The following is a 54,549-nucleotide window of genomic DNA, read 5'->3' on the forward strand; positions in this document are numbered from 1 at the left end:
ATTGATATGAGTACGCGCCAAAGCTTCTGAAAGTTGCATAAAAAAATCCGATGACAAGGGGTCATCGGATTTTGATCCTTTCAGTGAGATCGTCAAGCGATCTGTCTTAACTGATCGGCATTACGCCCTAGGGCGCTTTTTTTCATTCAAGCCGACGACTAGCGTTTATCTAAATCGATAAACTCACGCTCGTCTTTACCGGTATATAGCTGGCGTGGACGGCTGATCTTATGGCCTGGTTGGTCGAGCATTTCTTTCCAGTGCGCAATCCAGCCAACTGTGCGAGACAGGGCGAAGATCACGGTAAACATACTGGTTGGAATGCCCATGGCTTTCATGATGATGCCTGAGTAGAAATCGACGTTCGGGTACAATTTCTTCGAAACAAAGTACTCATCTTCAAGAGCGATACGTTCAAGTTCCATGGCAACATCAAGCAATGGGTCGTTGAGTTTAAGCTCGTCAAGCACTTCATGACAGGTATCACGCATCACGGTTGCACGTGGGTCAAAGTTCTTGTACACCCGGTGACCAAAGCCCATCAATCTGAACGGATCATCCTTGTCTTTTGCGCGAGCAATGTATTCAGGAATACGGTCAACAGAACCAATTTCTTCAAGCATGTTTAAACAGGCTTCATTGGCGCCGCCGTGAGCAGGGCCCCAAAGCGAGGCGATACCAGCGGCAATACATGCAAATGGATTAGCGCCTGATGAACCTGCTAAACGCACCGTTGAGGTAGATGCATTTTGCTCGTGATCCGCGTGGAGGACAAAAATTCTATCCATGGCGCGTTCAATGATGGGGTTGACCTTATATTCTTCACAAGGCACAGCAAACATCATCGACAAGAAGTTACCGGCATAGCTTAAATCATTACGTGGATACACGAATGGTTGGCCAACATGATACTTGTAGCACATGGCCGCAATGGTCGGCATTTTTGAAATTAAGCGATATGCGGCGATGCGGCGATGCTTAGGATCATTAACATCTAATGAATCCTGATAAAACGCCGACAAGGCACCGGTCACACCACACAGCATGGCCATAGGGTGTGCATCGCGTCTAAATCCTCTGAAGAAGAAAGAGATTTGCTCATGCACCATCGTATGGGTTTTAACTGTATGGGCAAAGTCTTCCGACTGCGCTCGTGTTGGTAACTCACCGTAGAGCAACAGGTAACAGACATCGAGATAGCTCGACTCAGTTGCCAATTGCGATATCGGATAACCTCTGTGGGTTAGTACTCCTAAGTCGCCGTCGATATAGGTGATTGCTGATTCGCAGGAGGCTGTTGCGAGAAAACCTGGATCGAAGGTGAAATACCCCTTAGATCCCAGCTTGCTGATGTCGATGACATCAAAGCCAGCAGTTCCATGTTTCACTGGAAGTTCAATTGATTCATTTCCAGGTAATTCCAATTTGGCTTTTAAATCAGCCATACCCCGTTCTCCTTACTAACTTCATTCTTATATTGAGTGCGGCATGTCAAACGCTTATTACTTTACAGTTAATCTAGTTCACATTTCAATTTAAATAAGTGTTTAAATTTGTTAGACCTTGGTATAGCAAAGGCGATAATGTCGATCGCAATAAGCGATTATCAGCATTCATCGCAGCTAAGTGGTCATTTTTGTTAATTATTCATAATGTGATGTTTGTATTTGACATTTCCCAAGAGTATACTTTGTTCACCTGTTAGGGTTGCAAACTACTCCATTTAAATATCATTTTCTTCACATTGTGAGCGAATGCGTTTTGAATAGGTAATCCGTTTGTTTAAAATCTTCGTATGGAGTGAAGCAGCCAAACAAGTATTAACATCAAAACTTGATGTTAATACTGGCCTGTGTGTCGATACTCTGTGTGAATTCGAATAAGAAAAATTGCTCAATGGAGCTGAGTGAGCAGAACGTGAAAAACCAAAGACCCGTCAATTTAGATTTGCAGACTATTCGCTTTCCAGCGACTGCTATTGCGTCAATCGTGCACCGTATCTCCGGTGTGATCATGCTTTTTGCCATTGCGATATTGCTTTACTTGCTTAATGCATCCCTTGCATCGAGCCAAAGTTTTGCTGAAGTTCAAGCATGGTTTAGCTCACCTGTCGTCAAGTTTGTCATTTGGGGTACGCTTACCGCGCTCGGTTACCATCTGCTGGCAGGTATTCGTCATCTGGTTATGGATACTGGCCGTTGGGAAGAGCTGGACTCAGGTGCCGCTTCTGCCAAAGCCGTGTTCGTTTTGGCAGCGATATTATCAGTGTTAGCAGGAGCATGGTTATGGTAACAAACGCCGCAAGTTTTGGTCGCAGTGGCGTCCATGATTTCATCATGATCCGCGCCAGCGCGGTGATATTAGCCAGTTATGCGTTATTCATCGTAGGCTTTTTAGCTTTATCATCCCCATTAACTTTCGAAGTATGGCAAGGGCTGTTTGCGACTTTGCCAATGAAAATTTATACCTTGGTGGCCTTAGTCGCCTTATTAATCCATGCCTGGATTGGTACATGGCAAGTGTTAACAGATTACATTAAGTCTGTGGCGCTGCGCGGGGTATTGCAATTTGTGTTTGTCGTGGCTGCATTTTCTTATTTAGCCGCAGGCTTAATCATAGTATGGGGTGTCTAAGTGAGTATTCCAGTTCGTGAATTTGATGCCGTGGTGATCGGCGCAGGTGGCGCGGGGATGCGCGCTGCTCTGCAGATTTCCAAAGAGGGTAAGAGCTGTGCGCTGTTATCTAAAGTCTTTCCTACGCGTTCTCATACCGTGTCAGCTCAAGGTGGCATTACTGTTGCCTTAGGTAATGCTCACGAAGATCATTGGGAACAGCACATGTACGATACCGTTAAAGGTTCCGATTTTATCGGTGATCAAGACGCTATCGAATTTATGTGTCAAACCGGCCCTGAAGCCATTATTGAACTTGAGCACATGGGCTTGCCTTTCTCTCGGTTCGATAACGGTACCATTTATCAGCGTCCTTTTGGTGGCCAATCTCGCAACTTCGGTGGCGAACAAGCCGCTCGTACCGCCGCGGCAGCAGACCGTACTGGTCACGCCTTATTGCATTGTTTGTATCAGCAAAACGTCAAACACAAAACTGACGTTTACTCCGAATGGTATGCACTGGATCTGGTGAAAAATGCTGATGGTGTCATCGTTGGTTGTACTGCCATCGAAATCGAAACCGGTGAAATAGTCTATTTCAAAGCGAAAGCCACCATCCTCGCAACCGGCGGTGCTGGGCGTATCTATGCCTCGACCACCAATGCGCACATTAACACCGGTGATGGTGTGGGTATGGCGATGCGTGCTGGTGTCCAGATGCAAGACATGGAAATGTGGCAATTCCACCCAACCGGTATTGCTGGTGCGGGTGTGCTGGTGACCGAAGGTTGTCGTGGTGAAGGTGGTTACCTGCTGAATAAAGACGGTGAGCGCTTTATGGAGCGTTATGCTCCCAATGCCAAAGATTTAGCCTCACGCGACGTGGTGGCACGTTCGATGATGACTGAAATCCGTGAAGGTCGTGGTTTAGATGGTCCTTTAGGTCCTCACTGTTTACTTAAACTGGATCACTTAGGCAAAGAAACCTTAGAGGCGCGTTTGCCAGGGGTATGTGAATTATCTCGTACCTTCGCTCATATTGATCCGGCCGACGGTCCTATCCCTGTACTGCCGACTTGTCACTATATGATGGGTGGCTTACCGACGAAAGTCAGCGGTCAAGTGATCCGCAAGAATGACGATGGCAGTGAGCAAGATGTCGTAGGGTTATTTGCTGTGGGTGAAATTGCCTGTGTATCCGTGCACGGCGCCAACCGTTTAGGCGGTAACTCACTGCTAGATTTAGTGGTCTTTGGTCGCGCAGCAGGTCAGCATTTAGGTAAGGCTTTGGATGCGACAGCCGATCCTAAAGATGCCACTGAAGCAGAAATTAACGCTTCATTAGATCGCTTAAATCGTTGGGAAAACAACCAAGACGGCGAAGATCCTGCCCAAATCCGTAAAGATTTACAGTTGTGTATGCAATTGAACTTCTCGGTATTTCGCAGTGGTGATGCCATGGCTGAAGGCTTGGTTGAACTCAAGAAGATCCGTGAGCGGTTAAATAATGCCAAGTTGTCTGATAACTCGCGTGAATTCAATACCCAACGGATTGAGTGCTTAGAGTTAGATAACCTGATGGCGACAGCGATTGCCACCGCTTATGCGGCTAACTATCGTACTGAGAGTCGCGGGGCACACTCACGTGAAGATTACCTTGAGCGTGATGACGATAACTGGTTGTGTCATAGCTTGTTTGATCCGCAAACAGAGCAAATGACTCGACGTGAAGTCAACATGTCACCGGTACATCGGGAAGCTTTCCCACCGAAGAAGCGTACGTACTAAGGAGCGGTCAGGATGAAATTGGAATTTTCCATATATAGATACAATCCTGATGTGGATACTAAGCCACATATGCAGGATTTCAGCCTTGAAGTGGATGAAGGCTCGGATATGATGGTGCTCGATGCCTTGTTAAAGTTAAAAGAACAAGACTCGACCTTAGTGTTCCGACGTTCATGCCGTGAGGGTGTCTGTGGTTCTGACGGCCTCAATATGAATGGCAAAAACGGCTTGGCCTGCATCACACCAGTGTCAACCTTTAAGGGTAAGAAAATCATTATCCGTCCCTTGCCTGGCATGCCAGTGGTGCGCGATTTAGTGGTAGATTTAACCCAGTTCTACAAGCAATACGAGAAGATCAAACCGTACCTCATTAACGATGGCCAAAAGCCTGCGCGTGAGAATCTGCAATCGCCTGAAGAACGTGAGCATTTAGACGGTTTGTATGAATGTATCATGTGTGCTTGTTGTTCTACCGCTTGCCCATCGTTTTGGTGGAACCCAGATAAGTTTGTCGGTCCAAGTGGCTTGTTACACGCTTATCGCTTCCTCATTGATAGCCGTGATACGGCTACCGATGAACGCTTAGCGGAACTGGATGATGCTTATAGCGTATTCCGCTGTCATGGCATCATGAATTGTGTGGATGTATGTCCTAAAGGATTAAATCCGACTAAGGCCATCGGTCATATCAAATCTATGTTGCTCCAACGGGCGGTTTAGATGCAAGATATTGAGCTAACAACTATAATTACCTAGCTCTTTGAGAGTCATCGTCGTTGTGGCGATGACTCTTTTATGTAATTAAAGACAGTCTGCCGTAAATCTGGATGTCGGGGCGGCAAACACAGGGCAAGTTATAGCAACTCACCCGAATACTTATGGCTAAGCACGTGTATGCACCTAATGCACAAGCACTGGCCGGATTGGTTAGACAGGACATGAATGTTTCCATGGACACAATGACCTTACTAAGCAAGACACCGGAACCGCGCTTGTCGTAGAGGGTCAAAGTTTGAAAGGAATAGCAATGCACCAAGGCGTCATGAAAGCCTGGCTCGACTCATCTCATTTAAGTGGTGCCAACAGCACTTATATTGAGGCGATGTATGAAGCCTACCAAGAAGACCCCCAATCAGTGTCTGATGATTGGCGAGCGGTTTTTGACCAGCTCCCCGCGGTCAACGGTACCGGCCAAGCTGGTCCTGAAGTTTCTCACTCAAAAATGCGAGAGTATTTTAAATCACTGGCCCAAGAACGTCGGGTGGGTGGTGGCAGTATGGTGTCTGATCCGCAATTAGATGCTAAGCAAGTTAAAGTACTGCAGTTAATCAATGCCCATCGCTTCCGTGGTCATCAAAATGCCAATCTCGATCCCCTCGGCTTATGGAATCGTGAACCAGTCAAAGAGCTGGATCCGCAATTCCATGGGTTAGAGTTCGACGATATGGAGCGCAGCTTCAATACGGGTTCATTCGCCCATGGTGGCGAAACCATGCTATTGAAAGATTTAGTGGCTGCCTTGAAAAAAACTTACTGCGGAACCATTGGTGCGGAATATATGCATATTACCGATACCGATGAGAAGCGTTGGTTGCAGCAGCGCCTCGAGCCCAGTTTAGCTCGTGATAATCTCGATGTGGCGACCAAAACTCGTATTCTTCAAGGCTTGAACGCCGCTGAAGGTATGGAAAAATATTTAGGGGCTAAGTTCCCAGGCGCCAAGCGTTTCTCACTGGAAGGTGGTGATGCATTAGTGCCTATGATGCGCGAAATTTTATATCGCGCCGGCGAGTCTGGCACCAAGGAAATCGTGGTGGGTATGGCTCACCGTGGCCGCCTGAATGTGTTAGTTAACGTGTTAGGTAAACGGCCTGCCGAGTTATTTGACGAGTTTGCTGGTAAGCATAATGACACCTTGGGTAGTGGTGATGTTAAATATCATCAAGGCTTCTCCGCCGATTTTGCGACCCCGGGAGGCGATGTCCATTTAGCGTTAGCCTTTAACCCCTCGCATTTAGAAATTGTCAATCCTGTGGTGATGGGCTCGGTACGTGCTCGTCAAGATCGTCGCGGTTGTACTGATGGCAAGCAAGTCATGCCAATCACAATCCACGGTGATTCGGCCATTACTGGTCAAGGCATAGTTCAAGAGACATTTAATATGTCTCAAACCCGTGGTTTTACCGTCGGTGGCAGTATCCGCATCGTCATTAACAACCAAGTGGGCTTCACCACCTCAAACCATCATGATGTGCGTTCAACGGAATACTGTACCGATATCGCTAAGATGGTGCAGGCACCGATTTTCCACGTCAATGCCGATGACCCCGAGGCCGTGGCATTTATCGCTAAGTTAGCGGTGGATTACCGCAATGAATTTAAGCGGGATGTCGTGATTGATTTGGTGTGTTATCGTCGCCATGGCCATAACGAAGCCGACGAGCCGAGTGCCACTCAGCCGCTGATGTATGCCAAAATCAAGAAGCATCCGACCCCGCGTAAATTGTATGCCGACAAGTTAATTGCCGAGCAAACCTTAGCCGCAGACGCTGTCACCGCCATGATCAATGATTATCGTGATGCGCTAGATCATGGGGATTGCGTGGTGCCAGAATGGCGACCTATGACCATTCAGAATGCCGATTGGACCCCTTACATTGGTAATGATTGGGATGTGGCGTTCACCTCCCAATATAATTTGGACAAATTAAAAGCGTTAGCCTTAAGCATTAGTGATGTCCCCAGCAGTCATCCACTGCAATCGCGAGTCGATAAAATTTATAACGATCGTCGTGCGATGGCTAATGGTGAGAAACTGCTCGATTGGGGTTTTGCTGAAACCTTAGCGTACGCCACTATTTTGACCTCGGGTAATCGTGTCCGCTTAACCGGACAAGACTCTGGCCGTGGCACCTTCTTCCATCGCCATGCGGTTTTACATAACCAGAAAGATGCCAGTACTTATTTGCCGCTGCGTCACTTGAGTGAAAATCAAGGGGCAATCAATATTACCGATTCGGTGTTATCAGAAGCCTCGGTATTAGCGTTTGAGTATGGTTATGCCACCGCTGAACCGACAGGATTAACCATTTGGGAAGCGCAGTTTGGTGATTTCGTTAACTGTGCTCAGGTAGTGATTGACCAGTTCTTATCGTCAGGCGAGCAAAAGTGGGGCCGTTTATGTGGCTTAACTATGTTATTGCCTCACGGTTATGAAGGCCAAGGCCCTGAGCATTCCAGTGCCCGTCTTGAGCGCTTCTTGCAGTTGTGTGCCAATCACAATATGCAAGTGTGTGTGCCCTCTACGCCGGCGCAGGTTTACCATATGTTACGCCGTCAGGTGGTCCGTCCGATGCGACGTCCACTGGTGGTGATGTCTCCTAAGTCATTGCTGCGTCATCCTATGGCGGTGTCATCGCTGGAAGAACTTGCTGAAGGTCACTTCCAGAATGTAATTGGTGAAATTGACGAGTTGGATGCAAGCAAAGTGGATCGCGTGGTGTTCTGTAGCGGTAAAGTCTACTTTGAGTTGCTCGAACGTCGCCGCAAAGAGCAAGCCAATAATGTGGCCATTATTCGTATCGAGCAGCTGTATCCGTTCCCGCACGATGACATTCTGGCGGAGTTAGAAAGCTACAGTCACGTTACCGACTATGTATGGTGCCAAGAAGAACCTCAAAATCAGGGCGCTTGGTACTGTAGCCAACATCACTTCTGGGCTGCGATACCTGCCGGTGCCAAGTTGACCTATGCGGGTCGTGAAGCGTCTGCGGCGCCTGCCTGTGGTTATCCCGAATTGCATGCGCGACAGCAAGAAGCCTTAGTCGTCAGTGCGTTGAAGTTATCGTAATTGCCAAATTTTTAAAAAGGATAAGCTTGCATGAGTATTGAAATTAAAGTCCCGGTCCTGCCGGAATCAGTCGCTGACGCTACCATTGCCACTTGGCATGTTCAGCCAGGAGAGAGCGTGAGCCGTGATCAACACTTAGTTGATATCGAAACCGATAAAGTCGTATTAGAAGTGGTTGCTCCAGAAGACGGTCAGTTGTCTGAGTTATTGGCGCAAGAAGGCGACACCGTTTTGGGCCAACAAGTCATTGCTAATTTCGTGGCTGGGGTAGTGGCCGGTCAAGAAGTGACTAAAGAGCAAGCTCAAGCTCCAGCTGCCACAGAGTCAGCCGTTGCTGAAGGTGATAGCAATGATGCCTTAAGCCCATCGGTACGTCGTTTAATTGGTGAACACTCATTGAACGCAGCTGACATTAAAGGCACGGGTGTGGGCGGGCGTATTACTAAGGAAGATGTTGAAGCTTTCATTAAGAAAGCGCCAGCCTCTGCCTCAGCCGCCGCGGCGCCAGTCACGCCATTAGGTGAGCGCAGTGAAAAGCGCGTGCCGATGACGCGTCTGCGCAAAACCATTGCCAGCCGTCTGCTAGAAGCCAAACATTCTACGGCCATGTTAACGACCTTCAACGAAGTCAATATGAAGCCGATTATGGACATTCGTAAACAGTACCAAGAGGTGTTTGAAAAGCGTCACGGTATTCGTTTAGGCTTTATGTCTTTCTATATCAAAGCCGTGACCGAAGCCTTGAAGCGCTATCCGGAAGTGAATGCTTCTATTGATGGCGATACCATTGTTTATCACAACTATTTTGATGTCAGCATCGCGGTTTCAACTCCGCGTGGTTTGGTGACACCTGTGTTGCGTGATTGCGATAGCATGAGCTTAGCAGAAATTGAAAAGGCGGTTCGTGAGCTGGCAATTAAAGGCCGCGATGGTAAGTTGACGGTTGAAGACATGACTGGCGGTAACTTTACTGTCACTAATGGTGGGGTATTTGGCTCCTTGATGTCGACCCCAATTTTAAATCTGCCACAAAGCGCTATCTTAGGCATGCATGCCATTAAAGATAGACCGATGGCGGTGAATGGTCAGGTAGAAATTTTACCTATGATGTACCTAGCGCTGTCATATGACCACCGTATCATTGATGGCCGTGAATCTGTGGGCTTCTTGGTAACCATTAAGGAATTCCTCGAAGACCCGACTCGCTTGTTGCTGGATCTGTAAGATCCACAGCGCTCCCGTCGCCTTGCGGCGGGGATCTCGTGATCACTCGTTAACGAGTGATTGGAACTGATAAGAAGTATATGGATAGAGCATCATGAATTTGCATGAGTATCAGGCTAAAGCCCTGTTTGCCGAGTACGGCCTGCCAGTTTCTGAGGGGGTAGCGTGTGACACTCCTCAGCAAGCAGTTGAAGCAGCAAGTCACATTGGTGGCAACCTGTGGGTAGTTAAGTGTCAAGTACATGCGGGTGGTCGCGGTAAGGCTGGTGGCGTAAAAGTGACTGGCGATAAAGAAGAAATCCGCGCATTCGCTGAGCATTGGTTAGGTCGCAACTTAGTGACTTACCAAACCGATGAAGGCGGTCAGCCGGTCGCTAAAATTCTGGTTGAAAGCTGCACTGATATCGCGAATGAACTGTATCTAGGGGCTGTGGTTGATCGCGCGACCCGTCGTGTGGTGTTTATGGCCTCAACCGAAGGCGGCGTGGAAATTGAGAAGGTGGCGGAAGAGACCCCTGAACTGATCCACAAAGCCATCATAGATCCCTTGGTGGGCCCCCAAGCTTACCAAGCCCGTGATCTTGGCTTTAAGCTGGGCTTAAACCCAGTGCAAATGAAGCAGTTCACCAAAATCTTTATGGGTCTGGCCGATATGTTCAGCCGTTATGATTTCGCATTATTGGAAATCAACCCCTTGGTCATTACCACAGATGGCAACCTGCACTGTTTAGATGGCAAAATTGGTATCGATGGTAACGCACTGTTCCGTCAACCAAAAATCCGCGATATGCACGACCCATCACAAGATGATGCCCGTGAAGCGCACGCGGCTAAGTTTGAACTTAACTATGTGGCGTTAGACGGTAATGTGGGTTGTATGGTCAATGGTGCTGGTCTGGCCATGGGAACCATGGATATCGTTAACCTGCATGGTGGCAAACCTGCTAACTTCTTAGATGTTGGCGGCGGTGCGACCAAAGAGCGCGTGGCGGAAGCCTTTAAGATCATCTTGTCTGACGCCAATGTTAAAGCTGTACTGGTTAACATTTTTGGTGGGATTGTCCGTTGTGACATGATCGCCGAAGGTATTATCGGTGCCGTTAAAGAAGTGGGCGTGAAAGTGCCGGTGGTTGTTCGTTTAGAAGGGACCAATGCCGAATTAGGCCGTGGCGTTCTGGATGAATCGGGTCTTGATATCATTGCAGCTACCAGTCTGACTGACGCAGCTGAGCAAGTTGTAAAAGCTGCGGAGGGCAAATAATGTCTGTTTTAATCAATAAAGATACCAAGGTGATTTGTCAGGGGTTCACTGGCGGTCAAGGGACGTTCCACTCTGAGCAAGCCATCGCTTATGGCACTCAGATGGTGGGTGGTGTTTCTCCTGGTAAAGGTGGTCAAACTCACTTAGGTCTGCCGGTATTTAATACCGTTAAAGACGCCGTGGCAGCCACAGGTGCGACCGCGTCGGTGATTTATGTACCGGCGCCATTTTGTAAAGATGCTATCTTAGAAGCCATTGATTCCGGTATTGAAATCATCGTTTGTATTACTGAGGGGATCCCGACCTTAGACATGCTCGATGTTAAAGTGAAATTGGAAGAAACCGGCGTACGTATGATTGGCCCTAACTGTCCGGGCGTGATCACACCGGGCGAATGTAAAATTGGTATTATGCCAGGCCACATTCATATGGCAGGTAAAGTCGGGATTGTGTCGCGTTCAGGCACCCTGACTTACGAAGCGGTGAAGCAGACGACCGACGAAGGCTTTGGTCAATCGACCTGTGTGGGTATTGGTGGTGATCCTATCCCAGGCACTAACTTTATTGACGTATTGGAAATGTTCCAAAACGATCCGCAAACTGAAGCCATTGTGATGATTGGTGAAATTGGTGGTACTGCCGAAGAAGAAGCGGCAGCTTACATCAAAGCCAATGTCACTAAGCCAGTGGTGTCATACATTGCTGGTGTGACTGCACCTGCAGGTAAGCGCATGGGCCATGCGGGTGCGATTATTGCTGGCGGTAAAGGCACCGCAGCTGACAAGTTTGCTGCTTTAGAAGCGGCTGGCGTTACCACAGTTCGTTCACTTGCTGATATTGGCAAGGCGCTGCGCGAACGCACGGGTTGGTAACACTGACTTGACTATCAGGCGCCTTCGGGCGCCTTTTTTATTGCGTCATCTTGGACCTCATTTGTCATGTCCGTTGTGAGTATTATTTTACCGTTATTAATGATTGCCTTGCTGGGCTATGGCAGTAGCCGCAGCCAATGGCTGAGTCGAGAGCAGATTAACGGTATTAGCCAATTTGCTTTTTATTTGTGTATTCCCGCATTGTTGGTGAGCACCCTATGGCAGGTGCCATTATCGGCAAGTTTACAGCTCCCAGTGCTACTGAGCTTTTATGTGCCAGTGGTCAGTTGCTTTGCGGCGGTATTGCTCTTTTGTCATGGCTGGTTAAAGCGGCCTTGGTCTAAAAGCGCCGTGCTCGCCCTCAGCGCTAGCTACTCCAATAGCCTGTTGGTCGGCTTACCCGTGATTATTGCGGCATTTGGTCAGACTCAAATGGCCCGAGTGTTTTTAATTATTCCATTTCACAGCGCCATTTTGTTTGGACTCACCTTTGCATTAAGTGGGCAAGGTGATCGGCGCCAATACCTAAAAGATACCTTGCTTAATCCTGTGGTCACCAGCATTGCTATCGGCTTGCTGGCGAATGCGCTCAATATCCCATTACCGTCTTGGCTTGGGGATCCATTGGCGATGCTAGCCGCGCCGGCGATCACCTGCGCACTCTTTGTCCTCGGGGCTAACTTACATTACTACCGCCTCACGACAAGTTGGGCGCCTGCTATTGGCTTATCTATGGTGAAACTATTACTGTTACCCGCCATGGTCTTTGTTTGTGGGCATGGCTTTGGCTTGAGTGAACTTGATATTGCCTTGACTGTGCTGCTGGCGGCATCGCCACTGGGGGTGAATGCCTACTTAATTGCGGTCAAGCTTAATCAAGATGCTGATATCACGGCCAGTAGTGTGGTGATTTCCAGTGGTTTATCTGTGCTGACTGTGGCATCTTGGTTGACCCTACTGACTTAACGAGGAGCCTAAGCCATGCTAGTGACCACCACCGAGCGTCTGATCATCCGTCAATTTACAGAGGATGATATTGAAGCCTTGTTTATGATGAATTCCCGCACCGAAATGTTGACGTATATTCCGACGGTGCCTTTTACTGAATTGAGCCAGGCGGAATCGTTACTCAAGCATGTGGTGTTTGCTGATTATAAAAAACATGGCTTTGGCCGCTGGGCGGTAGCGCATAAGGTCAGTGGGGAAGTTATCGGTTTTTGTGGTCCTAAGTATCTGCCAGATTTAGATAAAATAGAAATTGGCTACCGCTATTTCCCCGAATGCTGGGGGCAGGGGCTTGGTACTGAGGCGGCTCGCGCCGTGATTGATATTTGTTACCCCAATTTTAAAATTAATGAAATTATTGCCTTAATTTTGGCGGGCAATATTGGCTCTGAGCAGGTGGCGAAACGTATTGGTATGCACTGGCAACAAGAGCAAGAGTTTATGGGCTATCAAGTCAATCAGTATTATAAGCGGTTACAGCCATCGACCTAAGGCTGGCTTGCGGTTATGGCGGTGACTTGGTCACGCGCGCTATCCAAGAACCATTCAATGCCCCGTCATTGCCCCGGCGTTGCTAAGGGATAAGTGCCGCACTTAGTGCGCTGCTAGTGGGGGCTTTGCCCGGTGGCCGCTTCAATATTGGCCGTTAGATCCTGAGCCTAGCGCTGCGCACTCGCGACCGTTTCCCTTTATTGTTATTGCCTGCACCTCAAATCGTTCAGTATTAGCCTAGTAAATATTAGCTAACACTGATCTGCATCACAGACAGCCTACCTTTTCGCCACTACAATTCGCGCCCTTTTAAATTCAGATATATTCACCAAGAAATGATGCGAATGGCAGTTTTTCTACTGGTGACAGGGATAGTTTTTGCCAGTGTGCACTTTAAAGTGTTAGGTTCCGAGGATAAACCGCGAGCGAGTGCTCCCTTGCCTAATGTGATCGCCACTGCGGCCATGGATCAGCAAGCTTTGACGATATTGGCCGGTTTTTCACCTAATCGCCGTGAAGAGCAAGCCCGCGCCGTGATGTGTGATGGCACTCAAGTGTCACCCACCCGATGCAATAATCACAGCTGTACCTTTGAGCTCGATACCAGCCAAGTTAAGTTTGTGGTTCACACTCATGTGAAATGCAACAACCCTAACAAGGCCGTGGCGCGGTTGATCACTAAAAGCCGGGAGCTGCCAGGCCCTGGAGATCATGTATTTTTGGAGTTAGGTCAGGCCCCGAATTACTTTAAAACCCCCAAGGGCAATGTGCGGGTGCTTGAATACCGCGACGGCGCGTATCGTTTGCGCACTGTGACGGGTGATGGTGCGCTAGAGCGTCAATGGCAACCCTTTGCGGGCGAGCCGTCAATCTCAGAAATCAATCGTGCCTTGCGCCAAAGCTGAGTCAGGCTTGAGCGGTCGGTGTGACCGTGAAGCTTAGCGTTATGTCTGCCATCGTCACTGCGGTTGCTGTGATGGCTTCTCGATCAAAAAAGCCCTAATGTTAGGGCTTTTTTGTGATGAGTCTTATGACAAGTGACTTGGCTTAGTCGTCGGCGTGCTCGCAATTATCGTTAGTGCAGACACCATATAAATATAAGCTGTGATTGGTGAGCTTTATATTATGCTTGGCAGCAATTTCATGTTGACGGCGCTCGATCATCTCATCTGAAAACTCAATCACTTTACCACAGGTTAGGCACACCAAGTGGTCATGATGATGTTGACTGGATAATTCAAATACGGCTTTACCGCTTTCAAAATGGTGACGGGTCACAATGCCGGCATCATCGAATTGGTTGAGTACACGATAGACGGTGGCTAAACCAATCTCTTCGCCAATTTCTAATAATTTTTTATAGAGATCTTCGGCACTGATGTGTTGATTTTCAGGTGCCTGCATTAATTCCAGGATCTTGACTCGTGGCAGGGTGATTTTCAGGCCCGCTTTTTTCAGCGCTAAATTTCCATCTGTCATTATAAATCTCTTGATTGCAGAACCTAAAAGGCTCATTTTTCATTTGTGGTAGCCATTATATGTGCTTGGTCAGTAAACTTAAACCTTTGTTAGTCTTTTATCCATGATTCCTTTGCGGATTGCTATCTTATTGAATGTTAAATTAAGATGTCCGACTTAGGTGGCATTGTACTGTAGCCATCAATGGCAGCATACTGCAACGTGAGCCTATATTTTTACTATCGAAGGAATGGCCTATGACCCAACGCATAGTGGTATTAACAGGAGCAGGGATCTCTGCTGAGTCCGGGGTAAAGACCTTTAGAGACGAAGATGGTTTATGGGAATCTCATCATATTGAAGAGGTGGCGACCCCTGAAGGCTATGCCGCTAATCCTACGCTGGTTGAAGCCTTTTACAATGCGCGCTGGCAGCAGCTTATCCAAGGGGATATTGCCGCGAATCCCGCCCATATCGCATTAGCTCTGCTGGAGCAGCATCAAGATTGTGAGTTAATGCTGGTGACGCAAAATATTGATAACTTGCACGAGCGTGGAGGCAGCAAAAGGGTACTGCATATGCATGGTGAGTTGGCTAAAGGTCGCTGTCCTCAGAGCCAGCAGACTTTTATCCTCAATGAAATCTTAGGCCCTGACAATGTGTGCACTTGTTGTATACCGGCGCAGAAATTGCGACCTCATGTGGTGTGGTTTGGGGAAATGCCCTTTGGCATGGACAGCATTCATCAGGCCTTGGCTCAGTGTGATCTCTTTATCGCGATTGGTACCTCAGGTTCTGTTTATCCTGCGGCAGGTTTTGTCGATCTCGCCAATCAAGTGGGGGCATTGACCCTCAATATTAATTTAGCGCCGCGCGATGATCACAGTGAATTCCAATATCACTGGCAAGGCAAGGCCAGTGAGTTAGTGCCGCAATTGGTCACTGATATTTTGGCTGGACATTCCGTAGCCCATAATCAATCATAGCTCATCTAATGTTATGACTCGAGCGTTATGCCTCTATCTGCTATCTCACCGCCATTGGCTGCCACGACAGCGCCACGGCTTGCCATTATTATGCGCGGTTTACCCGGCAGCGGTAAGTCGCATTGGATCGAGCAATTTATTGAGTCACAGCCGCCGCATGTGGCGACGGCTATTCGTCGTAATGGGTTATGTTCTACTGACAGCTTTTTTATGCGTGACGGGGTTTATCGGTTTGAACGCAGCAAGTTGGCTGAATATCATCAACGCAATCTCACTCAATTTATTTGGGCTTTAGCCAAACAGCAAGCCATTGTCATTTGTGATAATACCAACTTGGCCGCGTGGGAGTATATGGCTTACGATGCCGCGGCTCGTGCGCTGGGATACCAGGTTCGTTGCGTGTTGATAGGCGAGCCCAATGATAGCGCGCATCAAATCCTATGCGCTAACCGTAATCGTCATGGGGTTAGCTTGGGGGATATCCAGCGAATGGCGCGCCAGTTTCAAGCGGATTAGTTAACACCGTGTCGGACCATGGTGCCGGCCAGGTTCATTGGCTGGCACTGCTCGAGTGTCATTTTTGTTGGTTTACTTTGTTAAGGAAGATTATGTTTAGTCATGTGATGTTAGGCTGTAACGATATCAATTCATCAAAGGCGTTTTATGATGCTGTGCTCGGTGCATTGGGCATTGCTGCTGGGACAATCGATGCCCAAGGGCGTTGTTTTTATATGACCCCAGCGGGCATTTTTGCCATCACTCAACCGATTGATGGCAAACCAGCGGGTCATGGGAATGGCAGTACCATTGGCTTTCGCGCCAGCTCTGCTGAGCAAGTCGATGCTTGGCATGCGGCGGGCCTAGCCAACGGCGGGGTAAGTTGCGAAGACGCCCCTGGTACTCGAGAAAGCGGGGTCGGTCCGTTATATTTAGCTTATTTACGCGATCCTGCCGGTAATAAGATTTGCGCCTTATATCGTTAACGCGAAAGACTTATCGATAGATTGACTGACGGTGGTCTATCGATACCTTAGCCCCTGGCTTTTGATAATGTCCTGATTCGACATAGTTCCCCCGCTAATGTCAGGTGATACTTTTGGCTTGGCTATCTAGTTATTTTGTATCAATTATTTGTGGGTTTAACATTTATATGCTAGCGTGGCTGAGTGTTTTATAGTCAGCAAGGAGGCTGGTATGACCCTCAAATCCATCTTGTCTCAAGAAGAACTGGCTTGTATTAATGAGGTGTTTGCCATTTCTTCGGCCACTAATACTTCGATGGTGCCGATCTCGGTATCCATGGGCGATGTTCCGCTGAGTTTATCTTCGCTTTTTTCTCAAGCAAAGTTCACCCTTTTGGCCGAAATTGGTCAGTATAAATTGTGGTTCCCTTTGCAGTTGCAACTCGATGAATTGGGGCAGATCCAACCCAGTATTGGTATTCCTGAAGTTCTCGATACAAAGGGGGCTGAGCGCAGTTGGCGAATGACTCAAGCCGGTGAGTTGGTGGTGTATAGTGAGCGTCACCAAATTCCTTTAGAAGTGTTGTCTCTGTCTAACTCGGGTGTGGCTGTGCGTACTGTAGACGCAACCGACCGACAAGATGTGTTGGATTCACGATTGCTGCATTTATTGTTGCCCTCGGGTACGCGGTTGGATTTACCGGTCGAATCAGTACGTTCAGAGCAGGGCGTCACTGTGCTTAAGATTGCGCCTCATGGTGAACATGCGCACGCATTACGCCAATACTTGTTCCATTGTCATCAAACGCAGTTTGCCCATTTGTACCGTGAAGTCTCGGTGTAAGTGAACTCGGTTTGCACGGCGGTAGTTAGCCCTTGCTCGACTACCGTTGCCCGCCATTTTATTTGTTATCAAGTCGTTGGTTATCTAAGTATTTCTTTCGATGAGGTGTCTATTCTTCCACTCGTTGATCTTAATTTTGCGTAAACAATCTACACTCTAATGGATTGTTTGCCTTCTGACGGGCGGTTGGCGTTAGCGGTATTTGTTCATTTGCTACTATTTTTTTACCCGATTTAACATATGTTTCTGTTCGTTTTTCGATGTAGATCTGATTATTGCTCTATTAATTGTCATTCTGTTGGCTTTCATGTTTGCATAAGCGCCTCTTTAAAAGATTGGTTAAGTGTCGTGGGACGCACTACCCCGCAAGGGAGACCAAGACGTTAATGTAAATGAATTGTGATTAGGGATGTCATCGTTATTGGATCATTAAGGAGGATGAGATAGGAAAGATACCCAAAAAAGAGAGGAACTATGAGCCATGTTTATACCATTGGTGCACTTGAATCATTTATGATTGCTATCAGTGTGCTCTTTATCGGGCATCTAATTAAAGTTAAATTACCTTTTCTAAAAAAATTCAATATCCCAGAGCCCATCGTCGGCGGATTGGTGGTGGCGTGTATCATCACCGGATTGCATTTTAATCACATTGAATTGACCTTCGATTTGCCTTTGCAAAATACCTTTATGCTGATGTTTTTTGCCACGGTTGGCTTATCTGCTAATTACACCCAGTTGCTAAAAGGTGGCGCTAAGGTGTTTTTGTTTTTAGGCGTGGCCTCGTTATTTATTGTGATACAAAATGGCATTGGGGTATCGCTGGCAACGGCACTTGGGCTAGACCCTTTAATGGGGTTAATCGCAGGTTCCATTACACTATCAGGTGGCCATGGCACGGGGGCGGCGTGGGCTAAGACCCTTGAAGACGTCTATGGTTTACATAACACCTTAGAAATCGCCATGGCGTCGGCCACGTTTGGTCTGATCATTGGCGGTATTATTGGTAGCCCCGTCGCTCAGCGCTTGATTGATAAGCATCAGCTCGAATCCGAATATGGCAGCGCCGAACGCACCCGGACTAAACATCCTGAAGTGGTGACTTATAACGAGTACGAAGAAGATAAGGTCACGGCAAAAAAAGTCATCGAAGTGTTATTCATTTTACTGATCTGTATTAATGGGGCCAAATACTTAGAGCAGTGGGTGGGGAGTTTCGAGATTGCTTGGTTGACTATCCCTGATTTCGTCTATGCGTTATTTATGGGGGTGATCATCACCAATGTGTTTGAAGCGACTAAGCTGAAAACCATAGACACAGAGACCATTGATATTCTTGGCACTGTCTCCTTGTCCCTGTTTTTAGCCATGGCATTGATGAGCCTGAAATTGTGGAACATTTTTGATTTGGCGGTGCCATTTTTGATCATCTTGGCGGTGCAATCGGTTGCCATCGGTGTGTTTACTTATTTGGTGACCTTTAAAGTCATGGGTAGTCATTACGACGCGGCCGTGATCGCCGGTGGCCATTGTGGTTTTGGCCTTGGTGCCACGCCGACGGCGGTCATGAATATGGGCTCTGTTGTGAATCGCTATGGTCCTTCGCCGCAAGCCTTTATGGTGGTGCCAATTGTCGGCGCTTTCTTTATCGATATTGTTAACCTCATTATCCTGCAGACCTACTTATCCTTTTTGGTATAAGCCAAGAGCACCTGACGGCACCTGACGGCGTCGTCAGGGTGCCAGCGCTTTTTTAGGCCAATGGCGTGGGGCGGCCTAAGGTGTTAGCACTTGATGTGTGGAATATCTTGCCAGCGGGTAGTGTATTGAGGGCTGAGTAATTGTCGGCGCATTCCCCATTTAGGATGGATCCCTTGCGCCGCTAAAAATAAAGTATCAGTACCGTACCTGCCATTGACCCCATCAAATACCTTCATTAATGCTGGGTTGTTACTCGGGGGATTGAATAAATCTAATTGCAACTGGTGCTCATTGACGAGATCTAGCAGACCGACCCCAATTTTGTAGTAACGCACGCCAGGCTTAAACACCTGAGGGGCCGCATCAAACACGGCTTGAGTCATCTCAAGGCTGCACTGCGTCGGACAGGCGAAACGAAGGGTGCTTTGCAGGCTCACCGGCTGATCATCAAAGGGGGAGCTGGCGGCAAAAATGGTCATGACTTGGCATAATGAGCCTTGACGGCGAGCTTTGGTCGCCGCTATTCCGGTGTGCTTACATAGGGCTTGTCGCAGTTGATCGAGGGTAGTGATCCGCTCACCCATGCTACGGGTAGAATAAATTTGCTGTTTATCAGCCCTAGCGGCATCAAATTGTTTGCACTCTTCACCATTGAGTTCACGCACCGTACGTTCTATTTCAATACTGAACTGTTTTTTGGCGAGACCGGCAGGCATTTTTGCCAGTTGATCGGCGCTTTTGATGTTCATTAAGGCGAGCCGTTTGCTGGTTTGTCGGCCGATCCCCCAGACGTCTGCCGCGGCCATTTTTTGTAATATGCTGATGCGTTCATTGTCGTTATCAATCACACAAACACCTTGATAACCTTCGATTTTTTTTGCCGCGTGATTGGCTACTTTGGCCAAGGTTAACGTGGGACCAATGCCGACACAGACGGGTAAGCGGCACTCTTTCCAGACGGTACGCCGGATCTGTTGTCCCTGAGTGAGTAGGCAAGGGATCGCAGGGAAGCTACGCTTAAACGAAACAAAGGACTCATCAATCGAATAGATAAATTGCTCAGGAGCAAAACGACTGATCACTTGCATCATTTTTGCTGATAAATCACTGTAAAGTTCATAGTTAGAGGAAAGGGCAATGACCCCGTGTTGTTGGCAGAGATCCCGCACTTGAAAATAAGGGACAAACTTTTTAATCCCAGCATTAAGAGCCGCTCGATTCGCGGCGACAACACAGCCATCGTTATTGGATAACACTATGATGGCTTTATTGCGCCATGCGGGATTAAACACTTGCTCGGCGCTGCAATAAAAGGCATTGGCATCGATTAGTCCGTACATAAACGACACGGCCGATGACAACGAATTGAACGAGTGACCACGCCTTCAATTGAGAATTGGTCGTAATGATGGATCACCATCGGTTGGCATGCTTGATTGGCTGATAACAACATGCGCCTTTGTTTATCCAGTTGCTTGCAGACAAATTCGCCATTGAAGTTGGCAACGATGATATCGCCTTGTTGTGGACTGACGTGGCGATCAACAATCAAAATATCGTGATCAAAAATACCAAAGCCTTCCATAGAGTGACCCGCCGCCATACCGAGAAAGGTGGCACTTGGATGTTGAATGAGGAGCTCATCGAGTTTGAGACCCAATTGACGGTACTCTTCGGCAGGGCTTTCAAAACCAGTAATGCCCGCTCGGGCATAAATCGGAATAATCTTCACAATGCAAATACTGTTCATTTATACAGTATTAATAGTAGCATGTTAAAAATGAAGCACAAGCGCTGGCCTACTTGTTTGCTGTAATAAACAGCAAAGAAGTGAGGGGGACGGCGCGATTAGTGCTGAGATAGCACTGGCGTAATCTCGAGTTGGCCCTCGATAGTACGGGTGGTGGAAATGGTGGTGGTCATGCTACCTATGGTTTTACGAGTACGTTTGGTGACTGAATGCGAATACTGGCTGCTGCGCAGTTGATGCTCAGGCGTGAAATAATTGGTCACGCTCAACACGCCGTTATCGCTGGACTCAGAAAATGTTATGCGAAGTGGATCGGCTGCAAAGGTCCAGTGATGATCTGCCGCATCGAAAGTTTGAGCGGGTAATAAAGGTGCAATAGGCCGGACGAGCATCAAGGTAAACATGGGAATAATGTTGTTTTTATCGAATATTAAAGGGAGCTCATCTGCTGGCGAGTAAGGGTTATCGGCCAAGGTCAATGCCGCAATCGGCAGTTCAAAGGGCTGACTGAGTTGGAGGTCATTGCTGTTGCTGGCGTGGGAAGCTAGGGTAAACTGCAGGCCATTGATTTGCTTGAGGGCGATTAAGGCTTCACTTAATTCGTTATGGCCCTCTGCCGTTAAGTCGACCGCGAGATAGTCCAATTGACTAACCAAGCTTGCTTTGTCCATGGTGCTATCAAATTCAATGCTATGAGTGATTAAATCGAGCGCATAGCGCAGACTTTCTAATTCAAATCGATATTCACCATCGTGATGCACCATGATCCAGTCGCTATAGCTTTCAGCGATGCGCGGTTTGTTATTCATCATCTGAGGTAAATTGGCACGGCTGGAGCGAGTATGTTTTTGATACAGGGTTATGTGGTAGTCACCGTTAGCTAAGGGCGTTAACTCGATGGCCACAGGTTCGGCAACGACCTGAACCTGTTGGGGCGTATTGTCAGAGCATCCCTGCAATAGTATGGCCACTACCATGACTAGATAAACGCGCATTGTATCCTCTCCTCTATAGGCTATCTGTCCAAAATCCCGTGCCATGGTAGAGGGTTTGAGGATGAATGTTAACTAAATGTAGTCGGCATTTGCGAGAACCGAGCTAATTGTGATCTTAATCGCTTTTATCAGTTCTGGAGAACCCTAGGGGGATAAGCTGTTGTACATTAGTGGCATCATATTGAAAGAAAAGTAAAAATGGAGTTTTATGAAGTTACTACAATCGGCTGTTGCAGTGGTATTGGCATTAGGACCTGTGACGATGGCGGTCGCACAAATTGATGCCCGCAGTGTGGGAATGGCGGGTGCGGGGATTGCCAGTGGGGATTATACCCACGCCAATCTTAACCCGGCCTTGTTGACTCGATTTCAAGACGATGATGATTTATATGTTAAATTTTCACTGGGTGCCCATGCCAGTGATTATCAAGACACCATCGATCAAGTGGATGCCTTGCAACTGAGCCTAGATCAGTTTGAGTCCTTGGTAGCGAACCCCGATCTCAGCAACCCGCCAACGGCAGAAGCGCAGGCTTTGGTCGCCGATTTAAAAGCTCTCGATTCGAGCCAAATCGATGGTGAAGGTGGGCTGGATTTAGCGTTTTATCTCCCCTCCGACACCTTAGCCATCGGATTTAGCATGGGGGGCCAAGTATGGGCCAAGGGGGATTTTAGCTTTGCCAAGCAAGATGAAACCCTGATTAATAACGCCTTGACCACGGGCGAGTTTGATCAACAAAATATCCGCTCTGAAGGGCTTGCCCGTGCGGTGGTGGTGAGTGAGTTAGCGGTGAGTGTGGCGACTCAAGTCTCTTTGCCTGTGATTGGGAGTCTAGCGCTTGGTGTCACACCTAAGTTGCAACGGTTTGATAGCTATGTGTATCGAGCCAATATCAACAATTACGACAGTGATGATTATTTCGATGATCAATATATGACAGATACCACTGGCGCTAACCTTGATTTTGGGGTTCATGGCGCCGTCGGTCCGCTGCAAGTGGGCTTAGTGGCTCGTAATTTAATCGCGCATGAACTTGTTAATGTGGCCAACGAGCGTCTCCGTATAGAACCGACTGTAACGGCTGCCATTGCGATGCAAACCTTGGGATTTACTTTGGCGTTAGACATTGATTTGATTGAAGATAAATCATTCGTGCTCGACAATAATCCCGAGGCATTTATGCAACCACGTCAGTGGGCTCGTTTCGGTGCCGAGTTCGACCTTTTTGAACAAGTGCAGCTGCGAGGCGGCTACCGGACTGATATGACGGGTCACTACTCAGATGAATTTAGTGTCGGTATTGGCGCATCGCCGTTTGATGTGGTGACCTTAGATTTGGCTGCCCAGTTTGGTGGTGAGGATGCCATCGGCGCCGCATTACAACTTGGGGTTAAGTTCTAATCGCGATAGGGTACACCAATGGGCTCAGATGAGCCCATTGTTATGTCGTTAACTGTTAACAACCCAATGCAACTGATTGGTTAAATTTGTTAGCTATTGGTGAGATAGCTAATGCGAAAATATTGTTTTTTAATATTTATCATAAAAATCAGTATCTTAATTTCTGGCACTCTATTTGCTTTATCTGTCGATGAGTCATTCAGCCAACTGAATGGGATAGTTAATTCAATAAGGACGCTAATAATGAAAAAAACACGATTTCCACTGTTAACTGCCGTAGGTTTGAGTTTAGGGCTAAGCGGTTGTGTCATCAATTTGGGCGGAGATGAGTCAGGTTACGCCAGCGGCCAGTCATCCAGTTGGCAACAACAAGAACGTCAAAATCGAGACCATATTGCCAATTTATCACTTGGAGCGAGCCTTGAATCAGTCAAACAAAGCATGGGCTTAGCCGATTTTAGTGAGGCTTATCCTGACGGGGACAAGACAGTGGAAGTATTGTTTTATCGCACCCAAAGACGCCATGGTGATGACAAAACCACCATGGATGAGTGCACGCCCTTAGTGTTTAATAATGGTAAGTTAGTGGGATGGGGTAATACTGCCTATCATCAGGTGAAATCCATTTAACGTTAGCGCAGCCAAGCCCTTAATGGTGTGAGTGCTTGGCTGTAGCCATTCTAAGGTTTTCAGCGTGCGGATCTTGCGCCACCGTGACGGCAATGGCTTGCACATCAAATAGTTGATGAGATTTTGTTAATCTGTGCACTGGTTGGCAGATTAGATAATCGATGAAAATAAAACCAAAATCTTGGCGATAGACGACAGTTTCATCCGCGTAAATTGCTTACTCTGATAGCTTAATAATTGAGCCCACTTGATGGCTTAATATATTGAGTAGTCAGGGAATACTAATTATGCAAAGCTCATTTTCAGATCGCTTACTCTGGGGCGCTACCGATGCCCTTGACACTGTAATGGCACACAGTATTCGTCAGTCATTATCCCTAAAAGATTGCACTCGGCTTGAGCTCGAATATCAACATGACGTGCCATCCACCCCGATTGAAACCCTCTATATTCATATCCCTTTTTGTCATACGCTGTGCCGTTTTTGCTCGTTTCATAAGGTCAAATTTAATGACGCGTTAGCGCGAGACTATTTTACGGCACTAAGGGCAGAAATTCGGGCGGTTGTGGCTAAAGGTTATCGTTTTAATCGGGTGTATATCGGTGGCGGCACCACCACAATATTAGAGGATGAGTTGGTACATACCATTGAGCTCATCAAGAGCCTGACCGAGATCCGAGAGGTGTCTTGTGAGAGTGACCCCATCTATTTTAACGACGGTCATCCGCAGCGATTAGTCGGCTTAGTGGATCGGATGTCCATTGGGGTGCAAAGCTTTGAAGATAGGATCCTGAAAGCCACAGGGCGTTTTGAAAAATTTGGTTCGGGTCAGCAGCAAGCCGATTATGTGCTAAGGGCCATCGAGTTATTTCCCACCGTTAATCTCGACATGATGTACGGCTTTGCGGTGCAAACCCCAAGTTCTGTGGCGGCAGATCTCGCCCATACCTTGTCGTTACAGCCAGATCAAATCACCACGTACCCATTAACCACAGGGTTCGGCAAAAACCATAAAAAGGCCGGCTGCTTAGCCGGTGATCCGCATGCCTTATGGCCACAATTTATGGCGGTAAAACAGACCTTACAGCCGCATTACACCATGGAGTTTCCGTGGACATTTAGTCGTAACTTTGGCCCAGGCGTCGACAATAAATACGTGCTCGATGGTGAAGATTGTTTCGGCGTAGGCTCGGGCGCGTTCGGCCGTTTTGGTCAGCAGTTTAGGATTTCAAGTTTTACCATTGAGGACTATATTGCCATGATTAACCGCCAACAATCAGGCACCGGTTATGTCAAACATATTGATGCTAAAGCCTTAATGCAACATCAACTCATGCTCATGATGGGGCACGGTAAATTAGATAATCGCTTATTTAAGCAACATACTGGCAAAAGCTTATGGCAGGCGTTTCCCTTAGAGATGCTGTATTTGAAGGCCGCGGGTGCAATTAGCGCGCAAGGTCAAGATTACCTCACTACGGACAAGGGCCAATTTATCGCCCTAAAAATGTTCAGTGGCTTTTTATCAGGCATGGATTATTTACGCGAACAAGCGCGAGACTTGCCGCAATTATCTCAAACAAGGCTGTAGGGGCTGGGCGGCGGCGCTGATGGCTGCGACACCATCAGACTAGTGATGAATCAGTGCGGTAGTTATCCACTATGGTGCGATGCCGTTGCGCCCCCCCCATGTGGGTGGTTTTTTTTTGCGCGCAAAATGGGTAGGCTATGCACTCGAACTCATGGTTGTTAACGTGGCGCTAACGGCTGATTTACTTTTGCTCGGCAAGCTGAGCTGTCAATCTGACGTAGGTTGGCTTAATCGGAACTGGATTGCATGGATAATTCTTCAAATATTACTCGAGACGATACCGATAACATTGAATTGCTCGAAGACATACTCCCTGCCGCCAACGCTGGTGATGCTCAAGCTCAATATCAAGCCGGGTTTATTTATGAGCAGGGACAAGATACCCCGCAAGACTTCGAATATGCCGCTTATTGGTATGCGAAAGCCGCAGAGCAAGACTATCCTCTGGCGCAATTTGCCTTAGGCCAGTTAATCCATTATGGCCACGGGCTTGAAAGCAATCCATTGACCGTGGTGCGCTGGACCCGTCAAGCGGCAGAACAAGGATTGGCCTGTGCCCAAGGGTTTCTTGGTTATCTCTATATCACAGGTCAAGGTGTCGAGGTTAATGAGCCTGAGGCGGCTAAATGGCTCACGAAGGGCGCGGTTCAAGGCGATGCCTATGCCCAGCACTGCCTTGCCAAATGCTATGAGCAAGGGCTGGGGTGTGATGCCAGTATGGATGAGGCTGTCTATTGGTATACCACGGCGGCGCAGCAGTCTTATTGCCCTGCGATCATCCGATTAGGCGAGCTGTACAGTGAGGGGGTTGGGGTTGAACAATCATTGGAGTTAGCATTTCAGTGGTTTGAGCAGGCGGCGAACTTAGGCTACAAGGACGGTTTACTGCGGGTGGCTAACTGCTATGCCTATGGACTCGGTGTCGAAGAAGACGAAGCGCGTGCCTTTGACTTGATCCGCCAGTTGGCTAAGGCCGATGTGCTCGACGCCGTGGTACAACTCGGTTTTTATTACCGCGACGGCATCGGTGTCGAGCCAGATACGGCCACTGCGCTGGAGTGGTTTCATCAGGCGGCAAACGAAGGGGATGTCAATGCCATTTTCCAGATTGGTTACACCTATAGCAAAGGGATTGGCATTGACGCTGACAGGGTTGTAGCGTGTGAGTGGTATTTAAAATCCGCAGAATTAGGCCATGATTGGGGTCAGTATAATTTAGGCCTGGCCTACATTAATGGGGATGGGGTTGAGCAGGATTTAACGCAGGCTATTTATTGGTATCGCCGCGCGGCGAAACAAGGGAATAGTTGGGCCCAGAATAATTTAGGGCGTGCGTATCTTGTCGGCAAGGGCGTCGACAAGAATGACTATCTCGCTTATTTATGGCTTAGACGTGCGGCCGAGCAAGGTTTTCCCGACGCGCAATTTAATTTGGCTCAGTTTTATCAAACGCTGCCAGAGGAAGAAGACCATCAAGAGGCGGTGTTATTTTGGTGGACAGAAGCGGCTAAACGTCATGATGTGGATGGTCAATTTGCCCTCGGGTGTTATTACCAAAAGCAGGGGCAATTAGAGGATTATCAACGGGCGGTTTTTTGGTTCCAACAGGGCGCTGAACAGGAAGATCCCAGAGCCATTAACTGCCTTGGTAGCCTCTATCAATCTGGCGAAGGTGTCGAGCAAGATGATGCTCAGGCCTTTGAGCTCTACCAACAAGCGGCCGAGCTTGGTAACCCTAATGCGGCGTGTAATCTCGGTTTTTTTTATGAGATGGGGCGAGGGTGTGACAAGAATATTGACCGCGCTTTACATTGGTACCACTCAGCGGCCGAGCAAGGGTTTGCGAATGCGAGTGCTTATTTAGCTAAGTGTTATTGGTTTGAAGTCGATGACGATGAGGCGTCGATGGCGTGGTTGCCGCAAGCGGTAAGTTCAGGAGATTTATGGGCCCACTATCATCTGGGGGTAAAATTAATCAGTGGTGAAGGCATCGCCAAGGATCCTGAGCGCGGAGTGGGTTTACTTCGGGTCGCGGCCGAGCAAGGCTATCAAAAGGCGCAGCTTAATCTTGGCCATTGTTATTTTAATGGCGATGTCCTTGAGTTCGATATTGAACAGGCGATATCTTGGTATCAATGTGCGGCAGAGCAGGATAATTTAGCCGCACAACTCATGTTGGTCCAAATTTATGATGACGACTCCGAGAACAAAGATTGCACCTTATATTTTCACTGGGCCAAGCAAGCTGCAGAGCTTGGGGATATCAATACACAATATAATCTGGCCTTAGCTTACCGTGATGGTAAGGGCGTCGAGCCCTCTTTCACTGAGGCCGTTTATTGGTTCACTAAGGCGGCGCAACAAGCGGATGCTGAGGCTCAATATGAGGTCGCTTGTTTGTATTTGAGCGACCATGAGCTCGCCAATCGAGCCCAGGGGCTATCATGGCTCATGCAAGCGGCTGAACTAGGATTTGTTAAAGCAGAGTTTCAGTTAGCGATTGAATATTTGGATGACGATACCCCTGAGTTTGACCTTAACCTAGGGATGCAATGGTTACGCGCGGCCGCTGAACATGATTCAGTGGCAGCACAATTAACCTTGGCTGATTTTATGCTGGATGCCGACGGTCCCGTTTACGAGCCCAACCAAGGTTTTGAATGGCTTAAACTCGCCGCTGCCAATGGCCACAGTAAGGCGCAATTCTTATTGGGTTGTTATTATGATGAGGGCCAATACTGTCAACAAGATCAGGCAGAAAGTTATCAATGGTTTTTAACCAGTGCAATGAACGGCTATCTCGATGCACAAGTGGTGTTGATCCAATACTACTGGCATGGCGAAGGGACAGAAGAAGATGACCAACGTGCCTTAGCGTGGACCATGGCATTAGCCGAGCAAGGACACCCTATCGGCCAGTATTTTTTAGGTCGCTTTTATGAGACCGGGGCAGCGCTTGAGCAAGATTTGCAACAAGCCAAACATTGGTATCAGTTGGCGGCCGAGCAAGGTGATACTGATGCTACCGCTCGCTTGCAAGCCCTCGGGCGCCAGTAATGCTCACTTGCTCACTTGCTCACTGTCTCATGGGCTTGTGGGCGTTAAGCGGGGTAGTCAGGGGCGCGCGAGCGACACCGAGCGCCAAACCCATGCGCCGCGCCAACCCGCCGCGGGGTTAATTCGAACTACTGTTTTTTATGGGAAAAAGTGAGGCAATATGTATCAAGGTCGTTGTTTGTGTGGACGCGTAAGTTTTAGTATTAGCGGTCAGTTAGGCGCGGCAGATATGTGTCATTGCCGTCAGTGTCGTCAATGGACCGGCCATGTGTTGGCCAGCACCGAGGTGGCTCGCACCGCATTAACCATCACAGGGATAGAAAACCTCACCTGGTTTCACTCGTCGGCAAAAGTGCGTCGCGGATTTTGCAGTCATTGCGGCTCCAGCTTATTTTTTGATCCGCTAGATACTCAAAAGCATCAATGGATAGGCGTTGCCTTAGGCGCCTTCGATGATAAGACGGATGTCAGCATAGCCCAGCATATTTTTGTGGCTGAAAAGGGCGATTATTACCCCATTTGTGATGGGGCGCCGCAGCATGATCATTAAGTGAGCATCCGCCAAGTCAGCGTGTGATGCTGGTAGCGAGCCCTCGAGGCTCAGGATCTGCTTGTTTATGTGTTGTTAGCCGCAGTGGCGGTAATCTCTGTTTCTGGATTCGGCTAAAGTGATATATGATGCGCGCCCCGAATTTGGCTTGAGCACAAGCTGTGACTATCTCCACTAATGCGCTATACACTGATTTATCTCATTACTATGACTTAATGTGCCGTGATATTGATTATCATGCCCAAAGTCAAAGTGTCGCTCGTTTGCATCAACTCTTTGGCAATCAAGGTAAACAGCATCTGGATCTCGCCTGTGGTACGGGTCCCCATGTGCGTCATTTTATTGATTTTGGTTACCAATCGAGCGGCTTAGATCTAAACCAGCCCATGCTTGATTTGGCCAATATTCGCTGCCCAGAAGCTGAATTTAGCCGCCAAGATATGACGAACTTTACGGTCGAACAGCGGTTAGATCTTATCACCTGTTTTTTATATTCCATCCACTACAGTGGTCATCGCCAAGGGTTACTAGCGTGCATCAAGCAAGTGCATGCCGCGCTCAATTGCGGAGGCATGTTTTGTTTTAATTCAGTGGATAAAAATAAGATAAACAACGACTCATTTATTCGGCATCGGACGGAATTTGAGCAACATCAATTCGAGTTTGAATCCAGCTGGCACTATCGCGGCGAGGGCGACACTCAGGCGTTAAATTTGCGGATTAGCCGAACACCGCTAACGACATCGCCCATGAGCCTAGCGACAGAGATGTGGCAAGACGAACATCCTATGGCAGCCACTAACTTCAGTGAGCTAGAGCAACTCTTGCAGCCATATTTTGAGGTACATTTGTTTGAACATGATTTTGAACGCATTATTCCTTGGGATGGCCATTCCGGCAATGCGCTGGTGGTATGTATAAAGCGTTAATGCTGCCCGTCTAGGTGAGCCGCGCAGCCCAAGGCAATGTAATGGGTTTTAAACGCATCATTGTTTGACTGAGGTGTTGCGGCGATATCGCTAGCGGCTTATATAAAGCTTATCTGCAGCATAGGTGTCTGAATGATTCATGCCGGTGGCCAAGGCTCGAAGCCATTGGCTAAGCCGTGTAAACTTAACGGCTATTACACCTTTGATTGGAATCGTCATGAGTTCAGTGCCAGCCTATTTGACCACACTTAAGCACGTCTTTGGCTTTGATGCCTTACGCGGTGGCCAGCAAACCGTGGTCGACACCTTGCTCGCGGGGCGTAGTGCGGCGGCCATCTTCCCCACGGGATCAGGCAAATCGTTATGTTATCAGTTACCCGCATTGCATTTACCGCATTTAACCTTAGTGATCTCCCCGTTATTGGCGTTGATGAAAGATCAATTAGACTTTCTTAAGGCCAAAGGGATTGCTGCGGCGTCGATTGATTCATCCCAAAGTTATGAGCAGACGCGCGAGGTGATGCGCGCGGTTAAACAAGGCGAGATGAGAATTTTAATGATCTCTGTGGAGCGCCTTAAAAACGAACGCTTTCGACAGTTTATTGCCAGCGTACCGCTTTCATTGCTGGTGGTCGACGAAGCGCATTGTATTTCGGAGTGGGGGCATAATTTTCGTCCCGATTATTTAAAACTGCCCCTGTATTGCCAGCAGCTTAATATTGGCCAAGTGCTACTATTGACTGCGACTGCCACCGCGCCCGTGATCAGCGATATGCAGCGTAAATTTGGCATTGCTCATAGTGATGTGGTGATCACCGGTTTTTATCGTAGCAATTTAGATCTCAATGTGATCCCCTGCCCTGAGAGCGATAAGACGGAGCAACTGCTAGCGCTGGTACAACACGCGCCTCCACAAGCCACCATCGTCTACGTGACCTTGCAGCAAACGGCAGAAATGGTGGCGAATCGCCTACTGCAAGTAGGCGTAAACGCCAGCGCCTATCATGCGGGTATGGACAGTGATGTACGCCACGACATTCAACGCCGTTTTATGCAGGGGCACATCGATTGTATTGTGGCGACTATCGCCTTTGGCATGGGGGTCGATAAAGCCGATATTCGGGCTGTTATCCATTATGATCTCCCCAAATCGATTGAAAACTACAGTCAAGAAATCGGCCGCGCGGGGCGGGATGGCTTAGCTTCAACTTGTAGCGTACTTGCCAATCGGCAAGGGCTGAATGTGCTCGAGAATTTTGTCTATGGCGATACCCCGGATGTCAGCGCGATTGCCGCCGTCATCGACGATATTGCTCACCAGCAACATCAGGGGCAATGGGAGGTCATGCTATTGCGGTTATCCCGTGATACCAATGTAAGGCAATTACCACTGAAAACCTTGTTGGTGTATTTGGAACTGCAAGGGGTCATCGCACCTAAGTACAGTTATTTTGCTGAATACCGCTTTAAAACTCTCAGTTCAATCGACAGTATCGTGGCGCACTTTACGGGCGAGCGCCGCGCTTTTGTGGAAGCGTTAATAGCGGCATCACCCAAATCGCGGATTTGGCACACCTTAGACTTTGATGCTTTGTGGCAACTCACGCATTCTGAGCGTTCACGTGCGGTCGCCGCGCTTGATTATTTTGCCGAGCAGGGCTGGATTGTACTGGAAAGCAAACAGATGACCGAAGTGTATCAAGTCTGTCAGCCTGAGCGATGCCACGGAGCCGCAGCGCAAGAATTAGCCCAGCAGTTACATCAGTTGTTTATCACGAAAGAGGCGGCCGATATCAAGCGGGTACATGCCATGCTTGATGTGTTTGCCACCAAAAGCTGTTTAAGTCATCGCTTAGCCGAATATTTTGCCGATGATAAGGCGCCAATGCATTGCGGCCATTGCTCCGTGTGTCGCGGGGATATCGCCCAATTACCTGAGCTAAGCACACTGCCCGCTATTGATAACCATGAGTTCAACGCCTTATGTCAGCCCTTTTTGGCGGCCGGGGCAGGCCAAAACAGTTCGGTGTCTGGCGACGCGTTGGCGCGATTCTTGTGCGGAATATCGACGCCATTGACCAGTACACTCAAGGCCACGAAAATGGCAGGGTTTGGACGTTACAGCGCCTATCCTTTTGCCGAGATCAGACGCTTGACACAAACATTAGCCGCTGAGGCCCCCGCAGAGACACATTGAGGGCGCCGGCATCATAGTTTTCAAGGGGCCATTAGTTAGCGATGATGTTAGCCGGATTACGTGTAGCCTTAGCCGGCTGGCGCACCAAGCGCCGATAAAAGGTGAGGGCACTCATTAACAGCATCGCCATGGCCAGCAGCGCCACCGTGGTGATCAGCGCCACATAGCTGGTGGGCATATTGATGCCATCATGTAAGGGGCGTACGAAGCTCGCTATTTGTGCCGACAAAGGCTTGTCTTCGTGCCTTTGCGCCGACAACATCGCGCCAGTATCAAAATTGAAGTTGATCCTATCGGCTTGGCGAAGCCACACATCGGCATCTTGATCAAACTTAACGTTATAGAGCATAGGGCTGGGCTTATCGGCTCCATTCGCCGGTCCCTGTTTGCTGACCGACACTAGCGTGGCTTGTGGCCACAGAGCTTGGGCCGTGGTTAATTGACTATGCCAATCACGCGCTTGACTCAGCGGGTAGCTAGTGTTTGGCGTGGGTGTGGTTAAATAGCCAGTCCATAGGCTTTTATAGGTAATTAAAAAGCCCGTGAGACATAACACACATAACGGCAGGGCAATAAAGATCCCCATTTGGGTGTGGCTTTTTACTAAGCTGCTTGAGCGTGTGTTGGTCGGTAGTGTCTGACGTAAACGGAAGCCTTTACGCACTCGCCACCACAAATACAGCCCCACCAAGCTAATGGCGCCCGCCAAGAGTGATGCCCACGCGTTAAGGTACTTGCCAACATCGGCCAATAAGAAATTGCGATGTAGCCAAAACAGCGTGCTGTATAGCGGACGCTGACTGAACTCACTAATAGACAACGGAGTTAATTGGTTGTCCAGGGTGATAGTTTTTCCACGCATAGAGGCCTGCACGAACGGTGAATATTCGGTAGGAAAACGCACGGTGGTCATCTCGGGATAACGGGCAAATAACTCGGTTAATGCCACGGCTTTTTCGGCGGTCGTTAAGGGCACAAATTGCTGGCCCTGATGATCGAGCCGCTTAATCATATCCATTATGCCTAAGTAAACCCCAGTCGTTAATGCCACGAGCAGGGTGAGAGTGACCACAAAGCCAAGCCAGTTATGAAACCACTTGAGTGCCGATACCATTTTCATATTTTGCTCTTAATCCTTGTCAACATATCCAAGCGCTAGCATCAACTATTGCTCAGTAGAAATTGGGCGAATGATAATTAATCTCATTAACATTAACAATAAAAGAAATGTAAAGATGGGGACGCTGTGAGCTAGGTCACGGATGGATTTATCCGTATCCGTCACATGGAGTTATCTCAGCTAGATAGTGGGCTACGCACGGGGCAAGAGATTATTGCAGCCATCGGCTTTATTTCTAAGCCAATCCACTCTTTAATAAACAAATGACATGGATGCATGGGGAGAGCAAGATGTGCCGATTTTTAACCTATTCAGGGCCTGCGACTGTGATGTCGCCACTGATATTTCAAGCGGCTAACTCGCTGGTGAGTCAAAGTAAATATGCGCAAAAGCGTTCGGTGCCGACCAATGCTGATGGTTTTGGGTTAGGTTGGTATCCGCAGCACGAGGATCCTATGCCAGCCACGTTTGTGAATGTCGATCCGGCGTGGAGTAACCGTAACCTCGCGATGATTGCCAGTAAGGTGCAAACTTCGCAATATTTTGCCCATGTTCGTGATGCATCGCTCGGCATGCCCGTCAGTCAAGCCAATTGCCATCCGTTTCAACATATGCACTATTTATGGATGCATAATGGTTGTTTAGAGCAGTTCGATTGTTTTCGGCGCACCTTATTAACCGGCTTGTCAGATAGGGCGTTTAACTTGATCAAGGGCAACACCGACTCGGAATATGCCTTTGCCTTATTTATGGATAAACTCGAATTTAACCCTGCCGCCACGCTCGCCGATCTTGAAGCGGCAATGTTTGCGACCATAGACACCATTATGCAAGTGCGTAAGCAGTGCGGAGCCGAGAGTAATGCGTTGCTTAATTTTGCGCTGACCGATGGCAAGCATACGCTGGTCACGCGGTTTGCTACCTCGGCCAGTGGTCAACCGGCGTCATTATTTTATGGCGAAGGGCAATTAGTGGCACAACCCAACGGCATTAGCCTGCAAGAGACTGACGATGCCAACCTGCGCTGCGTGATCGTCAGCTCCGAACCGCTGACACCTGACAGCCAGCAATGGCATAAGATCGCACGTAATCATGTCATCACGGTTGGCCCCAACCACACCGTTAAGCTAAAACCGATGCCATTAGCCTATCAAACAGAATAAGCTTAGCTTGCGATAAGCACTCACCGCGAACATTTAAAGAGTGAGCATGGCCGCGAAGTACTTACGCCTCGACATTTATCCTTATCCTTATGCTTACCGGTGAGTGACTAAGTATCGAGATGGTGATGCGGATAATTGTTAATATCAAGTAGTACAGTCAGACTAATACGGTGCAAAAATATTATTAAGCTTCTGTTTTAAAATGATAAATATTACCAAAACGGCCTAATTGTGATCCGCGGCACACAACTCGATGGTTGGTTTGTTTCTATCAGTATTAATGATTGAAACAGAATGTTTTTTGAGCTAGCTTGTGTTGTCTTAATTTAAAAAAAACACATAGCTTGATAGCTAAGTGTTTATTGCAGGTTTTCTGCTGGCGTTATTCGCTCTAAGGACGGGGCATGAATAGATCACATATTGCAACGGCAGCGTATCGTCGATTTGCATTTCTTGAGATGCTAGCTTACTGGCAAAAAGTGGTTCGCAATAAAGATTTACAAGAACAATTTGCGATCACCCGCCAACAAGCTTATCAAGACTTTCAAGATTATCAGCGCCAATTTCCCAATCAATTGGTTAAACTTTCTCAGGGCTATAAATTTGCTCCCGAAGCAACGCCATATTTATATCATGTTAATTTAGATACTTATCTTAATTGGTTACTCACAAAAGATTTTTCGATTAACACTGAGTCTCCGTCTCAATCAGGCACTTATGCATTAAATTTGCCTACAAGGCAGGTCTCTGCCCAAGTTATCGCAGCATTTACTCATGCCATCACCCATAAACAACGAGTCGAAGTGGGTTATGTTTCCTTATCACATCCTGAATGGGATGGCCGCATTTTTCACCCCCATACCTATGTGAAAACAGGGTTACGCTGGCATGTAAGGGGCTACTGCGAAAAATCGCAAGCCTACCGAGATCTCGTCTTGAGCCGATGCCGCGGCGAAGTGGAAGTGCTCGATAGGTCAGATCATGGCATCGAGGCTGATAGCGCGTGGCAGACCATGATTGAATTGGTTATTCGCCCAGATCCCCGCCTCAGTCCCGAGCAACAAGCGGTGCTTTCCCATGACTACCAAATGCAGCAAGGCCAATGGGTGATCCCCGTGCGAGCCGCCATGGCTAACTATCTTCTGCAAGACTTGCAAATCAATACCAAGGTGCTCGATGGCACGCCAGAAGCCCAGCAATTGGTGTTGGTTAACCGAGCTGACATCAAACCCTGGCTTTTTAATGGATAAGGCCGCTGAGCTCCCTCAATCCAAGCGCCACGGTAAAGTCACTTTACCTGAGGATTTGCACAGGGTTGTCAGACCAATCACAGCCAGTACAGTGGCAGCAGCACTCACATATACACGCGAAAGAGGGTTTGACTAATCCAAGTGTAAAACGTTAAAATGCAGCACTCACATATACACGCGAAAGAGACTGAATATGAGAAATAAACTACCAAGCTATTACCAGTATTGGGGGAAAGCAAATAAGTCATTCGACCAAGCTGGAGGTAATTTTCATTTGCTGGCATATCATTCTCTAGATGTTGCAGCTGTTGGTAAGGCATTGATTGATGAACAACGGCCATTAACCTTCGATATCGCTATTTTTTTGGATATACCACCTAAACAGGTTCAAGAGTTAGTGGTCTTATTTTTAGCCTTACACGATTTAGGTAAGTTTGCATCAGCATTTCAGAAGCTTATTCCTTCTGACCAAGTTAACTTATTTAAACCTGGTCACTGTGATCTCTATGATGGACGAAACTATCGCCATGATCGTATGGGATTATATTTTTGGCAACATATAGAATCGCTTGTATTTAATGAGTTGTTTTCAATATTTGAAGTAAATAAACGAGATCGACAGCACGCAGAAATAAAAAAATCGTTAATGGTGATCATGGATTGCATGCTTGGCCACCATGGACAACCCGTTGATACAAAAGATGTGAGCGCAATTAAGGCTTTTACAGAGCCAACCAATATGCTGGCAGTAGAAGAATTTTTCCGTGATGTGGTGGATTGCTTACAGCCTGACCTTCCCCTTGAAAAATTTAGCTCAAAGGAATGGCGAAAAAAACTGGAGCAAGTGAGTTGGCAAATCGCAGGGCTTGCTGTTTTAGCTGATTGGGTTGGCTCGGACAGTCACTTTTTTACCTATCAAACAGAACCTATTGCACTGGAAGACTATTGGTTAAAGGCGCAACAGATTGCTCAAAAAGCCTTAGCCGCAACAGATCTCAATAAAGCGCCGATCATAACACCGTTTCAATCTATTCAAGCGCACTATGGCTATGCGCCAACACCCCTGCAACGCTGGGCCGAAACTATCGAAATCAATGATCAACCCCAATTATTTATACTTGAAGATGTTACCGGTGCAGGTAAAACCGAAGCCGCATTAGCGTTAACCCATAGGCTAATGGAAGCCGGTGCCGCAGAAGGTTTTTATTTTGGATTACCGACCATGGCGACATCCAATGCCATGTTTGCTCGCGTTGCTAAACATTACCAGCAAATGCTAACAAGTGAAGGCGCACAGCCAAGCATTGTATTGGCACACGGTGCGCGGGAAATGAACGATATATTTCGTGAGGCAGTATTAGCATCAGGTAGTACAGACACCAATTATTACCAAACAGACAGTACGGCTACGGCACAATGCAACCACTGGCTAGCCGACTCCAAGAAAAAAGCCTTATTAGCACCCGTTGGTGTAGGCACTATTGACCAAGCTTTATTAGCCGTACTACCTCGTCGTCATCAATCATTGCGCTTATTAGGGTTAAATAGAAAAGTGCTCATTTTTGATGAAGTACACGCTGCCGATGAGTTTATGTTTGAATTACTGGAAAGCTTATTAGCCCTGCATTTACATCAAGGTGGTTCAGCCATCTTGCTTACCGCAACCTTGTCATTAAAGCAGCGCCAGCGTTTAGTCAATGTATGGCTAAATGCGGGGCAATTTCCGAGCTACCCATTACAACAGCAAGCGTTTCCACTAGCGACGAAAGTCGCATTACAACAACAGTCGGTGCTAGAACAACCATTGGCAAGTCGTAAAGATGTCAGTAAAGAGGTCGCGATTACCACGCTCAATACCCTTGATGCGTGCATCGACACCATATTAACCGCTGTAGCTCAAGGGCAGTGTGTCGTGTGGGTGCGCAATACAGTGGATGATGCTTTAGCCGCATTTAAAAACTTACAAGAACAATTGGAAAACCCAGAAGACTGTTTATTGTTCCACAGTCGTTTTGTCTTGGCTGATAGAAAAAGCATTGAAAATAAAGTGTTGAGCATTTTCGGTAAGCATGGTGATAACTCTGTCCGAAAAGGCAAAGTACTGATTGCAACGCAAGTGTTTCAAGAATCCTTAGATGCAGACGCCGACATCATGATCACTGACATTTGCCCTATTGATGATTTAATCCAACGCGCAGGCCGTTTGCACCGCCATACTCGTGATCATCAAGGGCGACACCAAGCTAACATTCACGATGCTCGCGCTCAAGCTACCCTCTATATCCATGCGCCTGAATTTACGGCTACGCCAGCGAGTGACTGGCTAAGTAAAGACTTTCGCAATACGCAATATGTTTACCGTTCACCGGGGCGTTTATGGTTAGGCTTACGTGAGTTATTAACGTTAGGGGCCATACGCATGCCGAGTGAGGCGCGCCAACTGATAGAGGCGGTTTACAGCGACGACGCTTATAACACCATTCCAGCAACACTCACCAACCAAGAAAATCAACTAATTGGTGAGGAGCGCAGTAAAGCCGCTAAAGCTAAATCCCAATTATTACAATGGCAGCAATTTGGCTACAGCGCAGAAAGCGCCAGTGGTTGGTATGAAGATAACAGCGATATTAGTACAAGGCACAGCGATATTGAAACGGTTGAAGTGTTGCTATTAAAACTAAATGAAGCAGGCCAACTGGCGCCTTGGATAGATGATGAAAAGTTTGCCGTGCCGTTAAGCACGGTGAAAATGTCTAAACATAAATTTGCCGATAAATTACAACCTATCCCTGCGACCTTTGCAAACGCTGTCAGTCAATTAGAGCAGCAATACCAACCAATCAAATACCGACAACTTTGGTTGCCAGCGTTAGATAAAAACTATACCTACCATTCAACAACAGGTTTTTGTCAGGTACAAAAACAGGAGGTGTTATGAACCTAGTTCAAGACCCATGGCTACCGTTTAAATTGCGAGACGGCAGTGAACAAACCTTACCCATGTCAGCCATTAGCCGTGCGGACATAGTCGACTTTGCCCTACCTCGTGCTGATTTTCAGGGGGCGGCTTATCAGTTTGCCATCGGGCTATTACAAACCGTGTTGGCGCCAGAGGATGAAATTGCTTGGATTGAAAATTTTGAGCAAGCGCCAACAGAAGTTGAGCTAAACCAAGCATTTAATAAAGTACAGCATGCCTTCAATGCAACAGGTGTTGGGCCGCTATTTATGCAAGATTTCGAGCAGTTGAGTGAACAAAAGCCCACAACAGTTGCAGGTTTACTAATAGAAGCTCCCGGTGCTAATGGTATAAAACTCAATACCGATCATTTCATTAAACGCGGTATAGGCGAGCAAATGTCGCTAGAAATGGCGATGTTAGCGCTCTTCACACTGCAAATAAATGCGCCCTCTGGTGGCGCAGGGCATCGAGTTGGTTTGCGAGGTGGTGGGCCACTCACTACTTTAGTTATGCCACAAGATGAAAACGCTAATTTATGGCAAAAACTCTGGCTTAACGTCATCAATCGCGATCATTGGCGGTATTCCCCCCCCAATTTTCACGATGGCTCGGTTTTCCCTTGGTTAGAAAAAACCAAAACAAGCGATAAAAAAGCCACTGAAATTTATGCACCCAATGTGCATCCATTGCATATGTATTGGGCAATGCCACGGCGAATGCGCTTAATGGTTGAAAGCAAAGCTACTGAATGTCAAATCTCAGGTTTGCCGACAGAGCAAGTCGTTTGCGAATACCGTACCCAAAATTATGGACACAATTATTCTGGCACTTGGGCACACCCCTTTACTCCCTATAAGTGGAATCCTAAAAAGCCCGAAGAAGAACACTTTTCTGCCAAAGGCCAACCCGGTGGAATTACATATAAAACATGGGACAACCTGACCTATACCAATGACGTTGATGGTCAGCGTTGCGCCACTGTAGTAGAGCATTTTTATACAATTGCCGATATGTTGGCCGAAAAGCAAAACGCTATTCCCCGCCTATGGGTATTTGGTTACGACATGGACAATATGAAAGCACGTTGCTGGTATTCCACAACCATGCCGCTATTTGCGATACCAGCTGAAAAACAAGAGCAGGCATTAAGGGAGATTAAGCAGTTACAAGCAATTTGTAATAATGCACTTTGGCATTGCCGTAGCCAAATAAAAGCCGCTTGGTTTGATAAACCGGGCGATGCAAAAGGGGGTACGTCCTTTATTGATACCGCCTTTTGGCAACGCAGTGAAGCTGCATTTTTTACCGCGGTTGCGGCACTCATTTCTCATCCCGAATGTCCTCCAAATGTGGCTAAAACATGGTTGCAAACACTCCGTAATGTTTGCGTAGATTTATTCGATGAATACGCCTTATCAGAACTGGGTAATGCCCGTTCTATGGCTAAACGCATTCAAGCGCGCCAAGCATTAGTCGGTTGGTTATTTGGCGGCAAAGAAATTAAAGCCTTTATGGCCAACCATCACATTGACGTTAAAAAGGACATAGCATGAGTAGTCTCTCTTTAGAATTCACTTGTTTACGCTGGTGGCAAACGATGTTCTTGCCCGCTGAACAATTAAAAGAATATGGCTTGCAAACAGCGCCCACATTATACAAAGCCCAGCTAAAACGTTGCGAAAGCCTAAGCGCCATTATGCTAACCGAAGGTTTCCGAGCTTTATGGTTGAGCTTACCGCCAGAAATCATTGAAACGGCAACTGAAAAAGACTTTGAATGTTGGGCGACGCTAGCTGGTATTTTGGTTTATGTAAAAAGTGATAGTAAACAGAAGCTTGCCCAAGCAGCTGGCAGTATAAGTGATGGCGATAAATCAGTCGTCAGCGAGTTACGATTTGCCCAGCTGCAAGATGCGAGTACCGCCGAAGAGTTATTGCGTCGCATGCGCCGAATTTTGCAGCAAGTCAACAATGAGGTTGCTGTAACAGCATTGATTAAAGACGTACAAAAATGGTTTGCTGAGCACCATAACGTTCGCCCGCAGCGAGCAGAAAAACGCATTGCCGTGCAATGGGCCATGGAGTATTACCGTGCTGCATCAGCGAAAAAATAGCTTAATTTAAAACAGATATTCAATAACCTAATCAAATAAATTTAAAACTAAGGAATTAACATGAGCCAATTTATCCAATTACATTTATTAACCTCGTATGCTCCTGCTAACTTAAACCGTGATGATTTAGGCCGGCCAAAAACTGCCAAAATGGGTGGTTTTGAGCGTTTACGAGTGAGTTCACAAAGTTTAAAACGCAACTGGCGCGTATCTGAATTATTTGAAGAAGCCATGGCGGGTAAAATTGGTACACGTACCAAGCGCTTTGGTGAAGAAATTTTTACTGCGTTAATCGCAAATGATGTCAAAGAAAAAGCCGCAAAAGAATGGGCTACCGCAATAGCCGGTGTGTTTGGTAAAAACAAAAAAGACTCATTAGATATTGAGCAACTTGCCCATATTAGCCCTGCCGAACGTGATGCCGCTTTGACTTTAGTGGCCATCTTAGTAGAGCAAAACCGTGCCCCCACTGAAGCAGAGTTAGTGTTACTAAAAAATGAGCATACCGCCGTCGATATTGCATTGTTTGGCCGCATGTTGGCATCTAGCCCCGCGTTTAATGTCGAAGCCGCTTGCCAAGTGGCACATGCTATTAGTGTGCACAGTGTTGTCGTCGAAGACGATTATTTTACTGCAGTGGATGATTTAAACGATGGTCAAACCGATGCAGGCTCAGCACATATCGGTGAATCGGGTTTTGCAGCTGCTTTGTTTTATAGCTATATCTGCATTAACAAAACCCAACTGATAGACAACCTCTCTGGTAATGAAGCATTAGCCAACGCTGCGATACGCGCATTAACCGAAGCCGCGGTGAAAGTGGCTCCAACAGGTAAACAAAATAGCTTTGCATCTCGTGCCTATGCCAGTTTTGCCCTTGCCGAAAAAGGCGAACAGCAACCACGCCAACTTTCTGTGGCTTTTTTAAAGCCAGTCAATGACGCCGACCAAGCTGGAGCAGCGATTGCAGCTTTAACCAACCAAGTCACTAATTTTGATAAAGTTTACGGTGAGTGTGCAGATGTCCGCTGCCAGTTTAATGCCATTACGGGTGAAGGTTCTTTAGTTGAATTACTTGATTTTGTCGCTGAATAAAGGGAGGCGGCATGAAAGAATATTTAGTTTTTCGACTCTACGGCCCCCTTGCGAGTTGGGGGCAAGCTGCAGTAGGTGGTGATAGGCCCACAGGCTTGCAACCCACACGCTCGGCTATTTTAGGCTTGCTTGGTGCAGCCTTGGGTATTCAGCGCGACCAACGCGAGCAGCTGGAAGCTTTGCAGCAATCGGTATTCACCGCCGTGAAGCAAACAGTGCCTAGTTCATTGCTACGTGATTACCACACGGCGCAAGTGCCTAGTGCAAGTAATAAAGTGGTGTTTCGCACACGCAAAAGTGAGTTGAGGGAACCGAATTCTAAATTGAATACGATTTTATCAAGCCGTGATTACCGCTGTGATGGTGTGTGGATAGTGGCGATATCGCTATCCAAAGACGCTAAATATACCTTAGCCATACTGCAACAAGCATTGCTAAAACCAGTGTACAGCCTAAGTTTAGGCCGAAAATCGTGCCCGCCAGCGTTACCCCTTAAGCCAACCTTGGTGCAAACAGCTGCGCTGAAACAGGCACTAGATACGGAGTTCCCTGCGATGACCCGATCGCTCAAAGAGGATAATTTATGGTTAAAGGCCAATGGTTGGGTCAGTTATTTTTGGGAAGGGGATAAGGCCGAGTTTACCAGTGATGCAGTATTAACGACGCACCCATGGGATGACCCTATTAGCCGAGAACGCTGGCAATTTAAACAACGTGAAATGCATCAAATTTCACTAAAGGAGGACGAGAATGTACCTATCTAAAGTGCAGTTACTGCCTACTGTTCAGGCGGGTGCTGAATTGGCTAAGTTAAGCCAAAATGGGGTATATGCGTCGCATCAATTGCTTTGGCAATTATTTCCTAACCAAAAGGAAAGAGAGTTTTTGTATCGCGAAGAGCAGGATGATTTTGGTCAACCGCAGTTTTTTGTGTTATCTAAAAAACAACCCACTTCCACACCGTTATTTGCCATTGAGAGTAAAGCCTTTACACCGCAATTAATGGCTAGCAGCCGTTTGGCGTTTAAATTGCGGGTTAATCCAACCATTTGTATTACGCCACAAGAAGGGAAAAGTCAGCGCCATGACGTATTAATGCATGCTAAACGACAAAACCAACATCATGCAAAAAATGCTGAACAGCTTAAAAGCATCATGGATCAAGCCGCCATCCATTGGCTTGCTGATGAAAAACGCTTAGCACAATGGGGGGTAGCGCTTGATAGCCTGCCTCATATCATGGCCTATAACCGGCACCATAGTAATAAACGCTCAGGCCTGAAAATACAATTCTCAAGTGTTGATTTTGAAGGGTTATTAACGGTGAAAGATCCTGAAGTATTTATGCAACAATACCAAAAGGGGTTTGGCCGGGCAAAAGCCATGGGCTGCGGTTTGATGTTGATCCGCCGGATTAGCTAAGGCGTTACTCATGGCTTTTCTTCCTTTAAAACCCATACCAATCAAAGACCGCCACTCGATGATATTTGTTGGTATGGGTCGCATAGATGTTCGAGATGGTGCGTTTGTTGTTATCGATGACGTTAACGGTGAGCGGATGCATATTCCAGTGGGTTCTTTGGCTTGTATAATGTTAGAGCCTGGTACTCGGATTAGTCATGCGGCGGTTAAGCTTGCCGCGACTACTGGCACGCTCTTAATTTGGGTTGGGGAGGCGGGAGTACGGCTGTATTCTGTCGGCCAACCAGGTGGCGCAAGATCAGATCGTTTACTCTATCAAGCCAAGCTTGCGCTGGATGAAGACTTACGTCTTAAAGTCGTTCGTAAAATGTTTGAATTACGATTTGGAGAGCCAGCGCCACAGCGTCGTAGTGTTGATCAGTTACGAGGCATTGAAGGGGCTCGAGTTAGACAAACGTATCAGTTATTAGCCAAACAATATGGGGTTGAATGGAAAGGGCGACGTTACGATCCTAAAGATTGGGAAAAAGGAGACACAGTTAATCAATGTATTAGTGCCGCGACTGCGTGTTTATACGGTGTCACAGAAGCGGCAATTTTAGCGGCTGGCTATGCGCCTGCAATTGGCTTTATTCACTCTGGCAAGCCGTTATCTTTTGTGTATGACATTGCAGATATTATAAAGTTTGAAACAGTGGTTCCCATCGCTTTTAAAATTGCAGCGACGAAAACTCATCAACCGGAAAAGCAAATTCGTCAAGCCTGTCGATTTTTGTTTCGTACCGATAAAGTCCTTAAACGATTAATCCCTCTGATAGAAGAAATATTGGCCGCAGGTGAAATACAGCCGCCATTGCCGCCAGATTATATTCAGCCGCCAGCGATACCAGAGCCTGAATCCATAGGTGATTTTGGTCATAGGAGCAAATAGCGATGAGCATGTTGATGGTAGTCACTGAATCTGTCCCACCGAGACTAAGAGGTCGTTTAGCGGTTTGGTTATTAGAAGTGAGAGCTGGAGTATACGTCGGGGATGTTTCTCGACGTATACGCGAGATGATTTGGTTTCAAATTAGTGAGTTGGCAGCTGACGGTAATGTGGTGATGGCATGGGCAACGAATACTGAGTCAGGTTTTGAGTTTCAGACATATGGTCATAATCGTCGGGAGCCCATAGATGTAGACGGGCTAAGATTAGTTCGTTTTAAACCGACAAACTCACCGACTTAACATCGACAAGCTCTTTAAAAATCTGGTACAATTTCAATCTCTATAAATTATCAATTAAAACAATTGATTAGTTTTAGAGTGTTCCCCGTGCCCACGGGGATGAACCGCTTGTCTTCGTGATACTGGCTTTACTGGTAAAGTGTTCCCCGTGCCCACGGGGATGAACCGCAACGGGGTCGTTTGACCACGATCAATTTTGGGTGTTCCCCGTGCCCACGGGGATGAACCGATCGAAGCGGTCGAGTAACGTCGACACAATTTGTGTTCCCCGTGCCCACGGGGATGAACCGGATCACCTGTTAAAATATCTGCAAGTGGTGAGGTGTTCCCCGTGCCCACGGGGATGAACCGTCAAATTACCGCAGGTGACAATATGATGACGCGTGTTCCCCGTGCCCACGGGGATGAACCGTTGGTTTACCGCTATCGATTTTATACGTGACGGTGTTCCCCGTGCCCACGGGGATGAACCGGTTTCGGCGCGCTAACAGGCCGGTGCTATTCGGTGTTCCCCGTGCCCACGGGGATGAACCGAATGGGTGTGAAAATAATGACCGATATCGTACGTGTTCCCCGTGCCCACGGGGATGAACCGTTAATGTTAATTGGCCTCGGTCGTCGCCTAACGTGTTCCCCGTGCCCACGGGGATGAACCGTCACTGCGTGCTCACCTAGTCGAGCCCCGTCAGTGTTCCCCGTGCCCACGGGGATGAACCGTCGCGCCAATAATTCGATTATCGTAACGAATGGTGTTCCCCGTGCCCACGGGGATGAACCGGGTTCGTCAAATCCGTTGATTGACTCGGGCGCGTGTTCCCCGTGCCCACGGGGATGAACCGAACTTCGACCGTTCGACAGTTAATTATGACTAGTGTTCCCCGTGCCCACGGGGATGAACCGGTGTCGTGACGGATGGCGAGGACGGTGCGAAAGTGTTCCCCGTGCCCACGGGGATGAACCGCTCCTCTGTTGTCTGCAATAATAGTATCCATGGTGTTCCCCGTGCCCACGGGGATGAACCGCGTTACGAAATGTTTAGCTTGATGAAATCTAGGTGTTCCCCGTGCCCACGGGGATGAACCGTGACGTATTCCTCTGGTGATACGTTCAATCTAGTGTTCCCCGTGCCCACGGGGATGAACCGAATGCCTAGCGTGTGGTCACGTACCAAACGTCGTGTTCCCCGTGCCCACGGGGATGAACCGCGTATTCCTCTTTTAGAATGTAGTCGCCTAGCGTGTTCCCCGTGCCCACGGGGATGAACCGCGACTAAATTACCTTATTTACCTGACTTTCCAGTGTTCCCCGTGCCCACGGGGATGAACCGCTGATAGTAACGCGAACAGTATCGCACAACACGTGTTCCCCGTGCCCACGGGGATGAACCGCTGGCGATTGGAAATACAAGGGTGATTCGCACGTGTTCCCCGTGCCCACGGGGATGAACCGTTTGGATTGACTCAGCTAACACACATTTACCGGTGTTCCCCGTGCCCACGGGGATGAACCGTAGATATCCCTCAAGCGCCCACACTTTATCGCGTGTTCCCCGTGCCCACGGGGATGAACCGTTTACCGAAGGTTACGAGATTTTGACGCAACCGTGTTCCCCGTGCCCACGGGGATGAACCGTCTGGGTCTTATACGGTACCCGTGGGTCAAAAGTGTTCCCCGTGCCCACGGGGATGAACCGGGTTGCGCGACTACCAGTTAAAACTTTACAACGTGTTCCCCGTGCCCACGGGGATGAACCGTTTAACGCCTGGTTATTTAACACGTTATTTATGTGTTCCCCGTGCCCACGGGGATGAACCGTCAAATTACCGCAGGTGACAATATGACGCAGAGTGTTCCCCGTGCCCACGGGGATGAACCGATGGCAGTCGCAGCCGTTGCCGCGCTTATTGAGTGTTCCCCGTGCCCACGGGGATGAACCGGGCCAACCCGTGGCGCGATTAGTCGAGGGGGCGTGTTCCCCGTGCCCACGGGGATGAACCGCTGCAAGAACTGCGGCGGGACGATGATCGGTGGTGTTCCCCGTGCCCACGGGGATGAACCGTGATACGGCTTTTTGTAGTTGCTGGTAGCCCGGTGTTCCCCGTGCCCACGGGGATGAACCGCATCAACTCCACGGTGGCCAAACTTAGCGTCCGTGTTCCCCGTGCCCACGGGGATGAACCGGGGCTGTAAAATGGCTAAATGTAATCTTTATGGTGTTCCCCGTGCCCACGGGGATGAACCGCACGTCGCGATCAAATCCTAGCAGCAGCGTTAGTGTTCCCCGTGCCCACGGGGATGAACCGCGAGTACGCCCCGTTCGGTGAATCGGCGGGCAGTGTTCCCCGTGCCCACGGGGATGAACCGGTTCTGAATGTCGAACTTTTCAGGCGTCACAAGTGTTCCCCGTGCCCACGGGGATGAACCGAATATGAACGTTACGCTAAATTAGCAGGTTAAGTGTTCCCCGTGCCCACGGGGATGAACCGCTATGTATCGCCGAAATTTCTGCACCTCAGAAGTGTTCCCCGTGCCCACGGGGATGAACCGTCCGACACTTACGTTATCCCTGTTGGTCAGAAGTGTTCCCCGTGCCCACGGGGATGAACCGATCGCGGCATTAAACCTTGTGTAGCGTCTCACGTGTTCCCCGTGCCCACGGGGATGAACCGTACATCAAATTGGTCTATATCTGGATCTGGTAGTGTTCCCCGTGCCCACGGGGATGAACCGTAAGATTTCGGATAGAGAAAGAGATTACAGAGGTGTTCCCCGTGCCCACGGGGATGAACCGCGTTTAAACGCGGCACTAGGTTAACACTTAAAGTGTTCCCCGTGCCCACGGGGATGAACCGCTTCTCCTCGAATACGCCGCCATCAAGGTCGGGTGTTCCCCGTGCCCACGGGGATGAACCGTCGGCGCGATACTCTGCGACCGCTTCATCCATGTGTTCCCCGTGCCCACGGGGATGAACCGTTGATTACCATGTTTTTAGTGGTTCGTGTTTGGTGTTCCCCGTGCCCACGGGGATGAACCGCCGCATCGGATCGTAACGAGGTCAGATTTTTAGTGTTCCCCGTGCCCACGGGGATGAACCGCGTTGAGCTACATCACGTCCTCGTCACCGATCGTGTTCCCCGTGCCCACGGGGATGAACCGATGCTGCGACACTTGTAACTGTTGCTGACGTTGTGTTCCCCGTGCCCACGGGGATGAACCGCTTAACCGATTGGTTCATGATGGTACCCTGTGGTGTTCCCCGTGCCCACGGGGATGAACCGCACATGTTGTACCTTGATGCGTCAGTGGTTCAGTGTTCCCCGTGCCCACGGGGATGAACCGTTTCCTGTAGCTAAAGCTCCTCTGTTGTCTGCGTGTTCCCCGTGCCCACGGGGATGAACCGTCATATATGGAACGCACTATCACTGGTGCGTGGTGTTCCCCGTGCCCACGGGGATGAACCGGTTCATTATGACACACCACCTAACGATTTTTCGTGTTCCCCGTGCCCACGGGGATGAACCGGATCACCTGTTAAAATATCTGCAAGTGGTGAAGTGTTCCCCGTGCCCACGGGGATGAACCGGTTAAAAATAATGACCGATATCGTACCAATCCGTGTTCCCCGTGCCCACGGGGATGAACCGACGGCCGCGTTAATAACGTTATCGCTATCGAAGTGTTCCCCGTGCCCACGGGGATGAACCGTACGTGTCGGCTATTTGGCAGGCGTTGACGGGGTGTTCCCCGTGCCCACGGGGATGAACCGTCTGGATTGACTCAGCTAACACGCATTTACCGGTGTTCCCCGTGCCCACGGGGATGAACCGCCGTTCCGTGTATTCAGTGGATTGGTGCGAGGGTGTTCCCCGTGCCCACGGGGATGAACCTATGTTTAGGTATGAATTAATATGGGATAAAACGTGTTCCCCGTGCCCACGGGGATGAACCGTGAGTCATAAACGGTGTAACGTCACCTTCAACGTGTTCCCCGTGCCCACGGGGATGAACCGCGTTACCCACGGCAAACGTTACGTCCGTCAATGTGTTCCCCGTGCCCACGGGGATGAACCGTGGGAAACATCAAACGACGAGAGGGTTCGAGAGTGTTCCCCGTGCCCACGGGGATGAACCGGCGATGGAATACCCAATTGTGATGAACGACGAGTGTTCCCCGTGCCCACGGGGATGAACCGTGTGTCGGTTGTACGGATTCGTTTCACCTTTCGTGTTCCCCGTGCCCACGGGGATGAACCGGTTATTGGGCGCACTTGTGCGTTGCCAACCGAGTGTTCCCCGTGCCCACGGGGATGAACCGTTTTTACAACTAGTAAGGTCTAAAATACCCCAGTGTTCCCCGTGCCCACGGGGATGAACCGCGTAGGATAACTATGACAAATTCAAAACGGAAGTGTTCCCCGTGCCCACGGGGATGAACCGGTTTGATTGATAGGTTTGGCGAAGAAGAAGGTGTGTTCCCCGTGCCCACGGGGATGAACCGAATGAATGATTATTTTAAATAAGTGACTAATCGTGTTCCCCGTGCCCACGGGGATGAACCGATAATCTGACGAAAAGCGACAAAATATAAAAAGTGTTCCCCGTGCCCACGGGGATGAACCGCGTGTTGGTGTCGTTTTTCTCAATCGTCACCAGTGTTCCCCGTGCCCACGGGGATGAACCGATTGTTACGATTGATCGGCTATCTACCGTGACGTGTTCCCCGTGCCCACGGGGATGAACCGTTCACGCATCACTTGGGACTTTTGAACGATACGTGTTCCCCGTGCCCACGGGGATGAACCGTAAGATAAACTCGTGGTTTAACGATGACCGGTGTGTTCCCCGTGCCCACGGGGATGAACCGTACAGTGCCAACGGGGAATGGTAGATCCTCGAGTGTTCCCCGTGCCCACGGGGATGAACCGCGGACTGGCACGTGATAAATGGGATTACCACAGTGTTCCCCGTGCCCACGGGGATGAACCGGGTTATAAAATACAATGGGCACCGCTGTTACAGTGTTCCCCGTGCCCACGGGGATGAACCGATGCTGGAACAGCACCCGCCGCACCGGTTAACGTGTTCCCCGTGCCCACGGGGATGAACCGTACGAACTGAACCGTGCGCGCACAGCAACCGAGTGTTCCCCGTGCCCACGGGGATGAACCGCAACGTGGTACTATTGGCTCAAACCCTAACAAGTGTTCCCCGTGCCCACGGGGATGAACCGGTAGATATTTACAGTACGTCCCGGATTCTTACGTGTTCCCCGTGCCCACGGGGATGAACCGAACGCCACGGTAGGGATGGACGGTTCAGTATGGTGTTCCCCGTGCCCACGGGGATGAACCGACGACCGACGCTGCAATCGCTGAACGTGTCGAGTGTTCCCCGTGCCCACGGGGATGAACCGTCGAGTTATCGTGTCGGGACCGATACGCTCGCGTGTTCCCCGTGCCCACGGGGATGAACCGAACGAGTAAAACCACCAGAACGCATTGCGCGCGTGTTCCCCGTGCCCACGGGGATGAACCGTGGATTTGACGAACCTTTCTTTTTAATCGTGCGTGTTCCCCGTGCCCACGGGGATGAACCGCGATCAAGGATGTGGAGTCGGGCAAGTCTCAAGTGTTCCCCGTGCCCACGGGGATGAACCGCGACCGTTCGATTAATAAATTGTTTCGATGTTGTGTTCCCCGTGCCCACGGGGATGAACCACTGGTTTACCGTCTTGGTTATTCACAACTGACGTGTTCCCCGTGCCCACGGGGATGAACCGCCGACGAGACCGAGGAAGAGCTCGAAAAGGAAGTGTTCCCCGTGCCCACGGGGATGAACCGGTGGCCGACATTGGGCGGCTGGTGACCAGAGCGTGTTCCCCGTGCCCACGGGGATGAACCGTTCATCGGCTCCAGCGCCGACGACCTGCCAAAGTGTTCCCCGTGCCCACGGGGATGAACCGCAGAAATGGCGCGGTGAAGCCGGTGAAATCGCGTGTTCCCCGTGCCCACGGGGATGAACCGACTGCCGTGTCTCAGTTGGACAATGAGCTTGAGTGTTCCCCGTGCCCACGGGGATGAACCGGAATTTAAAATGAGATACACATTAGACGAAAAGTGTTCCCCGTGCCCACGGGGATGAACCGGCGTTCAAGGTGCATTCAAGTCTCAGTTCGTCGTGTTCCCCGTGCCCACGGGGATGAACCGTTTGATCATATTATGGAGTTACCACAAATGGGGTGTTCCCCGTGCCCACGGGGATGAACCGCAGGGTTATGTCACGCATCGTTCCGCCAAAATGTGTTCCCCGTGCCCACGGGGATGAACCGGTGTAATTAAACAGCCTGGTGGTGTCATCAAGGTGTTCCCCGTGCCCACGGGGATGAACCGAATGAAGCGCGTGAATAGTTACCAGTCCAGCGGTGTTCCCCGTGCCCACGGGGATGAACCGCGCGCTGGCTGAGTTGCAATCCATGCTACACCGTGTTCCCCGTGCCCACGGGGATGAACCGTTAGTTGAAAAAGGCTTGGAGAATGGCGAGCGGTGTTCCCCGTGCCCACGGGGATGAACCGCAATGGGATTAGCTTTGTTGTATCAGACGCCAGTGTTCCCCGTGCCCACGGGGATGAACCGTTTGTCATATTGCTCTGGTGTAACTAGGTCTGGTGTTCCCCGTGCCCACGGGGATGAACCGTTTTGAGCTATCGGCCAGCAAGGTAGCTTCAGGTGTTCCCCGTGCCCACGGGGATGAACCGTCACATCAGGATTCTTGCTGGCGCTGCACTCAGTGTTCCCCGTGCCCACGGGGATGAACCGCCCTTTAGTTACAGATGTCTCGCGGCTACTGAGTGTTCCCCGTGCCCACGGGGATGAACCGCGTAACCCCCTTGGGTACGTTAGGCAGCACAAGTGTTCCCCGTGCCCACGGGGATGAACCGAAACTGACAAACACCGCGACAAAGAGGTTGACGTGTTCCCCGTGCCCACGGGGATGAACCGTCTAAAAATCCATGTAACAAAAGGAATAGAAAGTGTTCCCCGCGCCCACGGGGATGAACCGATCGCTTCAAAATTATCAGGCGTAACTGTCGAGTGTTCCCCGTGCCCACGGGGATGAACCGCGGTTTTTTTTATGCGGCATTCAGCGGTATTCGTGTTCCCCGTGCCCACGGGGATGAACCGTCGTCTAATTTATTGAAACGGTTTTTGAACCAGTGTTCCCCGTGCCCACGGGGATGAACCGCTAGTTGGATTAGATAAACAGATTGTTGAGACGTGTTCCCCGTGCCCACGGGGATGAACCGCAGGACGTCACGCTGGATAAGAAACAAGAGATGTGTTCCCCGTGCCCACGGGGATGAACCGTTATTAATTTTCATTGCTCTGGCGATCTTTTGGTGTTCCCCGTGCCCACGGGGATGAACCGAAAAAAACCAACCCACGGTATTACAATATCTAGTGTTCCCCGTGCCCACGGGGATGAACCGCGCTGCCAATAAGGCGGAGTCAATCTCGCCAAGTGTTCCCCGTGCCCACGGGGATGAACCGCGCTGCCAATAAGGCGGAGTCAATCTCGCCAAGTGTTCCCCGTGCCCACGGGGATGAACCGAGTGGAGTAATTCGAAATGATAAATCTAAACGGTGTTCCCCGTGCCCACGGGGATGAACCGATTTTGTTCATCGTTGGCAGTGATGATGAGATGTGTTCCCCGTGCCCACGGGGATGAACCGATTATTTTCGCAAAGGTTCGGCAGGGGAAAAAGTGTTCCCCGTGCCCACGGGGATGAACCGCCGGTATCCCAGCCGACAGCCACCCCAGCTCCGTGTTCCCCGTGCCCACGGGGATGAACCGCTTGTAGCGCGAAACGTGTCTTTGTGTTCTCAGTGTTCCCCGTGCCCACGGGGATGAACCGAGCTTGCGTAATACCGATTGCGAATATCCAATGTGTTCCCCGTGCCCACGGGGATGAACCGCACGTTGAGGCCCTGCTCAAAACGAATACCCGGTGTTCCCCGTGCCCACGGGGATGAACCGTATCAGTTTAAGCGGAGGTCGGCAAATGCCAAGTGTTCCCCGTGCCCACGGGGATGAACCGTTGACCGCAGCAAACTCAACCGATGCCAACGTGTGTTCCCCGTGCCCACGGGGATGAACCGAATACAAAACGGTTATGCAGAACAAGAAAAAAGTGTTCCCCGTGCCCACGGGGATGAACCGGGAAACCACGGCATCAGATGCATGCGCCTCAAGTGTTCCCCGTGCCCACGGGGATGAACCGGGAAACCACGGCATCAGATGCATGCGCCTCAAGTGTTCCCCGTGCCCACGGGGATGAACCGGTTAGGCAGGGGAAAAAAGGCGATATCGCTATGTGTTCCCCGTGCCCACGGGGATGAACCGATTGGCGCTTGTTCTCAAATCATGTTTACAGGGTGTTCCCCGTGCCCACGGGGATGAACCGTACTGGGTCATGAGATATGGTGACGCGCTGCTGTGTTCCCCGTGCCCACGGGGATGAACCGTCACAGGCGTATTTGACGCCATTTCGCAAAAGGTGTTCCCCGTGCCCACGGGGATGAACCGCACGTTGAGGCCCTGCTCAAAACGAATACCCGGTGTTCCCCGTGCCCACGGGGATGAACCGTATCAGTTTAAGCGGAGGTCGGCAAATGCCAAGTGTTCCCCGTGCCCACGGGGATGAACCGGCGAGGTGATGACGATATTGGGTGAGTGGTTGGTGTTCCCCGTGCCCACGGGGATGAACCACTTGTCAAACGCCTGAGTGGATATCCCCAGGCGTGTTCCCCGTGCCCACGGGGATGAACCGCAGTTGTGGGTGCGGGGGGGTAAGGCTGCAAAGTGTTCCCCGTGCCCACGGGGATGAACCGTTCACGCAAACGCTTGGGTTAAACATTGTTGAGTGTTCCCCGTGCCCACGGGGATGAACCGCTGGGCTGGCAGGAGCTGGGCCGTCGCCGGGAAGTGTTCCCCGTGCCCACGGGGATGAACCGATGTTGGCATGATTGAGTCAAACAGGCCCAATGTGTTCCCCGTGCCCACGGGGATGAACCGCGCAACGTCATTTTATGGCAACCCACAGACGGGTGTTCCCCGTGCCCACGGGGATGAACCGGGTGAAGCGCACATGTATACCGACGGGGGGGAGTGTTCCCCGTGCCCACGGGGATGAACCGTCACAGGCGTATTTGACGCCATTTCGCAAAAGGTGTTCCCCGTGCCCACGGGGATGAACCGCGGGCACAGAGTCCAACATCAACGACATTGACGTGTTCCCCGTGCCCACGGGGATGAACCGTCAGCAATACCCGGGATGGGTAATGCAGCATAGTGTTCCCCGTGCCCACGGGGATGAACCGCAATAGGGCATTGTCGGGGGTGGGTGTTGTTAGTGTTCCCCGTGCCCACGGGGATGAACCGGTTCATGTACTCCGCTGATCCCTCGGCCTCCAGTGTTCCCCGTGCCCACGGGGATGAACCGCCGCGATACATCTTGGACTCAAAGCCCTGTGTGTGTTCCCCGTGCCCACGGGGATGAACCGGCTCAACTTTGTTTGTGTGGCGCTGATTTTATGTGTTCCCCGTGCCCACGGGGATGAACCGGACATCTCATCCGATGCCAACGTGTCGGACAGGTGTTCCCCGTGCCCACGGGGATGAACCGTTATTCTGCATTAGATTCACCTAGTAGTAGATGTGTTCCCCGTGCCCACGGGGATGAACCGCGCAGGCTCTAGCGGAGATAATGAATCAGGGGGTGTTCCCCGTGCCCACGGGGATGAACCTCTGGCGTTCGCTCCCACATACGCATTCGGCAAGTGTTCCCCGTGCCCACGGGGATGAACCGATAAGGTTAGCGGAGTATTTGACGCCATTTCGGTGTTCCCCGCAGGGCGGGATCGCACTTTGTTAACAAATATGATCTAATTGTGCCAAACCCTCAGCAGCACAGTCATTTTGAACCTTATTGAACACTTATCTGTTGTAGAAGATACTCGCTCGGACATCAACCAAAA

At 49.2% G+C, this 54,549-nt stretch carries 39 protein-coding genes and 1 CRISPR repeat array; of the genes, 33 read left to right on the plus strand and 6 right to left on the minus strand.

Translation table 11 applies throughout. The features are described from left to right. Positions 1-158 precede the first annotated feature (158 nt). Positions 159-1,445, minus strand: a complete 1,287-nt coding sequence (locus KU855_RS08820) for a citrate synthase (RefSeq protein WP_218529930.1) — start codon at positions 1,443-1,445, stop codon at positions 159-161. A 451-nt stretch (positions 1,446-1,896) separates the two neighbouring features. Between KU855_RS08820 and sdhC the strand changes: the two genes are divergently transcribed. The 11 genes from sdhC (at position 1,897) to KU855_RS08875 (ending at position 14,009) form a co-directional block, all read left to right on the plus strand. Beyond that, a complete protein-coding gene (gene sdhC / locus KU855_RS08825; RefSeq protein ID WP_218529966.1) occupies positions 1,897-2,292 on the plus strand; it encodes a succinate dehydrogenase, cytochrome b556 subunit in 396 nt (131 codons plus the stop codon). Then, positions 2,286-2,633, plus strand: coding sequence for a succinate dehydrogenase, hydrophobic membrane anchor protein (gene sdhD / locus KU855_RS08830; protein ID WP_218529931.1), 348 nt, complete (start codon positions 2,286-2,288; stop codon positions 2,631-2,633). The genes sdhC and sdhD overlap by 7 nt, the downstream gene beginning before the upstream one ends. Then, positions 2,634-4,400, plus strand: coding sequence for a succinate dehydrogenase flavoprotein subunit (gene sdhA / locus KU855_RS08835; RefSeq protein ID WP_218529932.1), 1,767 nt, complete (start codon positions 2,634-2,636; stop codon positions 4,398-4,400). A 12-nt stretch (positions 4,401-4,412) separates the two neighbouring features. After that, positions 4,413-5,120, plus strand: coding sequence for a succinate dehydrogenase iron-sulfur subunit (locus tag KU855_RS08840; protein ID WP_218529933.1), 708 nt, complete (start codon positions 4,413-4,415; stop codon positions 5,118-5,120). Positions 5,121-5,427: 307 nt separating this feature from the next. Next, a complete protein-coding gene (sucA, locus tag KU855_RS08845; RefSeq protein ID WP_218529934.1) occupies positions 5,428-8,250 on the plus strand; it encodes a 2-oxoglutarate dehydrogenase E1 component in 2,823 nt (940 codons plus the stop codon). A 30-nt stretch (positions 8,251-8,280) separates the two neighbouring features. Beyond that, positions 8,281-9,474, plus strand: coding sequence for a 2-oxoglutarate dehydrogenase complex dihydrolipoyllysine-residue succinyltransferase (odhB, locus tag KU855_RS08850; protein WP_218529935.1), 1,194 nt, complete (start codon positions 8,281-8,283; stop codon positions 9,472-9,474). A gap of 94 nt (positions 9,475-9,568) precedes the next feature. Continuing rightward, on the plus strand, positions 9,569-10,735 hold the full coding sequence (sucC, locus tag KU855_RS08855) for an ADP-forming succinate--CoA ligase subunit beta (protein ID WP_218529936.1): 1,167 nt from the start codon (positions 9,569-9,571) through the stop codon (positions 10,733-10,735). After that, positions 10,735-11,607: a succinate--CoA ligase subunit alpha gene (gene sucD, locus KU855_RS08860; RefSeq protein ID WP_218529937.1), complete on the plus strand. Its 873-nt coding sequence runs from the start codon at positions 10,735-10,737 to the stop codon at positions 11,605-11,607. The genes sucC and sucD overlap by 1 nt, the downstream gene beginning before the upstream one ends. Positions 11,608-11,673: 66 nt before the next feature. Beyond that, positions 11,674-12,573 carry an AEC family transporter gene (locus KU855_RS08865; protein ID WP_218529938.1) on the plus strand — a complete coding sequence of 300 codons (900 nt, stop codon included), beginning with the start codon at positions 11,674-11,676 and terminating at the stop codon, positions 12,571-12,573. 15 nt (positions 12,574-12,588) lie between these two features. Beyond that, complete coding sequence (locus tag KU855_RS08870) at positions 12,589-13,104, plus strand: GNAT family N-acetyltransferase (protein WP_218529939.1); 516 nt, start codon at positions 12,589-12,591, stop codon at positions 13,102-13,104. Between the two features lie 344 nt (positions 13,105-13,448). Further along, positions 13,449-14,009 carry a hypothetical protein gene (locus tag KU855_RS08875; protein ID WP_218529940.1) on the plus strand — a complete coding sequence of 187 codons (561 nt, stop codon included), beginning with the start codon at positions 13,449-13,451 and terminating at the stop codon, positions 14,007-14,009. Positions 14,010-14,151: 142 nt separating this feature from the next. Here the strand turns inward: KU855_RS08875 and fur are convergent, their stop codons facing one another. Continuing rightward, positions 14,152-14,583, minus strand: a complete 432-nt coding sequence (gene fur, locus KU855_RS08880; protein ID WP_218529941.1) for a ferric iron uptake transcriptional regulator — start codon at positions 14,581-14,583, stop codon at positions 14,152-14,154. 236 nt (positions 14,584-14,819) lie between these two features. Here fur and cobB point away from each other — a divergent pair, with 236 nt between their 5' ends. From cobB to gltS, 5 genes are all read left to right on the plus strand, one after another. Next, complete coding sequence (gene cobB / locus KU855_RS08885; RefSeq protein WP_218529942.1) at positions 14,820-15,548, plus strand: Sir2 family NAD+-dependent deacetylase; 729 nt, start codon at positions 14,820-14,822, stop codon at positions 15,546-15,548. 27 nt (positions 15,549-15,575) lie between these two features. Beyond that, positions 15,576-16,064, plus strand: a complete 489-nt coding sequence (locus tag KU855_RS08890; RefSeq protein ID WP_218529943.1) for an AAA family ATPase — start codon at positions 15,576-15,578, stop codon at positions 16,062-16,064. Between the two features lie 92 nt (positions 16,065-16,156). After that, a complete protein-coding gene (locus KU855_RS08895; RefSeq protein WP_218529944.1) occupies positions 16,157-16,531 on the plus strand; it encodes a VOC family protein in 375 nt (124 codons plus the stop codon). Positions 16,532-16,742: 211 nt separating this feature from the next. Continuing rightward, positions 16,743-17,354 (plus strand): hypothetical protein, encoded by a 612-nt coding sequence (locus tag KU855_RS08900; protein ID WP_218529945.1) that lies wholly within the window; start codon positions 16,743-16,745, stop codon positions 17,352-17,354. Between the two features lie 474 nt (positions 17,355-17,828). Beyond that, on the plus strand, positions 17,829-19,055 hold the full coding sequence (gene gltS / locus KU855_RS08905; protein WP_218529946.1) for a sodium/glutamate symporter: 1,227 nt from the start codon (positions 17,829-17,831) through the stop codon (positions 19,053-19,055). An 83-nt stretch (positions 19,056-19,138) separates the two neighbouring features. On the opposite strand, the gene KU855_RS08910 is transcribed toward gltS, so the two are convergent. The 3 genes from KU855_RS08910 to KU855_RS08920 all read right to left on the minus strand — a co-directional run bounded on the left by KU855_RS08910 (position 19,139) and on the right by KU855_RS08920 (position 21,800). After that, positions 19,139-20,395 (minus strand): Y-family DNA polymerase, encoded by a 1,257-nt coding sequence (locus KU855_RS08910; protein ID WP_218529947.1) that lies wholly within the window; start codon positions 20,393-20,395, stop codon positions 19,139-19,141. Further along, positions 20,383-20,787: a translesion error-prone DNA polymerase V autoproteolytic subunit gene (locus KU855_RS08915; protein WP_218529967.1), complete on the minus strand. Its 405-nt coding sequence runs from the start codon at positions 20,785-20,787 to the stop codon at positions 20,383-20,385. Before KU855_RS08915 ends, KU855_RS08910 begins: the two co-directional genes overlap by 13 nt. Before the next feature lie 116 nt (positions 20,788-20,903). Further along, positions 20,904-21,800 carry a hypothetical protein gene (locus KU855_RS08920; RefSeq protein WP_218529948.1) on the minus strand — a complete coding sequence of 299 codons (897 nt, stop codon included), beginning with the start codon at positions 21,798-21,800 and terminating at the stop codon, positions 20,904-20,906. A 208-nt stretch (positions 21,801-22,008) separates the two neighbouring features. On the opposite strand from KU855_RS08920, the gene traF reads away from it, so the two are divergent. From traF to KU855_RS08955, 7 genes are all read left to right on the plus strand, one after another. After that, the gene (traF, locus tag KU855_RS08925) at positions 22,009-23,202 is read left to right on the plus strand and encodes a conjugal transfer protein TraF (protein WP_218529949.1); all 1,194 of its coding nucleotides are present in this window, start codon (positions 22,009-22,011) and stop codon (positions 23,200-23,202) included. 243 nt (positions 23,203-23,445) lie between these two features. Next, the gene (locus KU855_RS08930) at positions 23,446-23,832 is read left to right on the plus strand and encodes a DUF3192 domain-containing protein (RefSeq protein WP_218529950.1); all 387 of its coding nucleotides are present in this window, start codon (positions 23,446-23,448) and stop codon (positions 23,830-23,832) included. 287 nt (positions 23,833-24,119) lie between these two features. Beyond that, positions 24,120-25,424, plus strand: coding sequence for a coproporphyrinogen III oxidase family protein (locus KU855_RS08935; RefSeq protein WP_218529951.1), 1,305 nt, complete (start codon positions 24,120-24,122; stop codon positions 25,422-25,424). A 246-nt stretch (positions 25,425-25,670) separates the two neighbouring features. Then, positions 25,671-28,481, plus strand: coding sequence for a tetratricopeptide repeat protein (locus tag KU855_RS08940; RefSeq protein WP_218529952.1), 2,811 nt, complete (start codon positions 25,671-25,673; stop codon positions 28,479-28,481). A 160-nt stretch (positions 28,482-28,641) separates the two neighbouring features. Further along, positions 28,642-29,031, plus strand: coding sequence for a GFA family protein (locus KU855_RS08945; protein ID WP_218529953.1), 390 nt, complete (start codon positions 28,642-28,644; stop codon positions 29,029-29,031). Positions 29,032-29,198: 167 nt separating this feature from the next. After that, positions 29,199-29,960 (plus strand): class I SAM-dependent methyltransferase, encoded by a 762-nt coding sequence (locus KU855_RS08950; RefSeq protein ID WP_218529968.1) that lies wholly within the window; start codon positions 29,199-29,201, stop codon positions 29,958-29,960. A gap of 217 nt (positions 29,961-30,177) precedes the next feature. Further along, positions 30,178-32,157 carry an ATP-dependent DNA helicase RecQ gene (locus KU855_RS08955; protein WP_218529954.1) on the plus strand — a complete coding sequence of 660 codons (1,980 nt, stop codon included), beginning with the start codon at positions 30,178-30,180 and terminating at the stop codon, positions 32,155-32,157. Between the two features lie 31 nt (positions 32,158-32,188). On the opposite strand, the gene KU855_RS08960 is transcribed toward KU855_RS08955, so the two are convergent. Next, positions 32,189-33,277 (minus strand): PepSY domain-containing protein, encoded by a 1,089-nt coding sequence (locus KU855_RS08960; RefSeq protein ID WP_218529955.1) that lies wholly within the window; start codon positions 33,275-33,277, stop codon positions 32,189-32,191. Positions 33,278-33,567: 290 nt separating this feature from the next. Between KU855_RS08960 and KU855_RS08965 the strand changes: the two genes are divergently transcribed. From KU855_RS08965 to cas2e, 10 genes are all read left to right on the plus strand, one after another. Next, positions 33,568-34,440 carry a class II glutamine amidotransferase gene (locus KU855_RS08965; RefSeq protein WP_218529956.1) on the plus strand — a complete coding sequence of 291 codons (873 nt, stop codon included), beginning with the start codon at positions 33,568-33,570 and terminating at the stop codon, positions 34,438-34,440. A gap of 404 nt (positions 34,441-34,844) precedes the next feature. Continuing rightward, entirely contained in the window at positions 34,845-35,690 is an 846-nt protein-coding gene (locus tag KU855_RS08970) for a WYL domain-containing protein (RefSeq protein WP_218529957.1), read from the plus strand. A 193-nt stretch (positions 35,691-35,883) separates the two neighbouring features. Beyond that, the gene (cas3, locus tag KU855_RS08975; RefSeq protein ID WP_218529958.1) at positions 35,884-38,628 is read left to right on the plus strand and encodes a CRISPR-associated helicase Cas3'; all 2,745 of its coding nucleotides are present in this window, start codon (positions 35,884-35,886) and stop codon (positions 38,626-38,628) included. Next, positions 38,625-40,205, plus strand: coding sequence for a type I-E CRISPR-associated protein Cse1/CasA (gene casA, locus KU855_RS08980; RefSeq protein ID WP_218529959.1), 1,581 nt, complete (start codon positions 38,625-38,627; stop codon positions 40,203-40,205). Before cas3 ends, casA begins: the two co-directional genes overlap by 4 nt. After that, positions 40,202-40,765 (plus strand): type I-E CRISPR-associated protein Cse2/CasB, encoded by a 564-nt coding sequence (casB, locus tag KU855_RS08985; protein ID WP_218529960.1) that lies wholly within the window; start codon positions 40,202-40,204, stop codon positions 40,763-40,765. The genes casA and casB overlap by 4 nt, the downstream gene beginning before the upstream one ends. A 60-nt stretch (positions 40,766-40,825) precedes the next feature. Further along, entirely contained in the window at positions 40,826-41,860 is a 1,035-nt protein-coding gene (cas7e, locus tag KU855_RS08990) for a type I-E CRISPR-associated protein Cas7/Cse4/CasC (RefSeq protein WP_218529961.1), read from the plus strand. 11 nt (positions 41,861-41,871) lie between these two features. Then, positions 41,872-42,624 (plus strand): type I-E CRISPR-associated protein Cas5/CasD, encoded by a 753-nt coding sequence (cas5e, locus tag KU855_RS08995; protein ID WP_218529962.1) that lies wholly within the window; start codon positions 41,872-41,874, stop codon positions 42,622-42,624. Further along, on the plus strand, positions 42,611-43,282 hold the full coding sequence (gene cas6e, locus KU855_RS09000; RefSeq protein ID WP_218529963.1) for a type I-E CRISPR-associated protein Cas6/Cse3/CasE: 672 nt from the start codon (positions 42,611-42,613) through the stop codon (positions 43,280-43,282). The genes cas5e and cas6e overlap by 14 nt, the downstream gene beginning before the upstream one ends. 10 nt (positions 43,283-43,292) lie before the next feature. Next, a complete protein-coding gene (gene cas1e / locus KU855_RS09005) occupies positions 43,293-44,213 on the plus strand; it encodes a type I-E CRISPR-associated endonuclease Cas1e (protein ID WP_218529964.1) in 921 nt (306 codons plus the stop codon). 14 nt (positions 44,214-44,227) lie between these two features. Then, positions 44,228-44,512: a type I-E CRISPR-associated endoribonuclease Cas2e gene (gene cas2e, locus KU855_RS09010; RefSeq protein WP_371316339.1), complete on the plus strand. Its 285-nt coding sequence runs from the start codon at positions 44,228-44,230 to the stop codon at positions 44,510-44,512. A 78-nt stretch (positions 44,513-44,590) separates the two neighbouring features. Next, positions 44,591-54,441: direct repeats of the CRISPR family, unit length 29 nt; unit sequence GTGTTCCCCGTGCCCACGGGGATGAACCG. The last annotated feature ends 108 nt before the right edge of the window (positions 54,442-54,549 follow it).

It is taken from the genome of Shewanella sp. NIFS-20-20, assembly GCF_019209865.1.
Classification (GTDB): Bacteria; Pseudomonadota; Gammaproteobacteria; order Enterobacterales; family Shewanellaceae; genus Shewanella.

What these genes read in the sequence shown, in the direction of transcription:
- KU855_RS08820 (WP_218529930.1), bottom strand. Translation starts at nt 1,445, where the DNA reads ATGGCTGATTTAAAAGCCAAATTGGAATTACCTGGAAATGAATCAATT.
- sdhC (WP_218529966.1), top strand. Translation starts at nt 1,897, where the DNA reads ATGGAGCTGAGTGAGCAGAACGTGAAAAACCAAAGACCCGTCAATTTA.
- sdhD (WP_218529931.1), top strand. Translation starts at nt 2,286, where the DNA reads ATGGTAACAAACGCCGCAAGTTTTGGTCGCAGTGGCGTCCATGATTTC.
- KU855_RS08840 (WP_218529933.1), top strand. Translation starts at nt 4,413, where the DNA reads ATGAAATTGGAATTTTCCATATATAGATACAATCCTGATGTGGATACT.
- sucA (WP_218529934.1), top strand. Translation starts at nt 5,428, where the DNA reads ATGCACCAAGGCGTCATGAAAGCCTGGCTCGACTCATCTCATTTAAGT.
- odhB (WP_218529935.1), top strand. Translation starts at nt 8,281, where the DNA reads ATGAGTATTGAAATTAAAGTCCCGGTCCTGCCGGAATCAGTCGCTGAC.
- sucC (WP_218529936.1), top strand. Translation starts at nt 9,569, where the DNA reads ATGAATTTGCATGAGTATCAGGCTAAAGCCCTGTTTGCCGAGTACGGC.
- sucD (WP_218529937.1), top strand. Translation starts at nt 10,735, where the DNA reads ATGTCTGTTTTAATCAATAAAGATACCAAGGTGATTTGTCAGGGGTTC.
- KU855_RS08865 (WP_218529938.1), top strand. Translation starts at nt 11,674, where the DNA reads ATGTCCGTTGTGAGTATTATTTTACCGTTATTAATGATTGCCTTGCTG.
- KU855_RS08870 (WP_218529939.1), top strand. Translation starts at nt 12,589, where the DNA reads ATGCTAGTGACCACCACCGAGCGTCTGATCATCCGTCAATTTACAGAG.
- KU855_RS08875 (WP_218529940.1), top strand. Translation starts at nt 13,449, where the DNA reads ATGGCAGTTTTTCTACTGGTGACAGGGATAGTTTTTGCCAGTGTGCAC.
- fur (WP_218529941.1), bottom strand. Translation starts at nt 14,583, where the DNA reads ATGACAGATGGAAATTTAGCGCTGAAAAAAGCGGGCCTGAAAATCACC.
- cobB (WP_218529942.1), top strand. Translation starts at nt 14,820, where the DNA reads ATGACCCAACGCATAGTGGTATTAACAGGAGCAGGGATCTCTGCTGAG.
- KU855_RS08890 (WP_218529943.1), top strand. Translation starts at nt 15,576, where the DNA reads ATGCCTCTATCTGCTATCTCACCGCCATTGGCTGCCACGACAGCGCCA.
- KU855_RS08895 (WP_218529944.1), top strand. Translation starts at nt 16,157, where the DNA reads ATGTTTAGTCATGTGATGTTAGGCTGTAACGATATCAATTCATCAAAG.
- KU855_RS08900 (WP_218529945.1), top strand. Translation starts at nt 16,743, where the DNA reads ATGACCCTCAAATCCATCTTGTCTCAAGAAGAACTGGCTTGTATTAAT.
- gltS (WP_218529946.1), top strand. Translation starts at nt 17,829, where the DNA reads ATGAGCCATGTTTATACCATTGGTGCACTTGAATCATTTATGATTGCT.
- KU855_RS08910 (WP_218529947.1), bottom strand. Translation starts at nt 20,395, where the DNA reads ATGTACGGACTAATCGATGCCAATGCCTTTTATTGCAGCGCCGAGCAA.
- KU855_RS08920 (WP_218529948.1), bottom strand. Translation starts at nt 21,800, where the DNA reads ATGCGCGTTTATCTAGTCATGGTAGTGGCCATACTATTGCAGGGATGC.
- traF (WP_218529949.1), top strand. Translation starts at nt 22,009, where the DNA reads ATGAAGTTACTACAATCGGCTGTTGCAGTGGTATTGGCATTAGGACCT.
- KU855_RS08930 (WP_218529950.1), top strand. Translation starts at nt 23,446, where the DNA reads ATGAAAAAAACACGATTTCCACTGTTAACTGCCGTAGGTTTGAGTTTA.
- KU855_RS08935 (WP_218529951.1), top strand. Translation starts at nt 24,120, where the DNA reads ATGCAAAGCTCATTTTCAGATCGCTTACTCTGGGGCGCTACCGATGCC.
- KU855_RS08940 (WP_218529952.1), top strand. Translation starts at nt 25,671, where the DNA reads ATGGATAATTCTTCAAATATTACTCGAGACGATACCGATAACATTGAA.
- KU855_RS08945 (WP_218529953.1), top strand. Translation starts at nt 28,642, where the DNA reads ATGTATCAAGGTCGTTGTTTGTGTGGACGCGTAAGTTTTAGTATTAGC.
- KU855_RS08955 (WP_218529954.1), top strand. Translation starts at nt 30,178, where the DNA reads ATGAGTTCAGTGCCAGCCTATTTGACCACACTTAAGCACGTCTTTGGC.
- KU855_RS08960 (WP_218529955.1), bottom strand. Translation starts at nt 33,277, where the DNA reads ATGAAAATGGTATCGGCACTCAAGTGGTTTCATAACTGGCTTGGCTTT.
- KU855_RS08965 (WP_218529956.1), top strand. Translation starts at nt 33,568, where the DNA reads ATGTGCCGATTTTTAACCTATTCAGGGCCTGCGACTGTGATGTCGCCA.
- KU855_RS08970 (WP_218529957.1), top strand. Translation starts at nt 34,845, where the DNA reads ATGAATAGATCACATATTGCAACGGCAGCGTATCGTCGATTTGCATTT.
- cas3 (WP_218529958.1), top strand. Translation starts at nt 35,884, where the DNA reads ATGAGAAATAAACTACCAAGCTATTACCAGTATTGGGGGAAAGCAAAT.
- casA (WP_218529959.1), top strand. Translation starts at nt 38,625, where the DNA reads ATGAACCTAGTTCAAGACCCATGGCTACCGTTTAAATTGCGAGACGGC.
- casB (WP_218529960.1), top strand. Translation starts at nt 40,202, where the DNA reads ATGAGTAGTCTCTCTTTAGAATTCACTTGTTTACGCTGGTGGCAAACG.
- cas7e (WP_218529961.1), top strand. Translation starts at nt 40,826, where the DNA reads ATGAGCCAATTTATCCAATTACATTTATTAACCTCGTATGCTCCTGCT.
- cas5e (WP_218529962.1), top strand. Translation starts at nt 41,872, where the DNA reads ATGAAAGAATATTTAGTTTTTCGACTCTACGGCCCCCTTGCGAGTTGG.
- cas6e (WP_218529963.1), top strand. Translation starts at nt 42,611, where the DNA reads ATGTACCTATCTAAAGTGCAGTTACTGCCTACTGTTCAGGCGGGTGCT.
- cas1e (WP_218529964.1), top strand. Translation starts at nt 43,293, where the DNA reads ATGGCTTTTCTTCCTTTAAAACCCATACCAATCAAAGACCGCCACTCG.
- cas2e (WP_371316339.1), top strand. Translation starts at nt 44,228, where the DNA reads ATGGTAGTCACTGAATCTGTCCCACCGAGACTAAGAGGTCGTTTAGCG.